47 protein-coding genes and 1 rRNA gene (1 of these 48 running past the window's edge) are annotated in these 57,671 nt (G+C 69.5%); 18 read left to right on the plus strand and 30 right to left on the minus strand.

Going from position 1 to position 57,671, the window contains the following annotated elements:
* The 4 genes from BMY74_RS36130 to BMY74_RS36145 form a co-directional block, all read right to left on the minus strand.
* A 16S ribosomal RNA gene (locus BMY74_RS36130) occupies positions 1–529 on the minus strand; the annotation flags it as partial.
* Between the two features lie 389 nt (positions 530–918).
* Positions 919–2,046, minus strand: a complete 1,128-nt coding sequence (locus tag BMY74_RS36135; protein WP_089923911.1) for a sensor histidine kinase — start codon at positions 2,044–2,046, stop codon at positions 919–921.
* Positions 2,047–2,062: 16 nt separating this feature from the next.
* Positions 2,063–2,746, minus strand: coding sequence for a response regulator transcription factor (locus tag BMY74_RS36140; RefSeq protein WP_089923915.1), 684 nt, complete (start codon positions 2,744–2,746; stop codon positions 2,063–2,065).
* A gap of 46 nt (positions 2,747–2,792) precedes the next feature.
* A complete protein-coding gene (locus BMY74_RS36145) occupies positions 2,793–3,227 on the minus strand; it encodes a MarR family winged helix-turn-helix transcriptional regulator (RefSeq protein ID WP_089923918.1) in 435 nt (144 codons plus the stop codon).
* 70 nt (positions 3,228–3,297) lie between these two features.
* Here BMY74_RS36145 and BMY74_RS36150 point away from each other — a divergent pair, with 70 nt between their 5' ends.
* Entirely contained in the window at positions 3,298–4,254 is a 957-nt protein-coding gene (locus BMY74_RS36150; protein ID WP_089923922.1) for a cytochrome P450 family protein, read from the plus strand.
* Here BMY74_RS36150 and BMY74_RS36155 read toward each other — a convergent pair.
* The 4 genes from BMY74_RS36155 to BMY74_RS36170 all read right to left on the minus strand — a co-directional run bounded on the left by BMY74_RS36155 (position 4,241) and on the right by BMY74_RS36170 (position 10,259).
* Positions 4,241–4,879 (minus strand): SPFH domain-containing protein, encoded by a 639-nt coding sequence (locus tag BMY74_RS36155; protein ID WP_089924367.1) that lies wholly within the window; start codon positions 4,877–4,879, stop codon positions 4,241–4,243. The two genes, BMY74_RS36150 and BMY74_RS36155, sit on opposite strands and share 14 nt — an antisense overlap.
* Positions 4,880–5,104: 225 nt before the next feature.
* Positions 5,105–7,009, minus strand: coding sequence for a 1-deoxy-D-xylulose-5-phosphate synthase (gene dxs / locus BMY74_RS36160; RefSeq protein WP_089924370.1), 1,905 nt, complete (start codon positions 7,007–7,009; stop codon positions 5,105–5,107).
* A gap of 62 nt (positions 7,010–7,071) precedes the next feature.
* Positions 7,072–8,277, minus strand: coding sequence for a class I SAM-dependent RNA methyltransferase (locus BMY74_RS36165; protein ID WP_089923925.1), 1,206 nt, complete (start codon positions 8,275–8,277; stop codon positions 7,072–7,074).
* Entirely contained in the window at positions 8,274–10,259 is a 1,986-nt protein-coding gene (locus BMY74_RS36170; RefSeq protein ID WP_089923928.1) for an APC family permease, read from the minus strand. The genes BMY74_RS36165 and BMY74_RS36170 overlap by 4 nt, the downstream gene beginning before the upstream one ends.
* Before the next feature lie 82 nt (positions 10,260–10,341).
* Here BMY74_RS36170 and BMY74_RS36175 point away from each other — a divergent pair, with 82 nt between their 5' ends.
* Both BMY74_RS36175 and BMY74_RS36180 read left to right on the plus strand, forming a co-directional pair.
* Positions 10,342–11,004, plus strand: a complete 663-nt coding sequence (locus BMY74_RS36175) for a potassium channel family protein (RefSeq protein ID WP_089923932.1) — start codon at positions 10,342–10,344, stop codon at positions 11,002–11,004.
* Entirely contained in the window at positions 11,004–11,660 is a 657-nt protein-coding gene (locus BMY74_RS36180; protein WP_089923935.1) for a potassium channel family protein, read from the plus strand. Before BMY74_RS36175 ends, BMY74_RS36180 begins: the two co-directional genes overlap by 1 nt.
* 57 nt (positions 11,661–11,717) lie before the next feature.
* On the opposite strand, the gene BMY74_RS36185 is transcribed toward BMY74_RS36180, so the two are convergent.
* Entirely contained in the window at positions 11,718–12,482 is a 765-nt protein-coding gene (locus BMY74_RS36185; protein WP_089923938.1) for a DUF3159 domain-containing protein, read from the minus strand.
* Positions 12,479–12,844 carry an OB-fold nucleic acid binding domain-containing protein gene (locus BMY74_RS36190; protein ID WP_089923941.1) on the minus strand — a complete coding sequence of 122 codons (366 nt, stop codon included), beginning with the start codon at positions 12,842–12,844 and terminating at the stop codon, positions 12,479–12,481. The genes BMY74_RS36185 and BMY74_RS36190 overlap by 4 nt, the downstream gene beginning before the upstream one ends.
* Before the next feature lie 219 nt (positions 12,845–13,063).
* On the opposite strand from BMY74_RS36190, the gene BMY74_RS36195 reads away from it, so the two are divergent.
* Positions 13,064–13,585 (plus strand): alpha/beta fold hydrolase, encoded by a 522-nt coding sequence (locus BMY74_RS36195; protein ID WP_245786546.1) that lies wholly within the window; start codon positions 13,064–13,066, stop codon positions 13,583–13,585.
* Here the strand turns inward: BMY74_RS36195 and BMY74_RS36200 are convergent.
* Both BMY74_RS36200 and dut read right to left on the minus strand, forming a co-directional pair.
* Positions 13,582–14,199: a DUF3710 domain-containing protein gene (locus BMY74_RS36200; RefSeq protein ID WP_089923947.1), complete on the minus strand. Its 618-nt coding sequence runs from the start codon at positions 14,197–14,199 to the stop codon at positions 13,582–13,584. The genes BMY74_RS36195 and BMY74_RS36200 overlap by 4 nt on opposite strands.
* Positions 14,200–14,203: 4 nt before the next feature.
* Positions 14,204–14,677 (minus strand): dUTP diphosphatase, encoded by a 474-nt coding sequence (dut, locus tag BMY74_RS36205; protein WP_089923950.1) that lies wholly within the window; start codon positions 14,675–14,677, stop codon positions 14,204–14,206.
* A 24-nt stretch (positions 14,678–14,701) separates the two neighbouring features.
* On the opposite strand from dut, the gene BMY74_RS36210 reads away from it, so the two are divergent.
* Positions 14,702–15,163: a DUF3093 domain-containing protein gene (locus BMY74_RS36210; protein ID WP_245786547.1), complete on the plus strand. Its 462-nt coding sequence runs from the start codon at positions 14,702–14,704 to the stop codon at positions 15,161–15,163.
* Between the two features lie 90 nt (positions 15,164–15,253).
* On the opposite strand, the gene BMY74_RS36215 is transcribed toward BMY74_RS36210, so the two are convergent.
* A complete protein-coding gene (locus tag BMY74_RS36215) occupies positions 15,254–15,553 on the minus strand; it encodes a DUF4193 domain-containing protein (RefSeq protein WP_030474775.1) in 300 nt (99 codons plus the stop codon).
* Between the two features lie 422 nt (positions 15,554–15,975).
* On the opposite strand from BMY74_RS36215, the gene cei reads away from it, so the two are divergent.
* Entirely contained in the window at positions 15,976–16,704 is a 729-nt protein-coding gene (gene cei / locus BMY74_RS36220) for an envelope integrity protein Cei (protein ID WP_281245031.1), read from the plus strand.
* A 284-nt stretch (positions 16,705–16,988) separates the two neighbouring features.
* On the opposite strand, the gene BMY74_RS36225 is transcribed toward cei, so the two are convergent.
* Positions 16,989–17,783: an inositol monophosphatase family protein gene (locus BMY74_RS36225; RefSeq protein ID WP_089923960.1), complete on the minus strand. Its 795-nt coding sequence runs from the start codon at positions 17,781–17,783 to the stop codon at positions 16,989–16,991.
* Positions 17,784–17,888: 105 nt separating this feature from the next.
* Here BMY74_RS36225 and ppgK point away from each other — a divergent pair, with 105 nt between their 5' ends.
* The 3 genes from ppgK (at position 17,889) to BMY74_RS46420 (ending at position 20,965) form a co-directional block, all read left to right on the plus strand.
* Positions 17,889–18,650 carry a polyphosphate--glucose phosphotransferase gene (gene ppgK, locus BMY74_RS36230; protein ID WP_089923963.1) on the plus strand — a complete coding sequence of 254 codons (762 nt, stop codon included), beginning with the start codon at positions 17,889–17,891 and terminating at the stop codon, positions 18,648–18,650.
* A gap of 327 nt (positions 18,651–18,977) precedes the next feature.
* Entirely contained in the window at positions 18,978–20,285 is a 1,308-nt protein-coding gene (locus BMY74_RS36235; protein ID WP_089923967.1) for an RNA polymerase sigma factor, read from the plus strand.
* Between the two features lie 500 nt (positions 20,286–20,785).
* Positions 20,786–20,965, plus strand: coding sequence for a DUF7455 domain-containing protein (locus tag BMY74_RS46420; protein WP_231642793.1), 180 nt, complete (start codon positions 20,786–20,788; stop codon positions 20,963–20,965).
* A 92-nt stretch (positions 20,966–21,057) separates the two neighbouring features.
* Here the strand turns inward: BMY74_RS46420 and BMY74_RS36245 are convergent, their stop codons facing one another.
* The 4 genes from BMY74_RS36245 to BMY74_RS36260 form a co-directional block, all read right to left on the minus strand.
* Positions 21,058–22,212, minus strand: a complete 1,155-nt coding sequence (locus tag BMY74_RS36245) for an ROK family transcriptional regulator (RefSeq protein WP_177230092.1) — start codon at positions 22,210–22,212, stop codon at positions 21,058–21,060.
* Positions 22,213–22,216: 4 nt separating this feature from the next.
* Entirely contained in the window at positions 22,217–23,662 is a 1,446-nt protein-coding gene (locus BMY74_RS36250) for a sugar ABC transporter permease (RefSeq protein ID WP_089924377.1), read from the minus strand.
* A gap of 20 nt (positions 23,663–23,682) precedes the next feature.
* The gene (locus BMY74_RS36255) at positions 23,683–24,456 is read right to left on the minus strand and encodes an ATP-binding cassette domain-containing protein (protein WP_089923972.1); all 774 of its coding nucleotides are present in this window, start codon (positions 24,454–24,456) and stop codon (positions 23,683–23,685) included.
* Positions 24,457–24,534: 78 nt separating this feature from the next.
* A complete protein-coding gene (locus BMY74_RS36260) occupies positions 24,535–25,659 on the minus strand; it encodes a sugar ABC transporter substrate-binding protein (RefSeq protein ID WP_089923974.1) in 1,125 nt (374 codons plus the stop codon).
* A gap of 246 nt (positions 25,660–25,905) precedes the next feature.
* On the opposite strand from BMY74_RS36260, the gene BMY74_RS36265 reads away from it, so the two are divergent.
* Complete coding sequence (locus tag BMY74_RS36265) at positions 25,906–26,694, plus strand: class I SAM-dependent methyltransferase (protein WP_089923978.1); 789 nt, start codon at positions 25,906–25,908, stop codon at positions 26,692–26,694.
* Here BMY74_RS36265 and BMY74_RS36270 read toward each other — a convergent pair whose 3' ends face one another.
* Positions 26,695–28,380: a DEAD/DEAH box helicase gene (locus tag BMY74_RS36270; RefSeq protein WP_245786549.1), complete on the minus strand. Its 1,686-nt coding sequence runs from the start codon at positions 28,378–28,380 to the stop codon at positions 26,695–26,697.
* Positions 28,381–28,548: 168 nt separating this feature from the next.
* Between BMY74_RS36270 and BMY74_RS36275 the strand changes: the two genes are divergently transcribed.
* Positions 28,549–29,661 (plus strand): YihY/virulence factor BrkB family protein, encoded by a 1,113-nt coding sequence (locus BMY74_RS36275; protein ID WP_245786550.1) that lies wholly within the window; start codon positions 28,549–28,551, stop codon positions 29,659–29,661.
* A 36-nt stretch (positions 29,662–29,697) separates the two neighbouring features.
* On the opposite strand, the gene BMY74_RS36280 is transcribed toward BMY74_RS36275, so the two are convergent.
* From BMY74_RS36280 to BMY74_RS36295, 4 genes are all read right to left on the minus strand, one after another.
* The gene (locus tag BMY74_RS36280; protein WP_143091847.1) at positions 29,698–34,203 is read right to left on the minus strand and encodes a ricin-type beta-trefoil lectin domain protein; all 4,506 of its coding nucleotides are present in this window, start codon (positions 34,201–34,203) and stop codon (positions 29,698–29,700) included.
* Entirely contained in the window at positions 34,200–34,706 is a 507-nt protein-coding gene (locus BMY74_RS36285; protein WP_089923993.1) for a hypothetical protein, read from the minus strand. Before BMY74_RS36285 ends, BMY74_RS36280 begins: the two co-directional genes overlap by 4 nt.
* 58 nt (positions 34,707–34,764) lie before the next feature.
* Positions 34,765–43,581, minus strand: coding sequence for an RHS repeat-associated core domain-containing protein (locus tag BMY74_RS36290; RefSeq protein WP_143091848.1), 8,817 nt, complete (start codon positions 43,579–43,581; stop codon positions 34,765–34,767).
* A 256-nt stretch (positions 43,582–43,837) separates the two neighbouring features.
* Positions 43,838–44,089: a DUF3039 domain-containing protein gene (locus BMY74_RS36295; RefSeq protein ID WP_089923999.1), complete on the minus strand. Its 252-nt coding sequence runs from the start codon at positions 44,087–44,089 to the stop codon at positions 43,838–43,840.
* Positions 44,090–44,120: 31 nt separating this feature from the next.
* On the opposite strand from BMY74_RS36295, the gene BMY74_RS36300 reads away from it, so the two are divergent.
* Positions 44,121–45,023: a pseudouridine-5'-phosphate glycosidase gene (locus tag BMY74_RS36300; protein ID WP_089924005.1), complete on the plus strand. Its 903-nt coding sequence runs from the start codon at positions 44,121–44,123 to the stop codon at positions 45,021–45,023.
* The gene (locus tag BMY74_RS36305; RefSeq protein ID WP_089924009.1) at positions 45,020–45,898 is read left to right on the plus strand and encodes a carbohydrate kinase family protein; all 879 of its coding nucleotides are present in this window, start codon (positions 45,020–45,022) and stop codon (positions 45,896–45,898) included. The genes BMY74_RS36300 and BMY74_RS36305 overlap by 4 nt, the downstream gene beginning before the upstream one ends.
* Before the next feature lie 9 nt (positions 45,899–45,907).
* Here the strand turns inward: BMY74_RS36305 and BMY74_RS36310 are convergent, their stop codons facing one another.
* On the minus strand, positions 45,908–46,222 hold the full coding sequence (locus tag BMY74_RS36310) for a DUF3099 domain-containing protein (RefSeq protein WP_089924014.1): 315 nt from the start codon (positions 46,220–46,222) through the stop codon (positions 45,908–45,910).
* Positions 46,223–46,299: 77 nt separating this feature from the next.
* On the opposite strand from BMY74_RS36310, the gene BMY74_RS36315 reads away from it, so the two are divergent.
* The 5 genes from BMY74_RS36315 (at position 46,300) to BMY74_RS36335 (ending at position 52,867) form a co-directional block, all read left to right on the plus strand.
* Entirely contained in the window at positions 46,300–47,784 is a 1,485-nt protein-coding gene (locus BMY74_RS36315) for a PucR family transcriptional regulator (protein ID WP_089924017.1), read from the plus strand.
* A gap of 28 nt (positions 47,785–47,812) precedes the next feature.
* On the plus strand, positions 47,813–49,282 hold the full coding sequence (locus BMY74_RS36320) for a DUF7782 domain-containing protein (protein ID WP_089924021.1): 1,470 nt from the start codon (positions 47,813–47,815) through the stop codon (positions 49,280–49,282).
* Positions 49,279–49,704, plus strand: coding sequence for a D-aminoacyl-tRNA deacylase (dtd, locus tag BMY74_RS36325; protein ID WP_089924024.1), 426 nt, complete (start codon positions 49,279–49,281; stop codon positions 49,702–49,704). Before BMY74_RS36320 ends, dtd begins: the two co-directional genes overlap by 4 nt.
* 268 nt (positions 49,705–49,972) lie before the next feature.
* Complete coding sequence (locus tag BMY74_RS36330; protein ID WP_089924027.1) at positions 49,973–50,962, plus strand: sigma-70 family RNA polymerase sigma factor; 990 nt, start codon at positions 49,973–49,975, stop codon at positions 50,960–50,962.
* A gap of 240 nt (positions 50,963–51,202) precedes the next feature.
* Entirely contained in the window at positions 51,203–52,867 is a 1,665-nt protein-coding gene (locus BMY74_RS36335) for a fumarate hydratase (RefSeq protein WP_425434888.1), read from the plus strand.
* A gap of 105 nt (positions 52,868–52,972) precedes the next feature.
* Here BMY74_RS36335 and BMY74_RS36340 read toward each other — a convergent pair whose 3' ends face one another.
* From BMY74_RS36340 to BMY74_RS36370, 6 genes are all read right to left on the minus strand, one after another.
* Positions 52,973–53,779: an alpha/beta fold hydrolase gene (locus BMY74_RS36340; RefSeq protein WP_089924030.1), complete on the minus strand. Its 807-nt coding sequence runs from the start codon at positions 53,777–53,779 to the stop codon at positions 52,973–52,975.
* 10 nt (positions 53,780–53,789) lie between these two features.
* Positions 53,790–54,320 (minus strand): hypothetical protein, encoded by a 531-nt coding sequence (locus tag BMY74_RS44450; protein ID WP_143091849.1) that lies wholly within the window; start codon positions 54,318–54,320, stop codon positions 53,790–53,792.
* Positions 54,321–54,491: 171 nt separating this feature from the next.
* Positions 54,492–54,974 (minus strand): hypothetical protein, encoded by a 483-nt coding sequence (locus BMY74_RS36355; protein ID WP_089924042.1) that lies wholly within the window; start codon positions 54,972–54,974, stop codon positions 54,492–54,494.
* Between the two features lie 53 nt (positions 54,975–55,027).
* Positions 55,028–56,158 carry a hypothetical protein gene (locus BMY74_RS36360; RefSeq protein ID WP_089924046.1) on the minus strand — a complete coding sequence of 377 codons (1,131 nt, stop codon included), beginning with the start codon at positions 56,156–56,158 and terminating at the stop codon, positions 55,028–55,030.
* Positions 56,152–57,411: a glucarate dehydratase family protein gene (locus tag BMY74_RS36365; RefSeq protein WP_089924049.1), complete on the minus strand. Its 1,260-nt coding sequence runs from the start codon at positions 57,409–57,411 to the stop codon at positions 56,152–56,154. Before BMY74_RS36365 ends, BMY74_RS36360 begins: the two co-directional genes overlap by 7 nt.
* 13 nt (positions 57,412–57,424) lie before the next feature.
* Positions 57,425–57,671: the end of a 5-dehydro-4-deoxyglucarate dehydratase gene (locus tag BMY74_RS36370; protein ID WP_089924052.1), read on the minus strand. 656 nt of this gene lie beyond the right edge of the window; 247 of the gene's 903 nt are visible here — the last part of the coding sequence; the start codon falls outside the window, past its right edge; it ends in the stop codon at positions 57,425–57,427.

Genomic DNA, 57,671 nt, shown 5'->3' on the forward strand with positions numbered 1-57,671 from the left:
CGGACAACGCTCGCACCCTACGTATTACCGCGGCTGCTGGCACGTAGTTAGCCGGTGCTTCTTCTGCAGGTACCGTCACTTGCGCTTCGTCCCTGCTGAAAGAGGTTTACAACCCGAAGGCCGTCATCCCTCACGCGGCGTCGCTGCATCAGGCTTTCGCCCATTGTGCAATATTCCCCACTGCTGCCTCCCGTAGGAGTCTGGGCCGTGTCTCAGTCCCAGTGTGGCCGGTCACCCTCTCAGGCCGGCTACCCGTCGTCGCCTTGGTAGGCCATTACCCCACCAACAAGCTGATAGGCCGCGGGTCCATCCCATACCGCCGGAACTTTCCACCACCGAACATGCATTCAGTGGTCGTATCCGGTATTAGACCTCGTTTCCAAGGCTTATCCCAGAGTACAGGGCAGGTTACCCACGTGTTACTCACCCGTTCGCCGCTCGTGTACCCCGAAGGGCCTTACCGCTCGACTTGCATGTGTTAAGCACGCCGCCAGCGTTCGTCCTGAGCCAGGATCAAACTCTCCAATAAGGATCGTTGTGATCGCTCCAGACGGAATATGTCTGGCAATCTGGTCTTGCATCTCAAAGGAATACCCCGACGAGGGGTATTCATATTACTGGCTGTGTTTCGGCACGCTGTTGAGTTCTCAAAGAACACGCGCTCACCGCAGCTCATCTCCGAGGAGAGTCACTTCCGGGGCTGTGTCAGGCTTAGAAGTCTTTCGCCGCGCTCCGTTCCGGTCTGTTTCCCGGCCCGTTCCGCGCTGGCAGAGAGAAATTTACACGGGCGCCCTGCGAGATCCAAATCGGGGGTCCCGCACGGAGTAACCGCAGGTCAGACGCCACGCAGACGGCCCAAACCCGCCAAGATCGACGCACAGTGTGACCGGGGCCACGCGAAGAATCTCGCATTCGCCGTCAGCGGGGTGCGCTCGGCAGGTGCACGGTGACCGACAGGCCACCGGTCGGCACGGCCACTGCCTGCGCAAACCCGCCGTGCGCGGCCACCGCGGCACGCACGATCGACAGCCCGAGACCCGTGCCCGACTGGCTCGTCCGGTCCTTGACCCCGCGGCGGAACGGCTCGAACAGCTCCTCCACGCGATCCGGCGGGATCACCGGCCCGGACGACGACACCCGCAGGACCGACCACTGCGGCCCCGTCTCCACCACGGTCTCGATCCACCCGCCGACGTGGTTGTGGCGGACGGCGTTCTCCAGCAGGTTGCCGGCGATGCGCTCCAGCAAGGCGGGGTCGCCGACCGCGAGAGCCGGAGCGCACCGGAACACCGTGCGCAGGTTGCGTGCCTCAGCCTCGGCGCGTGCGGCCCTCCACGCGGACTCGACCACAGCGGACAGGTCGACCGGCTCACGGACGGCGAGGCCGATCCCGTCCGTGCGCGCGAGCAGCAGCAGCGCGGACACCAACTGTTCGGCGCGCTCGCCCGCCGCCCGCACGACGCCGGCCATGCGGCGCAGCTCTTCCACGTCGGCATCCGGGTCGGACAGCGTCACGTCCAGTTCCGTGCGCACCACCGAGAGAGGAGTGCGCAGTTCGTGCGATGCGTTCGCCACGAACCGGCGCTGCGAGTCGAACGCCGCCTCGAGCCGGTCGAGCATCGTGTCGAACGTGTCCGCGAGCTCCGCGACCTCGTCACGGGGTCCTTCCAGGCGCAACCGCGACCCGAGCGACTCGGCCGACAACTTGCGCGCGGCACCCGTGACGTCGTGCAGAGGTTTCAGCACACGGCCGGTGAACGTCCACGCCAGTACGGCGGCGGCCACCACCATGCACGCGAACGCGATGAGGCCCGCGCGCAGCAGGTCCTGCCGAGCCGCCGCCGTCAGGGCGTCGGTCAGCGTCTTCACGGTGACGGTGACACCGTCGACCGTCACCTGGCTGTCGGAGGGGAACGACGGCGACGAGTCGAAGACCCGCCCGACCAGCGTCCACCCGAGGAACAGCAGGACAGCGCCGACCACCGCGACGAGCGCGGTGGTCAGGAGCGTGATCCGAAGGCGAAGCCCTGGTCCGCGCCTCCGCATAGGTCAGTCTCCGAGATCAGTCTTCAGCGGATCCGTTCGAAGCACTCGGGACCCGGTAGCCCGAGCCCACGACGGTGTCGATGATGCCCGGTTCGCCCAGCTTCTTGCGCAACGTCATCACGGTGACGCGCACGGTCGTGGTGAACGGATCGGCGTTCTCGTCCCACACGCGCTCGAGCAGTTCCTCGCTGCTGACGACCGACCCCTTGGCCGCGAGCAGCACCTCGAGGACGCCGAACTCCTTGCGCGTCAGCTCGACCGGCTGCCCGCCGCGGGCCACCGTGCGGCGCGCCGGGTCCAGCTCGACGTCCTGCGCGGACAGCACGGGCGGTGTCGCCGGCGTGGCGCGCCGGGCCAGCGCCCGCACGCGCGCGACGAGCTCGGGGAACGCGAACGGCTTCGCGAGGTAGTCGTCCGCGCCGAGTGACAGCCCGGAGACGCGGTCCTCGATCGACCCGCTCGCCGTGAGCATCATGACCCTGGTGAGCGCGCCGGAGCTGAGGATCTCCTTGCACAGCTCGTCGCCGGACATCCCCGGGAGGTCGCGGTCGAGCACCACGACGTCGTACCGCGTGACGGTCGACTTCTCGTGCCCGGTCTCGCCGTCGTAGGCGACGTCCACGGCCATGCCCTCACGCCTCAGGCCACGAGCGATCGCGTCTGCCAGAGGTGCCTCGTCCTCGACTACCAGAATCCGCACGCGTCCAAGGTGCCACACGCACCTGAGAAGCCGCTTAACGACACCTTCACGCGCGCTGTCGGATCTCCTCCTCGGTCCGCTCGGCCGCTGAGGAGAGGAAACGCAGGATCACGGCCTGTTCGGTCTCGTCGAATCCGGCCAGGTCGGCGCGGTGGCGTTCGTTCAGCGAGTCGTAGAGGCCACCCACGCGGCGCACCGCGTCCGGGTCCGGTTCGATGACGACCTTGCGGCGGTCGTGCGGGTCCGGCACGCGGCGCACGAACCCGGCCTGGACGAGGCGTTCGATCATCCGCGAGGCCGAGCCGCTGGTCAGGTTGACCCGGCGGGCCAGCTCACCGGGCGACGCCGGTCCCGAGTTCGCGAGGACGTACAGCGCCTGGAGATCCGTCCACGTCATCCCGAGCTGCTCGGCGAGCATGCCGTTGAACTGGATGACCGGGATCTGCCACCGGGCGATGGCTCGCAGGACCTCTTCCGTCATGGCCCGCTAGTCTACTTGCACCACGCAGTCGCTGCGTCACGCAGCAATTGCGTGATACATTCACTGCGTGATGCAGCGAATCTCGATGTACGACCACCCCGTCTGGATCGTCACCGACACCGACCTCGCCCGAACCGTCCTGGCGGACAGCCGTTTCGCCAAGGACCCCGCTCTCGCGCCGGGACACTGGAACGCGCGGACCGCCGGCCTCGAGCCCACCGCGGCCGAGCAGATGTCGCTCACCACGCTGGACGGTGAACCGCACGCGCGGTTGCGCAAGGCGTTCGCACCGCTGTTCAGCGCCGCCAAGATGCGCGCCTACCACCCGCGCGTCCGCGCCATCGCCGAGAACCTGCTCAGCGCGTTGCCCGCCGAGGTCGACCTGATCGACGACTTCACGACCAGGTACCCGCTGGCCGTCCTCTGCGAGCTGCTGGGCATCCCGGAGCGCGAAGTCGATCTCGCGATCGAGGCGTGCCGGCTGATGCACGTCGACTACCCGGCCAACGTCCCCGCGGCCATGGGGAGTTTCGCGCGCCTGGCCTCGCAGGCGACCGCCGAGCTGCGCATGCCGGAGGGCAGCACGGAACAGGACCTGCACTACCAGATCTTCACGATCCTGTTCGCGGGCCAGCTCACCACCGACCTGGCGGCGGGCTTCCTCGTCGCGCGGCTGATCGGCAGCGACGAGACGGCGGACGAACTGGTCCGGGAGACGCTGCGCGCGCATCCCCCGGCACCGTTCACGTTGTGGCGCTTCACGACCACCGAGGTGGAGATCGCGGGCACCGAGCTCCCCGGTGGCTCGCCCGTGCTCGTCGACCTGACCCGCGTGCCGGACCTCGTGTTCGGTTTCGGTCCGCACTTCTGCATCGGCGCCCAGCTGGCCCAGCTCGAGCTCGAGGCACTGGCCGAGGCGTTCCGCGCCCTCTACCCCGACGCCCGCGTGACGGCACCGCTGTCGCAGAGCTCACCGGGCGGGATCATGGGCAGCAGGCTGGACGCCCTGCCCGTCAAGCTCGCTTAGGTCGCTCCACCACGACCGTGGACGCGGCCTGCAATGCGCGCAGCTCCAGCAAGGCGGGGTGCTCCTCGGCGAGCCGGGCCGCGTTGAGCAACGAACGCAGCGCCGCAGTCTCCCCGCGTGCACGCTCCAGCGCCGCACGTCCCTCGGACGCCGCCACGAGCTCCGCCAGTGCCGCTCGGCGCAGTTCGCCGGGCATGACGACATCGCGCACGGCCACCTCGGAGACCGAGATGCCCAGCTCAGCGGCTCGGAGAGCCACAGCAGCCAGCACTTCGGCGGCGATGGCCTCACGCTCGGGATCAACGGCGGAGTGCACGCGCGTGATCACCGCACCGCGCAGTGCGAGCTGCACGGCCGTGTAGAGCTCGGCCTCGGGACCGGCGGATGCGACCACGAACGCCGTCGCGGACGACACGGCCCAACGGACGACCACGGTCACACGGACCAGCACGCCGTCGGCGGTCGGCACGTCCTGTGCCGCCGGGGTGAGCGAGCGCGCCCGGAGGTCGACGCGGTGCAGGACGACGTGCCGCGGGAACTTGTGCTCGCCGGGCTCCACCTCGCCCACCAGCACTCCCCGATCGAACCTGACCGCCCGCTCCCACGGGTACAGCGTGTGCTTCATCGTCTCCACCTCCGTCCAGGTTGACCGAGACCCCGGCCGGCGAGGCCGCGAACGGGAGTCCACAAGGGACTCGCAGAGCTCACGGCCCCCGTGTGCGACCGGGGTCTCGGCGTTCAGGATTTGAACCTGGTGCTTCTACAGCGCCACGCGCCGCCCCGATTGCGGAACCCGGCGAGGAAGGCCTGCCGGGCCGCGGAAGGCGGCGCGTGGTGGAGGTTAGCCGAACTACTTCTCCGCGGGCGCGTCGATTTCGACGGGCAGGCACTCGAGGCGAGCGGCCCACTCCGTCACGCGGCGCGCCACGTCCTGCGCGGTGATGCCGCACAGCGCGAGCACCTCGCCACGCGAGCCGTGGTCGTGGAACTCCTGCGGCAGGGCGATGTCGCGCAACGGCACGTCGACGTCGGCGTCGCGCAGGGCGGCGGCGAACGACGACCCGAAGCCACCGTGCCGGCCACCGTCCTCGACGGTCACAACGAGCTTGTGCGACGCGGCCATCTCCACGAGGTCGGACGACATCGGGTAGATCCACCGCGGGTCGACGACCGTCACGCCGATGCCCTGGTCCTCCAGCCGTTGCGCGGCTTCGAGTCCGAGCTCGCCCAACGCGCCGACCGTCACCAGCAGCACGTCGTTGCCCGACTGCCGGAGGACGTCCACGGACCCCACGCGCTCCAGCGCGGGCAGGTCCGGGCCGACCGAGGCCTTCGGGTAGCGGATCACCGTCGGCGCGTCCGCGATCTCCACGGCCTCGCGCAGCTCCTCCGTCAGCGTGCCCGCGTCCCGCGGCGCCGCCACGTGCACGCCGGGGATGACGCCGAGGATCGACATGTCCCACATGCCGTGGTGCGACGCGCCGTCCGGGCCGGTGACGCCCGCGCGGTCGAGCACGACCGTGACGCCCTGCCTGTGCAGCGCGACGTCCATCAGCAGCTGGTCGAACGCCCTGTTCAGGAACGTCGCGTAGACGGCGACGACCGGGTGCAGTCCACCGATGGCGAGACCGGCGGCGGAGGTCAGCGCGTGCTGCTCGGCGATGCCGACGTCGAAGAACCTCTCCGGGAACGCCTTGGCGAACGCGTCCAGGCCGGTCGGGCCCTGCATCGCGGCGGTGATCGCCACGACGTCGGAGCGCTCGCGGCCGATGTCGACCAGCGAGTCGGAGAACACGTGCGTCCAGGTGCGGCTGGACGGCTTCAGGTCCTCGCCGGTGATCGGGTCGATGACGCCGGTGGCGTGCATCTGGTCGGCCTCGTGGTTCTCGGCCGGCGCGAACCCCATGCCCTTGCGGGTCACGGCGTGCACGATCACCGGGCCGCCGAACGACTTCGCGCGCTGCAGAGCGGACTCCAGCGTCGCCATGTCGTGGCCGTCGACCGGGCCGATGTACTTGAGGCCGAGGTCCTCGAACATCGCCTGCGGCGCCAGGGCGTCCTTGATGCCGCGCTTGGCGGCGTGCAGGGCGGCGTAGAGCGGCTTGCCGAAGATCGGCGTCTGCTCGAGGACGCTCTTGCCCTTCTCGAGCACGCGCTCGTAGCCGGGGCGCAGGCGCAGCGACGACAGGTGGTCGGCGAGACCGCCGATCGTCGGCGAGTAGGAGCGGCCGTTGTCGTTGACCACGATCACGACCGGGCGGTTCTTGTCCGCCGCGATGTTGTTCAGCGCCTCCCAGCACATGCCGCCCGTGAGCGCGCCGTCACCGACGACCGCGACCACGTGGCCGTGCGCGCCGTTGATCTGCTTCGCCTTCGCCAGACCGTCCGCGTAGGACAGCGCCGTCGAGGCGTGCGAGCTCTCCTGCACGTCGTGCTCGGACTCCGACCGCGACGGGTAGCCCGACATGCCGCCCTGCTGGCGGAGCTTGTCGAAGCCGTCGCGGCGGCCCGTGACGATCTTGTGCACGTACGACTGGTGACCGGTGTCGAACACGATCGGGTCCTGCGGCGAGTCGAAGACCCGGTGCAGTGCCAGGGTCAGTTCGACTACGCCCAGGTTGGGGCCCAGGTGCCCGCCCGTCTTGGACACCTTGTCGACCAGGAAACGCCGGATCTCCTCGCACAGCTGCGACAGCTGCGCCTCGTCCATCCGTTTCAGATCAGCTGGTCCGTGCACGGACTCCAGCAGGGTCACCACGCCCACCTCACTCCTGAAGACTTCGGCTCAGTCTACGGAGACGCGACTGAGACGCATGGTCAGCTCGTCTCAGGTACGAGCAGGGCGATGCACTCCATGTGGTGCGTCATCGGGAACGCGTCGAACGCCCGCAGGTCCGCGAGCCGGTACCCCTGAACTGTGAATTCGGCCAGGTCGCGAGCCAGTGCGGCGGGGTCGCAGGCCACGTAGACCACCCGCTGCGGACGGCGCCGTGCGACTTCAGCCACAACGACCTTGCCCGCACCCTTGCGAGGGGGGTCCAGCACGACGACATGAGGGTCTTCCACGGGCAGACGGCGCCCCACGGCGCGCTCCACCTTGTCCACCACGAACTCGACCTGGGACATGCGCCGGAGGTTGCGCCTGCCGTCTTCCACGGCACCGGGAAACGACTCGACGACCAGCACGGACCCGGTCTCGCCGACCTGCCGGCCGAGCACCGACGCGAAGAGCCCGGCGCCGCCGTAGAGGTCCCACGCGCGTTGCCCCGGCTCGGCCGCCGCCCACTCGCCCACGACGGTCGCGAACGTGTCCGCGGCCGCCGGGTGGACCTGCCAGAAGCCGTCCGCCGAAATTCGCCACTTTCGAAGGGCGGCGATCTCGACGGCCGTATCGCTCCCGGCGCGTCGCACGGTGTGTCGGCCGCGCACCTCACCCACATGACGGTTGCCGTCACCGTCCTGGACGATCGTGAGCTCCTGGGCCCGCCACTTCCGGTCGGCCACCGCCTCGACCATGCCCGGCCGGGAGATCACGCAGTGGTCGACCGGGATCACATCGTGGGATCGGGTACCGCGGAAACCCGGCCGTCCGTCGCGGTCGACGGCCATCCTGATCCGGGTCCGCCACTCCAGCGGGCCGCCCGGCAGCGCCTCGACGACGACGTCCCGTTCGATCTTGGCCAGGCGGCTCAGCTGCTCGCGGACCACCTGGGCCTTGAGCTCCCGTTGCGCGTCCCACGAGACGTGCTGGAAGTCGCAGCCGCCGCACAGCCCCGGTCCGCTGAACGGGCAGGGCGCCTCGACGCGGTCCGGTGACGGCTGCAGGACCTCGATGGCGTCCGCACGGCAGAACGAGCCGCCGTTGTCCTCGTACACCGACGCCACGACGCGTTCGCCAGGCAGTGCGTGGCGCACGAACAGAACGCGCCCCTCGTGCCGTGCGACGAAATGCCCGCCGTGCGCGACAGGGCCTACTTCTACCTCGAACTTGCGTCCGGTCCAGTCTTCCTTGGTGGTGCTCATCGGTCGTCAAGTCCCCTTCGGACAGCGCCGGGCGCGATGACGTCCTTGTCCTTGACCTTCACCGACGACTCGAGCTGCCAGGGAACACTGGTCACCATCACACCCGGCTGGAACAGCAGCCTTCCCTTGAGCCGCAACGCGCTCTGGTTGTGCAGGAGCTGCTCCCACCAGTGGCCGACCACGTACTCGGGGATGAACACCGTAACAACGTCGCGCGGGTTGTCCGTCTTGACGCGCTTGACGTAGTCGAGAACGGGCTTGGTGATCTCCCGGTAGGGCGACTCGATGACCTTGAGCGGGATCTTGAAGTTCTCCTTCTCCCACTCGGCGACGAGCTTGCGGGTGTCGCCGTCGTCGACGTTGACCGTGACGGCCTCCAGCACGTCCGGGCGCGTGGCCTTCGCGTAGGACAACGCCCGCAGCGTGGGCATGTGCAGTTTGGACACCAGCACCATGCAGTGGTTGCGCGCGGGCATCGTGCGCACGCGCTCCTGCTTGCGCAGCTCCTCGGCGACGGTGTCGTAGTGCTTGCGGATCGCCGTCATCAACGCGTAGATGGCGGCCATCGCGGCGATGGCGATCCACGCGCCCTTGGTGAACTTGGTGATCAGGACGATGATCAGCACGGTCGCGGTCAGCGCCAAGCCGAACGTGTTGATGGCCTGCGAGCGCCGCATCCGGGTGCGCGCCTGGGCGTCGGTCTCGGTCTTGAGCAGCCGCTGCCAGTGCTTGATCATGCCGAGCTGGCTCAGCGTGAACGACACGAACACACCGACGATGTAGAGCTGGATCAGCCGGGTCACCTCGGCGTCGAACGCGATCACCAGCACGACCGCGAAGCCCGCGAGGAACAGGATGCCGTTGGAGAACGCGAGCCGGTCGCCGCGGGTGTGCAACTGGCGCGGCAGGTAGCGGTCCTGGGCGAGGATCGAGCCGAGCACGGGGAAGCCGTTGAACGCCGTGTTCGCCGCGAGCACGAGGATGAGCGCGGTCACACCGGCGATGAAGTAGAAGCCGGGCGGGAAGTTGTCGAAGACGGCGTGCGCGATCTGCGCGACCATCGTCTTCTGCTCGTAGCCCTCGGGCGCGTTGGTGATCTGCTGGTCGGGGAACTCGGCCATCCGCACGTCGGTCAGCTGGGCGAGGACGATCAGGCCCATCAGCATGACCACCGAGATGCCGCCCATCAGCAGCAGCGTCGTGGCGGCGTTGCGGGACTTGGGCTTGCGGAACGCGGGCACGCCGTTGCTGATGGCCTCGACACCGGTCAAAGCGGCGCAACCGGACGAGAACGCCCGCAGCACGAGGAACACGAACGCGAGCCCCATCAGGTGGTCGGACTCGGCGTGGATCTCGAGGCCGGAGCTCTCGGCCCGCATCTCGTCGCCCATCACGAAGCCGCGGAACAGGCCGTAGCCGATCAGGCCGAAGACACCGATCATGAACGCGTAGACCGGGACGGCGAACGCGCTGCCGGACTCGCGGATGCCGCGCAGGTTCACCGCCGTCAGCAGCACGATGGCCGCGACCGCGAACTCCGCCTTGTGGGTCGCGACGAACGGGATCGCGGACCCGATGTTCGCCGCCGCCGCCGAGATCGACACCGCGACCGTGAGGATGTAGTCGACGAGCAGGGCGCTCGCCACCGTGAGCCCCGCTCTGCGGCCCAGGTTGACCGTCGCGACCTCGTAGTCACCGCCTCCGGACGGGTAGGCGTGCACGTTCTGCCGGTAGCTGGCCACCACGGTGAGCATGACCACGACGACCGCGACACCCACCCACGGCGCCATCGCGTAGGCGCTCAGGCCGGCCACGGACAGCATCAGGAAGATCTCTTCGGGCGCGTACGCGACCGACGACATGGCGTCGGAGGCGAAGACCGGCAAGGCGATGCGTTTGGGCAGGAGGGTGTGAGCGAGGCGATCGCTGCGGAACGGCCGTCCGACCAGGAGGCGTTTGGCGGCGGTGGCGAGCTTGGACACGGCCAGAGCGTAAGGGGTCCGCTCACCGGGACGGGCTAATGCTCGGTAGGTTCTGCGCAGAGTTCGCCTGAGGAGGCATGTCGTGCACGTGGTGATCATGGGGTGTGGCCGGGTGGGAGCCTCCCTGGCCAGGGCCCTCGAGCGACTCGACCACCAGGTCGCCGTGATCGACAAGGATTCGCAGTCGTTCCGCAGGCTGGGCAGCGACTTCCACGGACAGCAGGTCGTCGGCAACGGTTTCGACCGCAACGTCCTGATCGAGGCCGGGGTCGAGCGCGCGGGCGCGTTCGCGGCGGTCTCCAGCGGCGACAACTCGAACATCATCTCGGCGCGGGTCGCGCGCGAGACGTTCGGCGTCGAGCACGTCGTCGCGCGCATCTACGACCACAAGCGCGCCGCCGTGTACGAGCGCCTGGGCATCCCGACCGTGGCGACGGTGCCGTGGAGCACCGACAGGTTCCTCCGGATGCTGTTGCCCGAAGGGGCGGCGACCGCGTGGCGCGACCCGTCCGGCACCGTGGCGGTGCTGCCGATCGAGGTCTCCGAGGAGTGGGTCGGACGGCCCGTCCGCGAGCTCGAGGAGGCGATCGGCGCGCGCGTGGCGTTCGTGATGCGCTTCGGCACGGGTGTGCTGCCGGAGCACTCGACGGTCGTGCAGGCCGACGACACCATCTACGTGGCGGCGCTGTCCGGCACGATCACCGACGTCGCGGCCGCGGCGCTGCAGGCACCGGAGGAGAGCTGATGCGGGTCGCCATCGCCGGCGCGGGAGCGGTGGGCCGTTCCATCGCGCAGGAGCTCGTCTCGGACGGGCACCAGGTCATGCTGATCGAGCGGGACCGGGCGCACTTCGACCCGAACTCCGTCGAGCAGGCCGAGTGGGTGCAGGCCGACGCGTGCGAATTGTCCTCTTTGGAGGACGCCGGCATGCAGCTGTGCGACGTGGTGATCGCCGCGACCGGGGACGACAAGGTCAACCTCGTGGTGTCGCTCCTCGCCAAGACGGAGTTCGCGGTGCGCCGCGTCATCGCGCGCGTGAACGACCCGACGAACGAATGGCTGTTCACCGAGTCGTGGGGCGTCGACGTGGCCGTGTCGACGCCACGGCTGCTGGCCGCCATGGTCGAGGAGTCCGTGACGATCGGTGACGTCGTGCGGCTGATGACGTTGCGGCAGGGACAGGCGAACCTCGTGGAGATCACGCTCGACGAGTCGACGCCGTTCGCCGGCCGGGCGGTCTCGGAGCTGACGCTGCCGCGTGACGCCGCCCTGGTGACGATCCTGCGCGGCGGGCGGGTCATCGTGCCGCAGCCCGACGACACCCTGGAGGGCGGGGACGAGCTGTTGTTCGTCACGACCGCCGCCGTCGAGCAGGACATCAAGAGGGCTCTGGGGTACTGACGGTTCTCACGCGGATGCCCGGCAGGCCAGGCCTGCCGGGCATCGGCGTTTCCGGGCTCAGTCCCTGGACTTGTCGCGGGACTCGGCGTCGACGACGCGCTTGAGCTCGTCCATGTCCGGGGTCATCAGGTCGTCGGCGGTGCGCGCGAGCACGCCCTCCACCTCGGCCTGCGACTTGGCCTCCGCCTCGGCTGCCTCCTCGGCCGCCTTGAGGCGCTTGTCCGCGCGGCGGACCGCCCAGACCGTGGCGAGCAGGGCGATGGCCATCAGCGGGTAGCCCATGCCGAGGCGGGCGACGGCGAGCCAGCCGACCTGGTCCTCGTCGTAGAGCCAGCGCTGGACGACGAAGCGCGCGAAGAAGACCAGGGCCCACACGAAGGTCGCGATGTCGTAGTCGCGGACCGAGGCCTTGTCGTCGCGCCAGGAGCGGTCCCTGCCGTTGAGGAACGTCCAGATGACGCCGGCGAGGGGCCAGCGCACGACGATCGACAGCAGGAACGCGCTGCCGTACACGACGCTCTGCCAGATGCCGAAGAGGAAGAAACCCTTGGCCTCGCCCGTCTTGTAGGCGATGAAGGCCGCGATGCCGACGCCGAAGACGGCGGAGATCGCGGGCTGGATGGTTCCCTTGCGCACGGCCAGGACCGCGCCGATGACGACGGCGGCGGCGAGGGAGCTGATGATCGCGGCCATCAGGTTCTTGGTCGCGAAGTTGACGATCACGAAGACGAGCACGGGCAACGAGGAGTAGAGCATTCCGCTCACTCCGCCCATCTGCTCGAGGACGGTGGGCTGCTTTTCTTCGGTCTTGGCTGAAGTCATGAAGCGTTCTGCAACTCGTAATAGGGGTTGTAGAGCACCTTGCGCCCGTTGCGCACGGCGATGCGGCCACGGACCTTGATCGTCCGACCAGGCTCGATTCCCGCGATGCGACGGCGGCCGAGCCAGACGAGGGTGACGCCCTCGGTGCCGTCGTAGAGTTCGGCCTCCAGCGTGGCGGCCGCGTCCCGGGGGCAGAGCTCCACGCTGCGGAGCCTTCCGAGGACGGTGACCTCCTCACCGGACTTGCAGTCGCAGGCCTTCACCGCGCCGACGGCCTCCGCTTTTCGCGACAGGTCGTCCGCGTCGAGCTCGGCGACGTCGCTGGTCAAGCGACGCACCAAGCGGCGCCAATAGCCGCTCATCCCCGACTCCCGCAGTGCTCTGGTGGCCCCGTGGTGTGGGCCGTCTGACAGTGAGGGTACGCAGAGGCGGCGACAATCCCAGGCGTGCCTGCCGAGACCGTCCTGCTGCTGCCCGGAACCGCCTCAGACGAGGTTTTTGTCCGATCCGTGTTCACCGAGCCGTTGTCGCAGGTAGGTGCCGTTCTCCACGCACCACGCGTTCGCACACTCCGTGAACGGTTGACGGCCCTCGAAAATGCCCCCGCAGGCCACCCGATCGTGGTGGGCGGGGTCTCACTCGGCGCGCACGTCGCGGCGAGGTGGGCGGTGGCCAACCCGGACCGCTGCGCGGGTCTCGTCCTCGCCCTGCCGGCCTGGACCGGCACCCCGGACGGGGCTCCGGCGGCGCTCGCGGCCAGGGCCAGCGCGGAGATCGTCAGGACCCAGGGGCTCGCGACGGCGCTGTCCGGCACGTCCGGCTGGTTGCACGACGAGCTGACGAGGGCCTGGCACGGCTACGGAGAGCAGCTCGTGCCGCACCTCGAGGAAGCCGCCGAGTCGCTCGCACCGACGCTCGACGAGCTCGGGTCGCTCGACGTGCCGGTGGGGATCGTCGGGTGCACCGATGACCCGGTGCACCCGATCGCGGTCGCACGCGCGTGGGCACAAGCCCTCCCCCGCGCCGTGCTCGTCACGACGACGCTGGACGCCTATCCGCACGCGCTGGGGCGTGCGGTGCAGGCGTGGCGACAGGCGCGTTAGCCCTGCTGCTGCTGGATGTGGCGCGCGATGGCCTCCGGCAGCTCGACCGGCAGCGGCGTGCGGGGCGGCATCGGCTGCTCGCCGCGCACGACGACCGTTCCGCGCAGCATCTCGCGCAGCGCCTCGGCGTTCTGCTCGAAGTGCTCCTCGGGACCGGCCGCGACCCCGCGCAGCATCCAGCGCGGCCGGTCGACGCCGATGAAGAGGATCTTCACGCCCTGGTTGCGCGCGGTGATCTCCTCGCCCCACTCGCCGTTCTCGCGGTTGATGCGGGCGCCGTCCTCCTTGAGGCCGTCGATCAGCTCCGCACCGACCTCCTTCCAGAGGTCGCCCGACTTCGGCGCGGCGAACGCGCTGACCGTCAGCTGACCGACCGGCGTGAGGACGTGCACCGCGCGCACGGCGTTCGTCTGCTGGTCCATCTCGACCTGCAGCTGGGCCTCCTCCGGCATCGGCAGCAGCACCGAGCCCAGGTCGAGCCGATCCACGTCGTCCTGAGGCGCCACGGTCGAGTCCCACGGGCCCTCGACGTCGTCGAAGTCCTCGTCGTGCTCCGGACCGGTGTCGACCGCGCCCGAGGAGTGACGACCGCGCTTGCGGCGCCTTCCGAACATTGCCCTACCCCTCCGCCTTCATCCTGGCGAGCACCACGTGCCCGCCGGTCGAGCCATAGCCTCCCGCACCGCGTTCCGTCTCCGGCAACTCGGCGACCTCGCGGAACACCGCGTGCTCGACGCGTTGCACGACGAGCTGGGCGATCCGGTCGCCGCGTGACAGCGCGATCGGCTCACGAAGATCATGGTTCACGAGGCAAACGCGGATCTCACCGCGGTAGCCCGAGTCGATCGTGCCGGGCGTGTTCACCACGCTCAACCCGACCTTCGCGGCCAGTCCGGAACGCGGGTGCACGAACCCGGCGAAACCGGCGGGGAGCGCGATCGCGACACCGGTGCCGACCACGGCGCGCTCGCCTGGTGGAATGACCACGTCCGACGTGGTGACCAGATCGGCGCCCGCGTCGCCGAGACGGGCGTAGGCGGGCACGGGAACCCCCGGATCGAGCCGGGTCAGCAACACCTCGACGCTGGACACGGCGGCCGAGATTACCCTGACGACGTGAGTGAGACTGCCGTGACCGCCACTACGACCTTCCGCGAACGCCTGTACGTGACGTGGTGGATCTGGCCGCTGCCGCTGCTCGCGGCCGCGCTGCTGGCCGCCGAGGTGCACATGGGCTTCCCCGGAGTCCGGTCCTGGCTGCCGTACGTGATCCTGCTGCCGCTGACGGTCGTGCTGATCGTCCGGCTGGGCTCGACGAAGGTCGAGGTCTCCGGCGGCGAGCTGCGCGCGGGCGACGCGCACATCCCGCTGGAGCTGCTCGGCGAGGTCGAGATCATCCCCGTCGAGGACCGCCGCCGGACCATGGGCCGCGACCTCGACCCGGCGGCGTACGTCGTGCACCGGGGCTGGGTCAAGCCGCTCGTGCGGGTGCGGGTGGACGACCCGCAGGACCCGACCCCCTACTGGGTGATCAGCACGCGGCGCCCGGAAGAGCTCGCCGCCGCGATCAAGTCCTGAGAGAACACAACTGGGCGCCACCCGTGAGGGTGAGCGCCCAGTTTTTCTTCGGCGGACTGAACTCAGGCCTGTGGGATCAAGCCGTGCGGATCAGGCGCAGTCGCGGCAGATGTACGTGCCGCCGTTGTCCTCGGCAAGCCTGCTGCGGTGGTGCACCAGGAAGCACTTCGAGCACGTGAACTCGTCGGCCTGCTTGGGCAGGACCTTGAACGTGAGCTCCTCGCCGGACAGGTCGGCGCCCGGGAGCTCGAAGTTCTCCGCGCTCGCGTCCTCGTCGACGTCGACGACGCCGGACTGCGTCTCGTTCCGCCGGGCCTTCAACTCCTCGAGGGAGTCCTCAGCGAGTTCGTCCGCCTCGCTGCGACGCGGCGCGTCGTAGTCGGTCGCCATCTTCTTCACCCCTGCGGTCTACGGAGACTGTTCGTGTCGCTGGTTAACGCTCCAGCGACCTCTTTTGTGCCCCACGTCAAGGTGACGTAGGTCTCCCACACCCGGCGGGCAAGCCAACCCCCTTGACGCGACCGTCGGCTTGATCGAAATGTGTGCGGAGCGCGCAGAGGGTAGCTCATTGTCAGAGTGGCTCGACATCGGGTTACCCCTTACCGACCGGACGGGTGACACAACCTTTCTACGCTGGACCGATAGGCTGTGCGGGAGCACATGTGTCTCGGCGTGCAACCTGACGCCAGGCCGGTACCGTCCTGACTGTGAGCAATGGGACCGGTGCAGTGGGTCACGCCCGTCAGGGCGCGCAGCAGCCGGGCAAGGCCTAGGCTGATCTCAGGGGACGGATCACGGGGAGGGCTTCGAACGTGGGATCCGCATCGGGGAGCTTGACGCCTTACAAGAGGCGTCGGCCCGTGCCCGCGCTCGTCCTGTTCGCGGTGCTGTTGGTCAGTTCCGTGTTCGTGTGGGTGAAGGTGCTCGGCAACGCAAGCGACGTGGACGCGGCCATCAAGTGCAACGCGCCCGGCAACGTGACGGCGTCCTCCACCGCCCCGGCGGGGGCCGACCCCGTGGCGGGCGAGACGCCGACGGCGCCCCCGCCCGCGCTGGGCACCGTCCTCGAGCACGACGCGCTCGACCGCACCGATCCGGTGCCGGTCGGCGACGTGAACTTCAAGGTCGTCAACGCCTCGACGCAGCGCAACCACGCCAAGGCCGTCGCGACGATGTTCACCGAGCTGGGCCTGAAGCAGGCGGCCGAGCCCGGCAACGACCCGGTCTACCCGGCGGGCGACATGACCTGCCGCGGCCAGCTGCGCTTCGGCGCGCCCGGCGCCTCGGCCGCCAGGACCCTGTCGCTGCTGGAGCCGTGCCTGGAGCTCGTGCGCGACGAGCGCCAGGACGCCACCGTCGACGTGGCGATCGGCAAGAAGTTCGACGAGGTCAAGCCCAACAGCAACGCCCGCAAGGTCCTCGACCAGCTCAGCGAGTGGGCGGCGCAGCAGCCGGATCAGCAGGGCGGGCAGGTGGCCGCGGCCACGCGTCCGACGCTCAACGCGGACAACCTGGCCGGGGCGCGCGAAGTCACCTGCTGACGTTCAAGTGCTGACGTTCAAGTGCTGACGTTCAACTAGGCGGGCAACCGCTTCCAATGGCTCGACTTTCTCGCGAGAACGGCGTCGCCCCTGGTGCAGGGGCGACGCCGTTCTCGCATGTCCGCGTCACGTTGCTGTCAATGTTGACTGGACAGGCCGCGAATCAACGTTGACTGGACGGGACCGGCGTCAACATCCCCGTCAACATCGACTCATTCGTCAACCTCGACTCGGCCGTCAACGTTGATTCCGCCGTCAACGTCGAATCAACGTTGATCCGAGCCTCAGACCTTGCCGAAACCGCACTCCGCCAGTGCGCCGTACATGGCGTCGGCGATGCCGGGCGCGGCGGCGAACGTCGCGTCCTCCCCCAGCTCGGGCGACGACCCCGGCAGCCGCACGACCGCACCGGCCTCCGCGGCGATCAGCCCGCCGGCCGCCCAGTCCCAGCGGCCGAGCCCGTGCTCGGCGTACGCGTCGAGCCGGCCGGACGCCACCGAGCACAGGTCGAGCGACGCCGCGCCGGCCCGGCGGAGGTCGCGCACCCGCGTGGCCATGCCCGCCCACGTGTCGGCCTGCCGCTGCCGGCGCTCCGGCCGGTACGCGAAGCCGTAGCCGAGCAATGACAACGACAGGTCGGTCGTCGCGGACACGCCCAGCGGGACGCCGTCGAGGAACGAGCCGTACCCGCGCGCGGCGGTCCACATGCGGCCGGTCGCCGGTTCGAACACGGCGCCCGCGACGGACTCGCCGTCGAGCTGCGCCGCGATCGACACCGAGTACCAGGGGATGCCGTAGAGGTAGTTGACGGTGCCGTCGATGGGGTCGACGACCCACGTCAGGCCCTCGACGACCGTGCCGCCCTCCTCTTCTCCGAGCACGGGCTCGCCGGGCCGCAACTCGGACAGACGCGTCCGGACGAGTTGTTCCGAGGCGCGGTCCGCGGCGGTGACCACGTCCGTCGAGGTGCTCTTGGTGTCGAACGAGACGACGGCGGAAGCGCGCATGCGCTGAACAAGAGCGCCCGCTTCCCGTCCGATGGCCGTCGCGATGTCTACGAGTGGCCGGGGATCGAACACGACCGGTTCCCTCCTGCGTCACTAGCACGGGACTATCGGACGACGTCAGGCTAGTGTCTGCGCACCACGGTTACTGAATCGAACGAGTAGGAAGGACCACGGGGAATGGGCATCACCCGCGGGTTCGGTGTGGACATCGGCGGCTCCGGCGTCAAGGGCGGACTGGTCGACCTCGGGGCAGGAGCACTGGACGGCGAACGCTTGCGGATCCCCACGCCCCAGCCTTCGACACCGGAGGCGGTGGCGGAGGTGGTCGCGGAGATCGTCGAGAAGTTCCAGTGGGACGGCCCCGTCGGCATCACGCTCCCGTGCGTGGTCAAGCACGGTGTGGCACTCAGCGCGGCGAACGTCGACAAGGGCTGGATCAACTGCGACGCGCAGACACTCTTCGCCCAGCGCCTCAAGCGCAGGCCCGAGGACATCGTCGTGATGAACGACGCGGACGCGGCCGGCATCGCGGAGATGTCGTTCGGCGCGGGCGTCGGCAAGAACGGGACCGTGGTGCTGCTGACGTTCGGCACGGGCATCGGCAGCGCGGTGTTCCTCGACGGCAAGCTGGTCCCGAACACCGAGTTCGGCCACCTGCAGGTCGACGGGCACGACGCGGAGAAGCGCGCGGCCGCCTCCGTGAAGGAGGAGAAGGACCTGTCCTGGGAGGAGTGGACGCCCAGGGTCTCGCGCTACATCAGCGTGCTGGAGGACCTCATCTGGCCCGACCTCGTCATCGCGGGCGGCGGCGTGAGCAAGAAGGCGCACAAGTGGTTGCCGTTGCTCGAGGTGCGCACGGAAGTGGTCGCGGCCGCGCTGAAGAACGACGCCGGCATCGTGGGCGCGGCCTGGGCCGCCGCACACGGCGTCAGGCCCTAGTGCGGTGACCACGATCCTCACCGGGTTCCGCACGGCCCAGGTGGACGCCTCGTGGTAGCACCCCTGACCGTGCACGACCCGGTGAGGGTGCAGTGGTCACCGCGCTGGAGAAGCGTTCGACACCGAAACGTGTCCGACTCGATCTAGCTGCGAAAACGCAGGTGAGCGCGCCTCGAAGCACCTCGGGGCGCAACACCGCGTCACCGACGTCGTTACAATGGAACGCACACCCGCCGGGCAAGATCGGCGGGGAGATCCCCTGAACTCTGGCGACCGAGGTTTCGCGCCCTCTGGTCCGCCTTGAACGACCGTCGCGAAAGGGCGTACGTGGCAGCCGCAGAAACCGCAACCCGACGCTCCAGCTCCGCCGCGAGCGCCGCCAAGACGACCAAGGCGACCGCGGCCGGCGAGGCCGAGGAGAAGCCGAAGCGCAAGACGACTGCGGCAGCGAAGAAGCCCGCCGCCGCCAAGGCCCCGCGCAAGACGGCCGGCAAGGCCGATCCTGCCGCGAAGGGCGCCGGCAAGCCCGGCGAGGACCCCGAGGACATGGAAGGCGCTCCCGGCGCCGAGGACCTGGAGGACGTCGAGATCGTCGACGAGCCGGTCGTCGACGAGCCGGAGGAGGCGGAGGACCCCAAGAACGAGGGTGACTTCGTCTGGGACGAGGAGGAGTCCGAGGCCCTGCGCCAGGCGCGCAAGGACGCGGAGCTCACCGCCTCGGCCGACTCCGTTCGCGCCTACCTCAAGCAGATCGGCAAGGTCGCCCTCCTCAACGCCGAGGAGGAGGTCGAGCTCGCCAAGCGCATCGAGGCGGGTCTCTACGCCGCCGAGCGCGTGCGCCGCTCCGAGGAGGAAGCGGAGAAGCTCACGCCGCAGCTGCGCCGCGACCTGCGCTGGATCGTCCGCGACGGCGAGCGCGCCAAGAACCACCTGCTCGAGGCGAACCTCCGCCTCGTCGTGTCGCTGGCCAAGCGCTACACCGGCCGCGGCATGGCGTTCCTGGACCTGATCCAGGAGGGCAACCTGGGTCTGATCCGCGCGGTGGAGAAGTTCGACTACACCAAGGGCTACAAGTTCTCGACGTACGCCACCTGGTGGATCCGTCAGGCGATCACCCGCGCGATGGCCGACCAGGCCCGCACCATCCGCATCCCGGTGCACATGGTCGAGGTCATCAACAAGCTCGGTCGCATCCAGCGCGAACTGCTCCAGGACCTGGGCCGCGAGCCCACCCCGGAGGAGCTCGCCAAGGAAATGGACATCACGCCCGAGAAGGTGCTGGAGATCCAGCAGTACGCGCGTGAGCCCATCTCGCTGGACCAGACGATCGGCGACGAGGGCGACAGCCAGCTCGGCGACTTCATCGAGGACTCCGAGGCCGTCGTCGCGGTCGACGCCGTCTCGTTCACGTTGCTGCAGGACCAGTTGCAGTCCGTGCTCGCGACGCTGTCCGAGCGCGAGGCCGGTGTCGTGCGGCTCCGCTTCGGTCTCACCGACGGCCAGCCGCGCACGCTGGACGAGATCGGTCAGGTCTACGGCGTCACGCGTGAGCGCATCCGCCAGATCGAGTCCAAGACGATGTCGAAGCTGCGTCACCCGTCCCGTTCGCAGGTTCTGCGGGACTACCTCGACTAGGTCTTACCGAGTCATACGCACACGGCCCCGCACCGGTTCGGTGCGGGGCCGTCGTGTTTTCGGAAAACGGACAAAAGTGGTGAGCGGGGCGCCGTTCACGCACAGCGAAATCGGACTTCGATCACGGTCCCGCGTCCGAATCGTGGGACGTTCGTGACCTGTTCGCTGCGGGCGTACAAGCGCAACCGATATCACACTCCCGGTGGCACGCAACCGACCGAACGGCCTGAACATGCTGCTCCACCAGCGGGTTTCCGGTTGCGCAGCGTGCGTGTCAAGACGGTGAACCGGTGGCGAACGCAGGTGTAAGCCTGCTGCAGCCGGGTAAATCGCATAGTGACGCGAGTCGCCACGTACACGGGAACACTGACTATCACCGAAACGTCTGTCAGAGTGGAGCCAGCGAGCACCGCGCACCAATCCAGGGGCGCTGTGGTCGCAGCTTGGTAAGAGGGCACCGGGACACTTCGTTCCGTTGCTGGGACGGAGGGAGATTCATCATGACTGCAGCACTCACCCGCCCCGAGTTGACCGCTGCCGACCGCTGCGACCGCTGCGGGGCTGCTGCCCAGGTTCGCGCCTTGCTCCCGTCCGGGGGCGAGCTGCTGTTCTGCGGGCACCACGCTCGCGCGCACAGTGAGAAGTTGCGCGAACTCGCTGCTGAGATTCAGCAGGGCTGACTTCCACCCCACCTAGCCGCTCGGGGCGGAGATCCGCGAGGATCTCCGCCCCCTTCGCTTCTCCGGGGTGTTCCGGGCCGTCCAGGGGCCTTCTAGAGGGTCTCGAGGACCGGTTCGAAGGCCAGTTCCGCGGCGCCGACGAGCTTCGCGTCGCGGCCCAGGGGTGACGTCACGACCTGGGTCCCGCCGACCGCCCGGGAGACGAGACTGCGCTGCTGCACGGCCGAGCTCACCGCGTCCACGACGGACGCCGGCAGCGCCGTGTAGAGGTCGCCCAGCACCACCAGTTCGGGGCCGAGGACGTTGACGATGTTCGCGAGCCCCAGGGAGAGCCAGCCGGAGAACTCGTCGAGCACCGACGGGTCGTCCAACGCCCGCAGCGCCGCCACCACGGCACCCCGCGGTGCGTCGTCGGGAAGGCTCAGCGCCCGGCACAGCGCCGGTTCGCCCACCTCGGTCTCCCAGCAGCCGTCGCAGCCGCAGTAGCAGCGCCGTCCGCGCGGGTTGACCACCATGTGCCCGAGCTCGCCGACGTAGCCGCCGGAGCCGCGCAACGGCTGCCCGGACAGGATCACTCCCCCGCCGACGCCGACGTCCGCGGAGATGTAGACCATGTCCGAGGACTCCCGCGCGGCACCGCGGACGTGTTCGGCGAGAGCGCCGAGCTCCGCGTCGTTGCCGACCTGGACCGGCAGCTTCAGCACCGCTTCCAGGCGCTTGCCGAGCGCCACCCCGGTCCAGTGCAGGTTGGGTGCCTCGTGGACGTGCCCGTCGGCGCGCCGCACGACGCCGGGCACCGAGATGCCCACCCCGACCGCGGTGGCGTCGAGGTCGTCGGCCATGAGGCGCGCCGACTCGACGATGTGCGTGATGACCTCCCCCGGATCACGCGTCCGGTGCAGGTTCCAGCTGTCCCGCCCGAGGATCTCCCCACCGAGGCCGACGAACCCCATCGCCACGTGCTCCACGCGCACGTCGATCGCGATGACGACGGCGGCGTGCGGCTGGGGCAGCACCAGGAGGGACGGGCGGCCCGCTCCGCTGCGCAGAGCGGGCACGCGTTCGGCGACCACACCGGCTTCGGCGAGGCCGTCCACCAGGGCCTTGATCGTGCTGCGGTTGAGGCCGAGCTCAGCCGCGAGCGACGCCCTGGTGGACGGTCCGTCGACGTGCAGGCGGCGCAGCAGCGCCGTCCTGTTGTGCCTGCGGATCTCGTCGGGACGGGTGCCGGACGTGGGACCGGTCACCGCGTCATCGAGCCGCGGTGGCCGCCCGGCGGCGGGACAACGCGTCGACGCTCGCGGCGAGCAGCAGGACCAGACCGGTCACGATGAACACGACGGCGGCGGGCTGGCGGAGCAGGCCCATGCCGTTCTGGATGATCGCGAGCACCGCGCCACCGATCACCGCGTCGCGCAGGCGGCCCTTGCCACCGAACAGCGACGTGCCACCGATGACGGCCGCACCGACCGACAGCAGCAGCGTGTTGCCGCCACCGGCGTTCGGGTCGACCGAGCCGACCTTGGACGAGTACACGATGGCGCCGATCGCGGCCGCCGCGGAGGCGATCACGAACACGCTCATGCGGATGCGCTCGACGTTGATACCGGCGCGGCGAGCCGCTTCCTTGTTGCCGCCCACCGCGTAGATGTGGCGGCCGTAGGAGGTGCGGTCGAGCACGAACGTGCCGACCACCAGCAGCACCAGCACGAGCGGCACCACGTAGGGCACGCCCTCGATGACGATCAGGTTGCTCGGCGCCCGGTTCAGCGACAGCGCGTAGGTGATGACCGCGGCCAGCACCGCGAGGGCGCCGATCTTGCCCAGCACCAGCGAGGTCGGCTGGGCCACGAGACCCTTGCGCAGGCGGGAGAAGTGCCGGTTGAGCACGATCGCCGCGTAGCCGCCGACCGCGATGACGAACAGCGCCCAGGAGCCCACGAAGTTCAGGTTGCCGTTGGCGACGTTGAAGATCGTGTCGTCGCGCAGGCCGAGCGTGCCGCCCTGCCCGATGAGCTGCAGGACGACACCGCCCCACACGAGGAAGAACGCCAGGGTCACGACGAACGACGGGATGCCGACCTTGGCGACCAGGAAGCCCGTGATGGTGCCGATGGCCGCGCCGACGCAGACCGCGAGCAGCATCTCGAGCCACGCGTTCGCGGGGATGCCGACGGCGGCGATGACCAGGGCGACGGCCGACAGGGCCACACCCGCCCAGACCTTCATCACCGCGCCGAGCACGATCGCCAGCACGAGCAGGCCGCAGAACACGTAGAAGACCGTGTCGCCCATGCCGCCGAGCAGGTTGCCGTTGTGGATCAGGTGCAGAGCCATCACCGCGGCCGTCACACCGGACGCGGTACCGGCCGACAGGTCGATCTCGCCGAGCAGCAGCACGAACACCAGGCCCATCGCGATGATGGTGATGCTGGCGCCCTGCTGGAGCAGGTTCGCGAGGTTGCCGAGGGTGAAGAACGTGTCGGACAACGACGAGAACACGATCAGCAGCACGACGATGCCGAGCAGCGCGGGCAGCGAGCCGAGCTCACCGCCGCGGACCCTGGCCCAGTAGTCGCGGACGGCCTCGCTGGTGGACTGCGAGGTCGTGTCGATGCCGAAGTCGGAGATCGCGCCCTGTGGCTGAGGGGTGTCGTGGTCGTGCGTGTGCTCGTGCGCTTCGGTGGTGTCGGTCATGCTCGCCTCTTCGGAACTCATCAGATCGTCGCCGCCTCGGGGCGGGCGATGCCCAGGTCACCGGAACGCCCGGCGGTGATCAGCTCGACCACCTGGCCGTGCGTGACGTCCTTGGTCGACACGACCGCGGCCATGCGTCCGAGGTAGAGGCACGCGATCTTGTCCGCGACCTCGAAGACGTCGTTCATGTTGTGGCTGATCAGGACGACGCCCAGGCCCTGCTCCGCGAGCCGGCGGACCAGGTCGAGCACCTGCCGGGTCTGTGCGACGCCGAGGGCGGCGGTGGGCTCGTCGAGCAGCACGACCTTGCTGTTCCACAGCACGGCCTTGGCGATCGCGACGGTCTGGCGCTGGCCACCGGACAGCGAGGAGACCTGCGTGCGCACCGACTTCACCGTGCGCACCGACAGCGAGGCCAGCGTCTTGCGCGCGGCCTGCTCCATGTCGGTCTCGTCCAGCAGGCCCGCCTTGGTGCGCTCGCGGCCGAGGAACATGTTCTGGACGATGTCCAGGTTGTCGGCCAGCGCGAGGTCCTGGTAGACGACCTCGATGCCGAGCTCCGCGGCGTCGCGGGGACCCTTGATGTGGACGGGCTCACCGTTGAAAAGGACCTCACCGGAGTCGGTGGGGTGGATGCCCGCGATGCACTTGACCAGCGTCGACTTGCCCGCGCCGTTGTCGCCGACGAGGGCGGTGACCTCGCCGGGGTTGACGTCGAGGTCGATGTCGTGCAGGACGTGCACGGGACCGAAGCTCTTGTTGATGCCGCGCAGCTCGAGAATCGGCTCGCTCACTGGGATTCCTCCGTGGTTACCACGCGGCGAGAGGCGGGGTGCGGCCGAGACCGCACCCCGCCCTCGTCGCGAGCGGTCCTACTTGATGCCGAGCTCGGTGCAGGCGGCCTGGGTGTCGGCCACGCAGATCTCCGAGGCCTTGACGAAGCCAGCGTCGACCACGGACTTGACCTTGTCCTTGGTGATCAGCTGGGCGGACAGCAGGACGGACTTGACCTTGCGGTTGCCCTTGCTGTCGTCCGTCGAGCCGGACGCGAGGGCGTCGGCGGCGGCGGTGTCACCCTTGGCGAGGGCGCCGGCCAGCTTGGCGGCGGCCTCGGCCTCGTCCTTGATCGGCTTGAAGACGGTCATGTACTGGTCACCGCGGAGCACGGCCTGCAGGCCGTCCGGGGTGGCGTCCTGACCGGTGACCGGGACCTTGCCGTTCAGGCCGACCTTCTTGAGGACGGTGATCACGGCGCCGGCGAGGCCGTCGTTCGCGGCGACGACGCCGTCGACCTTGCCGCCGTTGGAGGTCAGGATCTGCTCGAAGACCTGGCCACCCTTCTGGTTGTCCCAGTTGTCGATCGGCTGGGACTGGACCAGCTTGAGCTTGCCCGAGTCGTAGAGCGGCTGCAGGACCTTCTTCTGGCCCTGCGTGAAGAGCGTCGCGTTGTTGTCCGTCGGCGCGCCCTCGATCTCGATGACCTGGGAGCCCTGCGGCTTGTCCTTCATGGCGTCGGCCAGACCCTGGCCCTGCAGCTCGCCGACCTTCACGTTGTCGAACGACACGTAGTAGGACGAGGAGCCACCGGTGTTCAGGCGGTCGTAGTCGATGACCTGGATGCCCTGGGCCTGCGCCTTCTTGGCGACGGACGCACCGACCTCGCTGTTGGGCGTGGCGATGATCAGGACCTTGACGCCGGCGTTGATCATGCCGTCGGCCAGGGTGCTGAACTTCTGCACGTCGCCCTGGGCGTTCTGGATGTCGGGGCTGAGACCCTCGGCCTTCAGAGCGGCCTCGAGGAGGGGCTTGTCGAAGCCCTCCCAGCGAGCCGAGGACGCGGTCTCGGGCAGGATCACGCCGACCTTCGCGCCCGTGCCGCTGCCAGAGTTCGTTTCAGAGGTTCCTCCGGTGCCGGAGGAGGAGTTGGCGCCGCATGCCGAAACCGCCAGGGCGAGGCCCGCGGTCACGGCGATGGAAGCGAGAGTCTTGCTGCGCATCCGCCATCCCTTTCACTGCGCTGTGTCACAGAGAATGTTGTGGCGCACAACGTATGCCCGACATATGCGTGACCGGAACCACACTGAATCGATTAAGTCGCAACGATGCGGTAACCGTGGCGAAATATGGTCACGGAGAGTCGTGAGAGCGTTACCACCGAGCTACCGATTACAACGGCATCATCTCGGCCTCCGCTCGCGGCGAACACTCGCCGGTCACCTCCCGGACATCCCTAGGTTGGGTGCATGACCGTCGACAAGGAAGCCGCCGAAAGGCTGGCGAGCTCGTTCGGCGCCGAGGCAGCGCGGTACGACCGCACGCGACCGCCCTACCCGGAGGAGTTGATCGGCAGGATCGTCACCGCGAGCCCCGGCCCGCGGGTGGTCGAGGTGGGATGCGGCACCGGCGTGCTGTCCCGGCAGCTGCGGCAGGCCGGACTGGACGTCCTCGGCGTCGAGCACGACGAGCGGATGGCGGGGTTCGCCCGCGGCACCGGCGTGGCCGTCGAGGTGGCGAAGTTCGAGGACTGGGACCCGGCCGGCCGCGAGTTCGACGCCGTCGTCGCCGGGCAGTCGTGGCACTGGGTGGACGCGGAGGAGGGCCCCCGCCAGGCCGCACGGGTGCTGCGGCCCGGTGGCGTGTTCGTGGGACTCTGGCACGTGTTCGGGACGCCGGAACCGATCGCCGACGCCTACGTCGCGGCCTATGCCAAGGTGACGCCGCGGATGCCCTACCGCGTCGGCCACTCCTACGACGAGGCGTTCGAGTCCTACCAGGCGGGCTGCGTGCGCACCGGCGAGGCGTTCGCCGCCACCGGGGCGTTCTCGCACGCCGAACACTGGCGGGCGGACTGGGAACGGGCCTACACGACCACCGAGTACCTCGACCTGATGCGCACCATGAGCCCGATGGCCCTGCTCAGCGCCGAGCAGGGCACCGAACTGCTCGCCGGCGTCGGCCGCGCGATCGACGCGATCGGCGGCGGGTTCACGGCGCGCTACAGCACGCTGGCCGTCGCCGTCACCCGCACCTGACTACCAGGAACGCAGCGTCGCGATCCGTTCCTCGAGCTGCTCGATGGTGGCCATCGCCGTGGGCGGGCCGCCGCAGTACTCGCGCAGCTGGTTGTGGATCTTGCCGTGCGGCTTCTTCGTGCGGTGGTGGTGCATCGCGACGAGGGTGTTGAGCTCCTTGCGCAGCGACGTGAGACGTTCCTGCACGCCCACGGGCCGTGCCTCGCGCACGGGGGCCTCGGGCTTGGGGCGCTTGGCCGCGAGCGCCATCTGCTCCTCCTGCCGCTGCAGCAGCAGGGTGCGCACCTGGTCGGGTTCGAGCAGACCGGGCAGGCCGAGGTACTCCTGCTCCTCCTCCGAACCCGCGTGGGTCGGCGCGCCGAACGACGAGCCGTCGTAGATGACCTGGTCGAGCTCGGCGGTGGTGCCCAGGGCCGTGAAGGCGCGTTCGTCCTCGCCCGGTTCGTCCTTGGCCTGGTTCGCCGCGGCCATGAGCTCGTCGTCCCAGCCGTCCTTCTCGCGGTGCGGCTTGCCCAGGACGTGGTCGCGCTCCGCCTCCAGCTCCGACGCGAGCTGCAGCAGCACCGGCACCGACGGCAGGAACACCGTCGCGGTCTCGCCGGGCTTCCGGTTGCGCACGAAGCGGCCGATGGCCTGGGCGAAGAACAGCGGGGTCGACGACGACGTCGCATACACGCCGACGGCGAGGCGCGGCACGTCGACGCCCTCGGACACCATGCGGACCGCGATCATCCAGCGCTCGTTCGTCGCGGAGAACTCGGCGATCCTGCCGGACGCCTTCGGGTCGTCGGACAGAACGAGCGTGGGGACCTGGCCCGTGACGCGTTCGAGCACCTGCGCGTAGGCCTTGGCGACGGTCTGGTCGGTCGCGATCACCAGCCCGCCCGCGTCCGGCAGGCCGTTCTGGCGCTTCTGCGTCAGCCGCTGGTCGGCGGCGCGCAGCACCGAGGCCATCCAGTCGCCGGCCGGGTCGAGGGCCGTGCGCCACGCCCGCGCGGTCTGCTCCTGCGTCAGCGGCTCGCCCAGCCGTGCGGTGTACTCCTCGCCCGCGCTGGTCCGCCACGAAGCCTCGCCCGAGTACGCCAGGAACAGCACGGGCCGGACGACGCCGTCGCGCAGCGCGTCGGAGTAGCCGTAGGTGTGGTCCGCCTTCGACGTCTTGAAGCCGCCGTTGCTCTCCTCGTACTGCACGAACGGGATCGGCGAGTCGTCGGACCGGAACGGCGTGCCGGTGAGGCACAGGCGGCGCACGGCGGGCGTGAAGGCCTCGCGGATCGCGTCACCCCACGACTTCGCGTCACCGCCGTGGTGGATCTCGTCCAGCAGCACGAGCGTCTTGCGGTTCTCGGTGCGCACGCGGTGCAGCGTCGGGTGGGCGGCGACCTGTGCGTACGTGACCGCGACACCGTGGTAGTCGCGGGAGGTCATCGCGTTGGTGTTGCGGAAGTTCGAGTCGATGTGGATGCCCTGCTCGGCGGCGGCCTTCGCCCACTGGTGCTTGAGGTGCTCCGTGGGCGTGACGATCGTGACGGCCTCGATCGTCCGGTCGGCCAGCAGTTCGGCGGCGACGCGGAGCCCGAAGGTCGTCTTGCCCGCTCCGGGCGTCGCGACGGCGAGGAAGTCCTGAGGCTTGGCGGCGAGGTACTTGGTCAGCGCGCGGCGCTGCCAGGCTCGCAGCGGTCGCATCGCGGCCGGCGTTGCTGCTGGCGCTGTCACAGGCGTGTTTCTCCTCATTTGTGCAGGTCAGACATAGCAATACCCTCAGGCGGACGAGGGCCGAGGGCACCGCGACTCTACCTGTTCCGGGCGTCGATGCCGCGAAACGTGGCGGTATGCACCATGCTTGTCACTGCGATGGGTTCGCCTTCCGACAACGACGCACCACGCAGGTCCGGCCGCAAGGGGCCGCTGCGTCTACTCGCGCGCACGCTGTCGAAGGCGTGGCAGGGCAACATCTTCTCAGAAGCGGCCGAGGCCGCGTTCTGGCAGACGCTGTCGTTCCCGCCACTGCTGCTCGGCGTGCTCGGCTCGATGGGCTGGATCGGCACGTGGTTCGGCCCGGAGATCGTCCTGTCCGTCCAGGAGAAGATCATCGGGTTCACCCGGACGATCTTCAGCGCGGACGTCGTCAACGGCGTGATCGCGCCGACGGTCGCGGAGATCCTCTCCACCGGCAAGGGCGAGATCGTGTCGATCGGCTTTCTGATCTCGCTGTGGGCGGGCTCGTCGGCCATGTCGTCGTTCGTCGACGCGATCACGGTCGCCCACGGCCAGTACGGCGTGCGCAACGAGCTGTGGCAGCGCATCTTCGCCCTGCTGCTCTACATGGTGTCGCTGGTCGCACTGGTGGTCGGCCTGCCGGTCCTGGCGCTCGGCCCGGACGTCCTGCCGCAGTTCTTCCCCACGACCTGGCAGCCGTACATCGAGACGTGGGTCGGGCGTTTCTACTACCCCGGCGTCGGACTGCTGCTCGTGCTGTCGCTGTCGCTGCTCTACAAGGTCGCCCTGCCGCGCAGGCTGCCCTACCACCGCGTCCTGCCGGGCGCGTTCCTCGCGATGGCCGTGTTCATCCTGTCGTCCATCGGCCTGCGCCTGTACATCCAGTGGATCACCACCACCGGCTACACCTACGGCGCGCTCGCGACGCCGATCGCGTTCCTGCTGTTCGTGTTCTTCATCGGCCTGGCGATCACGATCGGCGCGTACTTCAACAGCGCCGTCCAGGACATGTGGCCCGCCCGCATGACCCGCCGCCAGCGCCGCCGCTGGCGCAGGCTCGAGATGGAGCGCGCCGCGTCCCGCATCCGCGAGGAGGCCGCGCAGCCGCGCGAGACGTCCGAAGAGACGTCACAGCGGGAGCCGAACAACGGCTACTCGGCGCCGTCCCCCGCGGACACGCAGCTCACGACGCCGCTGCGGATCCAGGACCAGCGCCCGCACTCGGAAGAGGAGAAGCAGCGGGGGTAGCCGGAGCCACCCCCGCTGGTCACCGCTCGCGATGCGTCAGCTCGGGTTGACCGGCGTCGCCCACCGCTGGTTCGGACCGCCGTGGCAGTCACCGATGATGATCTGCGTCCCGTCATCCGGCAACGCACCGAAGACGTCGAGACACCTGTTCGACATCGGGTTCACGATCGTGCCATCGTGGCGCGCGGACCAGATCTGCCCGCCGTCACCCCGGCAGCCCGCCAGGACGGTCAGCGCCGCGTTGGCCGTGCTCTGGATGTCGAGGCACGAGCCCAGCGCCCTCAGGGTGCCGTCACCGGTGGACCACCAGTTGTGCGCGGACGAGCCCACACACGTGTGCAGGTTGACCTTGCCGCTGGTGGTGCCTCCGAACACGTCGACGCACTTCGTCGCGAGACCCACGACCTGGCCCACCGAGACGACCTGCGAGCTCAGCCGGAAGCTCTGCGCAGGGGTGCCGTTGCAGGTGGAGATCAGCAGCGGTGCGAACTCCCCGCCCGCCGACGCCAGGCAGCGGCCGGTCAACGGGTTGACCAGCGTGCCCTCCTGCTGGGCGAGCCACTGCTGGTGCTGCGAGCCGTTGCAGTCCGCGACGTTCACGGCGCTGCCCTCGCCCGGGGTGTTCGAGGCGATGTTGAGGCACTTGCCGGAGCCCCGCACGGTGCCGTCGCCGGTCATGACCCAGGACTGGTTCAGCCCGCCGTGGCACGGGTGGACACCGATCCTGTTCTGCGTCACGTCGGAGTTGAAGATGTCGATGCACTTGCCGACCGGCGCGACGATCTGACCGACCCTGCCGCCGTTGGCCTCGGGCACGACCCAGGTCTGGGACGCGTCACCGAGGTTGCAGGCACGCAGTTCGAGCCGGGCCAGATCGGTGTTGGACCGGGGCGTGAGGCACCGCCCGGACTGCCGGTGGACCAGCCGGTTGTCGCCCCGCAGCGTCCACTGCTGGAAGTCGTCACCCGCGCAGCCGCCGAGAACCGCCTCGGTGCCGTCGGTGGTGCCGGCCGCCCGCAGGCACCTGCCGCCCGCGAGGACCAGACCGCCGTGCATCGTCCACACCTGGGCGAAGCCGCCGTGGCAGGTGAACAGCTCGACGACCGACTGGTTGGGATCGGCGTTGAACATGTCGAGGCACCGGCCACCGGAGTTCTTCACCACACCCGACAGCACCGGCGTGTCCCGCTTGATCCGCACGTTGCGGAAGCGCACCGGGTCACCGGTGTTGTCGTTCTGCAGGCCGATGAACGTGTTCCTGCTCGCCGCCGTCGCGTCCGAGAAGCCGTGCTCGTTCACCAGGGTGTCGTTGAGGTACACCGTGACGGTGTTCCAGCGGAACACGAACTTGAAGGTGTTCCACTGGTTGACCGGCTTGACGGCCGTGGTCGTCAACGGCGGCTTGATCCCGACGACGCCACCGGTCTGCATCGTGCCCGTCGCGCCCGTGGGCCCGATGTTGATCTCGTACCCGCTCTGGCCGGGGGCCGCGGCGTTGGTGCCGGGGTTGGTGATGCCGACGAACACGCCGGAGTCGGAGTTGTTCGTGGTCGCCTTCCAGTCGACCTTCAGCGTGTAGTCGCTGTTGTAGGTGTGCGCCGTGTACCAGTTGACGTCGCTGGTGTTGGCGGTGACCGCCTCGCACCTGTCCGCCGTCATCTTGGTGCCGGTGGACCGCCAGCCCGCGAGGTCGGACTCGGACCGCCCGTCGAGGATGCTGGTGAAGCCCGGCTCGTCCGCCGCGGTGACGCAGGTGTCCGATGCCGGGCCGGTGACCTTCGCGCTGCCGACGAAGTAGCCGGTGACGTCGGCGCTGAGCTTCGTCTGCCCGCGTTCGTTGCGGACGCGGACCTCACCGCTGCTCCCGAGCGGCACGAGCGCGAGCCCGGAGGCGGGTTCCGCCTTGCGCGTGCTCACCTGGCTCGCCGGAAGCCAGCCGACCTCCTTCGACACCGCGCTGAGCTCGGTGCCGAGGTTGTCGTCGCGACCGGTCAGCACCATGGCCGCCGTCGTCGCCGAGTCCGGGATCCCCGCGGTGCCGGTCACCTGGAACGCGGCGCTCTGCCCGTGCCCGATCAACGCCTTGGGCACGCCGTTGCCGGTGGCCGTGTCCGCGACACGGCCGACATCGCCGAACGGAACGTACCGGGCGCCGGAGTCGCCGTCGGCGAACCAGCCGACGACGTCCAGCGCGGCGCCGGCGGTGTAGCCGCTGCTCGTGTTGGTGAGCCGGATCTTGCCGTCCGCGCCGATCGGGACGACGACGAGGTTGCTCCGCCGTTCACCGGGGCCGAGCACCAGCGACGTCGTCACCGGAACGGACGTCCCACCGGCGTGCACGACCAGGAACTGCACCTGCGTGGCCTCGAACCCGGTGAGGTTCACGACAACCGAGGTCGCGGTGGTCGGGACCTGGCCGACACCGCGGACCGGGACGTCCACGGTCTTCTCGGTGTCGTTGGCACCGATGAGGGGCGTCTTGCGGGTGCTTCCACCGGTCACGACCGGGAAGCCGCGCGTGTCGAGCACCCTGGCGGGCTCCTTCAGCGCCGTGAACGTGCTCACGCCGTTCGGGTGGAAGTAGCCGAGCCGTTCGACCACGACGACGACCGGGCCGTTGCCGCGGTTGCGCATTTTGATCGACCGGGCGCCGTCGAGCGGGGCGAAGAGCGTCATCGTCGTCCACGTCCACGAGTTCTCGCCGCGCCCGTAGATCGTGGGCACCTTGCCGCCGAGCACCGCCGGGTCGCCCTGCGCGATCTCGAGGCCGAACTCGCCGATGCTGTCCTGGTTCGCCCTCACCGACACCGTGATCGCGACCGCGGTCGACTCGCTCGGCAGCGAGGAGAACGGGATCGTCCTGGTCTCACCGGCCGCGAAGACCTGGCCGGCGACCGTGCGCGTCGGTACCGGGTCGGCCGTGTACTTGGAGCCTGCGGGGGCTGTGGGCACGTTGGTCGCCGCACCGACGTTGAGCACGCCGCTGCCCCACGTGTTCGGGTCGGCGTTGGCCGGGCGCACCGCCCTGCCCTGCAGGGCGGACTGGAGCTGCGTCGCGTCGAGCGCGGGGTTCGCGGACTTGAGCAGCGCCGCCGCGCCGGCGACGTGCGCGGTCGCCGCCGAGGTGCCCCGGAAGTCCGGGGCGGGCCACATCGACGTGCTCGTCCGGTCGAAGCCGATGATGTCGGGCTTGGTCCTGCCGTCGATCGTCGGGCCGCGGCCGCTGAAGTCCTCGACCTGGCCGCTGCCGGGCTGGGTGGCGCCGACCGCGAGCACGTGCGGGGACGTGGCCGGCTCGGTGATGCTGCCCGCCTCGGTCCAGTACTGGATCTGCTCCGGACCCGCCACGAACAGCTCGAACGGCGTGGTGAACCGGGCGTTGTTGTTCTTGACGTAGACGTAGAACGGCCGGCTCGACGCGGCGGTGTTGCTGATCTGCACCTCTTCGGTCGGTGAGAGCCCGCCCTGCGCGTCCTTCTGCGACCGCAGCGACACCTTCCTGGGTGCGGGTGCGTTGGGCGCGTCCGGCGCGATCATCTGGTCCATGACGTAGAGGTCGAGGTCCTCGTTCGTCGTCGGCCAGGCGTCCCAGCGGATGCTGATCGTCGCGGACTGGTTCGCGCTGAGGATGATCTGGTTGAACTGGGTGTCGTTGCGGAACTTGACCCACCTGGTGTCGCCGGTGACGACCGGCGTGCCCGCGAAGTGCGTGCGGGCCAGGTTGCCCGCGGCGACGTTCCACAGCACGCCCTTGGCGCGGCTGCGCTTGACCACGTCCGCGGGGCTGTCCTGCGGGCCGCTGCCGTCGCCGCGGCCACCGGACGGGCTGAGGAAGCCGACCGCCGAGGAGATGATCTTGACGCCCTGCTGGTCCATCCAGTCCGCCGCGGCGGAGAAGCTCACGCTGTCCTCGACGCACGCGAGGTAGAGCTCGGCACCGGGTGCCATGTCGTGCACGGTCTCGGCGACGTTCGTGCCGTGCACGGACTTCGTGGTCGCGTCGAGGCAGCCCGCGTCCCGGTAGGCCAGCTGCGGGCCGGTCGCCGGCAGCTCACCCGCCGCCTGGGACGCGGCCAGGTCGCCGAAACCGACGTCGATGATGCCGACCTTGACGCCGGCGCCCGTCTTGCCGGCGGAGATCCACTCGTTCGCGCGCGACGGCACCACACCCTCGGACGTGACACCCATCGGCACCGCCCGGTCGGGCAGCCGGACCTCGGTCACGCCGGCCTGGCTCGCCACGACGTCGAGCTTGTCCTGCGGCACGACCGCCTTGACCCGCCCCGCGTCGGCGTCGGCCACCACGCCGCCGGCCTTCGCGACGGCGGCCCGCAGCGACGACTCCTGCGCGCCCTCGACGTAGACGATCATGCGGCCCTGGGCGTCCTTGGCGACGTCCTGGCTCCCGACGACGTGCCTCGCAGAGTTGACGACGTCCGGTCTGGCGCCGTTGCCGGGGGCCGCCTGCACGGGCGAGACCGCCCCGGCGACTCCCAGCGTGAGGCACGCGGCCGCGACGGCCACGCGTCTGGTTCTTCTCATTCTCGGTTCCCCTCAGGTCCGGCCGTCTCCGGCCGGTTCGACCATGCCTCAGTCACTTTTCCGGGCTGCGCGTAGAACGTCAGCGGATCCTCTGGTTCGAATTCGAACAGTTCACTCCGAAGACTCCCCGAAAACAACTCGGCGAGGTAGTCCGAAGCAGTTCCCTCAAACTCTTCCCACCGGAGGAATTGCTCGTCGCAGGCGACGATCGTCCAATCATCCGGGCCGCCTCGGTCGGTGCGCCAGAACACCGTGCAGGCATCGCCCGCGTAGGCCCACGGGATCAAACCCCCGGACACGGGGAAGAGCGCGTGCGGCAGCGTCTCCCTGAGCCTCCCAACCTCCAGCGTGTCCTCGGACTCCATGACGTAGGAGCTGAAGGACGACTCGTTCTGCGCTGGCGCGAGCATGAAGACGTAGTGGTGGAAGACCCCGCTGCCGAATGTCGACGCGATCTCCTTGAAGTCACTCGGGAAAGCGAACCCGAGGCGCCCCTCGACCATCTCCCACGAAAGTGTGGTCAGATTCTGGGACGGTCTGCGGAACAGGGTTCGCAGCCTTTCAGCACTTGGGAGCATTGGGATTCTTCCCTGGAATGTTGTCGATAGTGGCGACACAATAGAAACCCTTGCTGCCGATGGCGACCAGGGTAGTGGACTGCGGAATCGCGTCCTCCGGATCGGCGTATTTCGCGGTCACATGCAGGTACACGTTCTCGCCTGCCAGAACTCGGTTCTTGATGGACCTCTCGATGCTCCTCTGGTGCGGAGAGTTCGGGTGCTGCCACTGAGGAACCAGGTTGTCCAGTTGGTTCGCTCCGCGCAGCTTGTCGCCGACCAGGTGACCGCTGTGCATCTTGTTGCCGTGCGCGTCCTCGTGGACCCATCCCGCCGGCTTCTTCGTCTTCAGCGACACTCGCTCGGCGGGAAGGGTTTCCAGACACACCGCACCGCCGGTCGCCCTCTTCGCGTCCTTCGGTTTGATCCCGTGGTAGGTCGGGCCCGTGAAGTCCTTGATGTCCTCCATCGGTGCGTAGATCGGCTGGTCGGCGAGCAGGCCGATGCTCTTGCAGAAGTCGCCGCTGGTGCGATTCGCCTGCGCGGCGTTCGCCGCCGCTTCCTCCCGGGTGATCCGTTTCGACCCCTCCATGTAGGAGTAGTTCTTGTCGAACAGTTCGTTGACCATCAGGGCGACGTCGTTGGTGGTGTACCTGACGTGGCTGCCGGCTGCCGACCGAGCCCACGGGTTGAGGGCGTTGACGATCCACGCGGGCGGAGGCGGAGGCAGAACGACCTGGTAGGGGTTCCCGATCCCCGTGGTGGAAGGCGGCACCGGCGAGTTCGGAGCCGGCGGTCTGGGCAACGTCACCCGTCCTGGGAAGAACGACGGCAGGTCGCACTCGGCCGCGCTGCGGCAGACGGACCGCTCCATTTCGTTGCCGCAATGGCGCCGCCTGCAGTTGCGCTGCTCCGGGCGCGACTGTGTGCTGACCGAAGGCCACGAGATGGACGGCGCCCGCGTGTTGGACGCGATGATGGCGGCGACACCCACGGCCGCGAAGGCGACGATCAGGCAGCCACCGACAGCGGCCGGTGCGGCTGGTCCCGCGAAGGCACCGAGGCCGCAGACCGCCGGGTTGTGACCGGTCGGGTCGGTGTGACCGACCGGGTCGTTGTTGCCGTAGGCGTAGCGGTTGCCGGCCGCGGACGGGCTCGGGTTCACCTCCAGCGGGTCACGGCTCTGGAACTGCCCGGTGCCGGGCGAGTACCAGCGCGCGGTCATGTTGACCGCGCCGGTGTCGGCGTCGGTCCAGTCACCCTGGTAGCCGATCGGCGAGACGTCACCGGAGGAGGAGACGGTCTTGCCGAACGGGTCGAGCGCGCGCTTGCCGTCGACGCTGCCGCCCAGGTACCGGCTGATCACGTCACCGTGCTGGTCCGCGAAGAGCATCCTGCCGGAGCCGGTCGCGGACCTGTCGGAGAACGGGGTTCCGTCGGGCAGGCGGCTGATCTGCCTGCTGCCGTCGGTGACGGCCTCGTTGCTCAGGCCCGCGTACTGGAACCGTGTGCCGTTGCGGTCGGCGACCCGGCCCACCGCGTCGTAGCTGTAACGAGCGGCACCGCTTGCGGTGAGCTGGTCGAACGCGTCGAACGCCGAGGTGTTCGTGGTGCCGTTCGTCGTGGTCGAGGCCAGCGTGCCGCGGGCGCTGTAGGTGTAGGTCGAACCGCCGCCCGACTTGAGCCGGTTGCGCTCGTCGTAGGTGAAGGTCTGGCCACCCGCGGACGTGCGGTTGCCCGCGTCGTCCCACCCGTAGGAGGTGACGGTGCCGGCGTTGTCCTTCCAGGTGCTCAGCCGGCCCGCGCCGTCGTAGGTGTAGGTGTTCGCGGCACCCGGCGCGGACTTCGACGTCATCTTGTCGTCGCGGTCGTAGCCGTAGTCGGTACCGGTGACGACGCGCGGCGGCAGGCCGACGTCGATCATCTGCTGGACCTGGTCTGTGCTCTTGCGGCCGAGCTCGTCGTAGCCGATGCGCCGGTTGATCCGGTTCGCCACGGTGCGGTCGCTGATCAGCGACACCCGGCCGGCCTCGTCGTAGCCGTAGTCGGCGGTGCGGCCGGTGACGGGGTCCACGACGCTGGTCATCCGGCCCGCGTTGTCGTACCCGAAGGTGGCGGTGCCGGTGACGTCGGTGCGCGTCGCGAGCGTACCGTCGCCGTTGTAGGTGTACGTCGCGGCACCCGCGGGGCCCGCTGACTCGAGGAGGTTGCCCCGGTCGTCGTAGCGGTAGGTGCTCACCCCACGAGGGCCGCTGACGCTGGTGGTCCGTCCGGCCTTGTCGTAGCCGACGGTTCGATCGGCGGTCGTTGTCTCGGCCCCGGTGCCGCGCTCGGTCGTGAGCCTGCCCTGCTCGTCGTACTCGCGGACGACCGTGACGCCACCCGGCTTGACGAGCTTCACCGCCTGGCCACCCCTGTCGTAGCTGGTCGTCCAGGTTCGGTCGGCCGTGTTGGGGTGGTCGGGCGTCGGCGGTTCGACGATCGACTCCGGCAGCCCCGTCGAGTTGTAGGTGTAGGTGGTCGCGCGGCTGTTGCCGTCGACGAACCGGCTGCGGTTGCCGAGCTTGTCGTAGCCGAACGACGTCGTGATCGACTTCGTCGCGTCGACCTTCTCCACCTGCTCGTCGAGTCTGTCGCGCTCGTCGTACTCGTACCTGGTGACGCGACCTTCCGGCGTCGTCACCGTCGCGACCTGGTCACTCGGGTGGTAGGTGGTCGCCCACTCCCGCTTCTTCACCCCACCCACGAGGTGCGCGGTCGCGGTCGGCCGGCCCAGCAGGTCGTAGGTCGTCGAGGAGACGACCTTCGCCGGGTCTGTCGTGGTGGTGACCCGTCCGGCGATGTCGTAGCCGTACTCCGTCGTCACACCCGTCGGGTCGGTCGTGCTGAGGACCTCGCCAGCCTTGTTGTAGGTGTGCTTCGTCGCGAAGCCCTGGGGTGTCTTCGATTCGAGGAGGTTGCCAGCGATGTCGTACGACATCTGCGAGGTGTAGAAGAGCATCGAGCCCGACGACGTGTCGGTCTCGGTCGTCGTCAGCTTCCGGCCGAGCTCGTCGTAGGTGTAGCGGATCTCGGCCTTCAGCGGATCGATCGACGTCAGCAGCTGACCGACTCGGTCGTAGCGTTGTTCCAGCGTGGTCGGGGTCGCGCCGACCTGCGGCAGAGTCGTCGTGCGGACGCGGCCGTACGGGTCGTGGGTGTTGGTGGTGACGCGGTCCAGGGCGTTGATCGTCTTGGTCACGTCGCCCGCGAAGTTGTACTCGGTGCGAGCGGTCGGTGTGACCGGCGTGCCTCCGGGCGCCGTGTAGGACGGGTACGCGACCTCGACCACCCGGCCCATCGAGTCGTACTTGGTCGTCGAGACTCCACCCGCAGCGTCACGTGCGTGCGTGACCTCACCGAAGGCGTTGCGTCCCAACGTCTCCGTCGCCGCGAAGTTCTGCGTCGCGGTGCCGGCGACCCACACCTCGGTGGGCGGGTTGACCGTGTTCACGAGCTCGCCAGCGGCGTTGTAGGTGAAGGACGTCGAGAGCTGACGGCGGTTGGTGAGCTTGACGACCAGTCCTCGCTCGTCGCGGTCGACCGATGTCGTCAGTGCCGCGCCGACGTTGAGGAACGCGTCCTCGCTCTTGAACTCGCCGGCCGTGTCGTAGGTGTTGACGGTCGTCTCTACGCGGTTCGGGTCTGCGGCACCGCGGCGTTCCGTCCTGGTCGGTAGCCCTGCCGCGTCCCGCTGGTAGGTGATGCTCCGGTTCAGCCCGTCAGGGTCGAAGGTGGCCTTCGTGAGGAAACCGGCCGCGTCGAACGTCTGCACGGTCTTGCGACCGCCCGTGACGACCTGTTCGACCAGGTTGCCGGCCGGGTCGTAGACACGGTCCTCCAAAACCGGGTCGCACGGACCGTTCGGCCGGACACAGCCCTGCAGCTGTGTGGACGCGAGCAGACCGTCGTCGTAGTAGGTGTACTTCCTGGTGCGGCCCATGGCGTCGGTCGTCGCGGAGAGCCGACCCACCGGATCGTAGGAGTTGAACTCGACCGCGAGACTGGTCGCCTGGGGGTTGAGCGGGTCGACGCCCACGCCACTCGTGCTGCGCGAGAGGATCCGGCCTTCCTCGTCGGAACGGGTGGTCCAGACGGTGCCCCGGACGTCGGTCGCGACCTCGGTCAGGGTGTCGTCGAGGTACTCGGTTCGCTCAACGCCTCCGTCGGGGAACTCGGTGCGGACCAGGCGGTCGTTGGCGTCGTAGAACTGCTTCGTGACGCGCGCGGCGTCACCGCCCTGCAGCACCGGCGTCAGGTCGGAGACCACGGCTTCGACGACGTTGCCGTTGCCGTCGTACTGGTTCGTGGTGACCTTGGTGTGCGTGATGCCGGTCAACGGGTTCACCACGGCCGGTTCGGTGACCTTGGCGATCTGCGACCGCGGCGTGTACTCGTAGGTCGTGGTGCCGAAGACCGCGCCGCCGGGGTTGGCGGTGGTGACGGTCTTCTGCCTCCCGATGGCGTCGTAGGTGAACCTCGTGTGCAGCTTCGACGGCGAGACCTGCGTGGCGAGATCACCGTTGGAGCGGTACGAGAACACCGTCTCGTCGCCGCGGCGGCCGACGGATTTCACGAGCAGCCCGGCCGGCACGAGGCCACCGCCCACCGCCTGCTCGTTCCCGGTGGAATAGGTGTTGGTCTCGACCGGGGCGACGGTGAACCCGTCCGGCAGCGGGTAGGTCGTCTTCAGCAGCCTGCCCACGCTGTCGTACTGGTAGGTCCGGCGGTAGCGGGTGTCGTTGGCGTCCGTCGATCGTCCATCCGAGATGGACTCGACCTTGTCACCCCTGGGGTCGAGCGCGTTGGTGCCCGTCACGTAGGTGAAGTAGGTCGTGTTGCACGAGCCGGCGGCGCGACAGGTCTTGTTGCTCAGCACGTTGCCGCGGTCGTCGGTGGTGAACTCCGACCGCTTGCCGTTCTCGTCGACCAGCGCGGACCGGAAGCCCGCCGTGTTGTACTCGAACGAGACCGTTCGTCCTCTGTGGACGCGAGACTGGAGGCGACCACCGTTGTCGATGTCCGACCGGTAGGTCCAGTCACCGTGGTTGGCGGGACCGCGCAGCACGGTCGTGCGCGTCGAGTCGAGCACCTGGGGGACGTCCATCGTCCAGGTGCGGCCGACGTGGTCGACCATCGTCTTGACGCGGTCGTTGACGTTGTCGTAGGTCAGCTTGACGAACTGGCGGGCGTCCTGGGGCAGCTTGACGGCGGTCAGCTCGTCGATCGCGGACCGCGCCCCGAAGTGCGCCGCCGCGGCGAGCGAGCCGAGCGGCCTCGTGTAGACGGCGACCTCGTCGATGGCGCCGGCGAAGAAGTGGTTGCCGCCGTTGGTGGCGGGCCAGTCCTTCGTGTGGCCGGCACCGAGGGTGTACTTGCCCTGCTTGCGGTGGTCGACGTAACCGTTGAGGTCGTCGCCGACCTTCACGCCGTCGAGGTACATCGTCTGCTTGTTGATCGCGGCCGACAGCACGACGTGGTGCCACTGGTCGTCGTTGACCGTGTTGCCGCTGACGATCTGTCGGGCACCGCCGTTGTCCCGCAGCGTGAATCCGCCGTACAGCAGGCCGTCGGTGCCGACGTAGAGCAGTGGCGTCGATTTGGTGGCGCCGGGGTCGGCCGGGGGGAACGCCTTGTCCGAGTAGCTGATCAGAGTGCCGTGCGAGGTGGTCTTGAACCACAGCTCGACCGAGGCCGACATCGTCGCGGTCGTCATGTCGTCGGGCAGCGTCGCGTAACTGCTGACACCGTCGAAGGTCGCGGCCTTGTCCGTCGTGCCACCGAGTGCGCCGTCGCCGCCGAGCACGACACCGGTCATCGCGGCCGAGTTCTGGCCGGGCCTGCGGGCCATGACGTTCGCGAACGCGGTGCCGGAGGTCTCGCCGAGCCGCCAGTAGGCCTTCGGGTTGTCGTCGACGACGGTGCTGCGGTAGTGGTTGCCCTGGGTGTGCTCGTAGTCGGTGCAGTTCGGCGCGGCGCCGGGCACGCAGGCCGAGGTCATCCGGTCACCGGTGTAGCTGTAGGTCCACTCCAGCTGCGCCCCGCCGGCCTCGGGCGCCTGGGTTGTCACCTTGGTGACGTGCGTGCCCTGCCAGGTGAGCGTGAGAGCGCGGTTGCTCGTGCTGCTCGTGATCGTGCTGGGACGGTCACCCGAGTTGTAGTCGAGCGTCTGGACCAGTCCGGCGGGGTCGGTGATCCTCGCGAGCCTGCCGAGGATGTCGAACTCCCACTTCGAGCCGGAGTTGTCGCGCAGGGTGTAGATGCCGGTCGCCGTCGAGAGGACGAGGTCGGTGCTGTCACCGAGCGGCGAGCTGAAGGTGTTGTCACCGCCCGGGTTCTTGCCGAACCGGACCTGCCTGCCCGTCGGGTACGTGACGACCACGTTCTCGGAGCCGTCGTCGTCCGCCTTGAGCCGCATGTCGAGCCGGGAGGCCCAGCCGACGCCGAACGCCGTGTCGCGCCGGGGGTCGAGGCTATTGTAGGTGCGGGTGATCGTGAGGTCGGGGCCGGCCGTGGCGACGGTCGCGTCGGTGACGACCGTGGAGTAGTTGCCGATCCCCGCGTCGAGTCCGGGTCCCTGGACGCTGTCCGGGCTGCCCGCGAGGTGTGAGGTGATCTGCGGCTGCGCCACGCGCGTGGTGATCGCGAGCGGGCCGACGCCCCGCGCTCCGACCCAGTCCGGAGTGGCGTCGACGGTGTCGTGGACCTTGACGCTCCAGTAGTAGGTCTTGTGCCAGCGCAACGCCGCCGGCGCCCACGACTGAGCCGTCCAGTCCGATTCCTGGCAGTCCGCGGTCAGCGCCGCGTCGGTGCAGATCCGGAACTTGTAGTTGAACCCCTTGCCCGGCCAGTTGTCGTCGTCCACCGGGTCCGCGTACAGCGTGGGGGTGTTCGTCTCGACGACCGCGCCGGTGCCGGGCTGCTGGTTGTTCGACATCGGCGGGACGTTGCTGACCTTGATGCTCGCGACTCCGAACGGAACCTCGTGCGCGTCGCGGAAGTTCGCGCCGCCCGGCGTGAACATGGTCAGCTCGAGCCGGTACTCGTCCGGGTTCAGCGGGCTGATCGGCACCTCGAACGTGCCGGTCTGCGTCGGCGCGATGGAGATCGCCGGCGCGAACGACTCGGTGCGGACGAACGCGTTGTCGGACGCGCGCCGGACGTTGAAGCCGAACTTGAAGCCGTTGCCCGGCGTCCAGGTCGACGAGCCGAGGTTGGTGACCTTGGCCTTGATCGAACCGGCGCGGTTGGCCGTCGGCAGCAGCACCTCGGCGACCTCGAACGACGCGCCCTCGTCGGAGTAGCGGACGTCGAGGTACGGGGTGTTGACCGCGGCGGCGTTGGCGGAGGCGAACCGGTGACCGGTGCCGTTGGCCTCGTTGCTGGCGCGCACGCTGATGCCGTTGGCGAGGGCGCGGTTGTGCGTCCAGCTGGTCATGACCTCGCGGTTGAGCGGGATGGCGGACCAGCGGTTGTTGGCGCACGAACCGAGAGATCCGGTGCCGAGCGCCTGCCCGACGGCGGCACCGGGCCAGCTGATGCCCGTCCCCGTCCAGGACTGGGTCACCTCGAACGCCGTGAAGGGGTACTGGGTGCAGGACGGGTCGGAGTTGTTCAGTGCCAGCGATGCGCCGACGACGTACTTGTTGGACAGCGCCGCGGGCAGCGGGAAGTGCAGGTACGCGCGGCCGATGCCACGCCCGTCGCCGACGGCCCCGGCGATCAGGTTGACCTCGGAGGAGTGGCCGCTGGGCGAGCCCGGCTGCACGTACGTGTCGTCGAGGCTGGTGTTGAAGGTGCCCACGGTGGGATCCACCGTGACCGGGAAGACGCGCTGCGAGTCGAAGAGCCATGCCTGGTCGAGGTCCATGCGCAGCGTCCAGGTGCGGTCGCCGGCCTTGTCCAGCGCGTAGCGGACGTCGCGGGAACGGACACCCGCCGCGTCGTCCATGAACCCGGCGGGCAGCATGGCGACGACGCGGTCGCCGTCCACGAGTTCGACATCACCCGCGCTCGTGAGCCTGGGCTGCAGGCGTTCGGTCGTGAGGGTGAACGAGAACGAGGTGGGTGCGCCGGCCGAGGCCAGCACGAGGTCTTCCTTCACGCCTGTGCGGGTCGCGGTCAGGCGCAGGTCGACCTCAGGCCGCACGGCGCGGTAGGTGACCTGGGCTCCGTCGACCTCGCCGCGCACTTCGGCGGCGTCACGCAGTCCGTAGGTGAGTCGGTGGTCGGGGCCGAACGCGAGGCGAACGAGGTCGCCGCGGGCGCTCGTGGTCGCGATGGTGGTGTCCGCGGGGCTGTTCTTCGGTTTGAGCCGGCCCTCCGACGGCACGAGCGCGAGATCGACCGGAAGGTAGGTGCCGTCGGACTGGCGGACGTTCACCTGCTCGTTGTGCACGCGGACGGTGTGGGTGCCATCGGGGTTGTCGAACGTCCGCGTCGTGTCGGTGCGGTCCTGCGGACGTTCGGTGGCGTTCGGGTCGATACCGTCGAGGGAGGCCGGCTGTTCGACCTTCGGGGTGACCTTCTGGCGTTCGGGCGAGGACCTGCTCACCTCGGGCAGAGGGACGGGCTGGTCGGCGACCGCGTTCGCGGGCCTCGGCTGGTCGCGCTTCGCGAGGGCGTTCCTGGCGCGGGTGGAGTCCGAGGTGGCTTCGTGGGTGGAGCCTTCGGCGGTACCGGTCTGCTGCTGGGGCGGAGTGGTCGACGCACCCAGGGGGAACGTGCCGGACAGTGACGGCGGTAACTCGGCTCCCGACACGACCGAGAGCACAAGGGCCACGACGAGCAGCAGGCAGATCTGTCTACGCGTGCGTCTGTGCGCAGCGCTGAACCACGCGTATCTCAACGCGTTCCCCCCAGTTTGCGGTTGTCACCCTCCCGAGGCGGGAGTGCGCGCGAAAGCTAACCGGGGCAGCTCACACTTCGCTCACGCATCGCTGACGTCGCCGCGACAGCGAACTGAGACAGCCGCGCCCGGTGCCTCGAGTCAGGTCGAGGCACCGGGCGCGGCCGTCGGTGCGGTTCTGGGGTGTGGCTCAGTCGCCGTCGCCGCCGGGCGGCAGGCTCTCGTAGATCTTCTTGCAGTCCGGGCACACCGGGGAACCGGGCTTCGGTGACCGCGTGACCGGGAAGACCTCGCCGCACAGCGCGACCACGTGCGTGCCCATCACGGCGCTCTCAGCGATCTTCGCCTTGCGCACGTAGTGGAACATCTTCGGGGTGTCGTCCGAAGACTGGTCGGTCTCGTCCGGTCGTACGTCGACCTCGGGGAGAGTCTGGGTGCTCACGCGCCCAGGGTACCTGGGATGATGTCCCCTCGTGACCACGCTGCAGATCGCTGACGAAGTTGCCGCCGCCCTGGCCGAGAACCGGCCGGTCGTCGCTCTCGAGAGCACCATCCTGTCCCACGGCCTGCCCGCGCCGCGCAACCTGACCGTCGCCGCGCGCCTCGAGAAGGTGGTGCGGGAGGCCGGTGCCGTTCCCGCCACGATCGCCGTGCTCGACGGTGTGCCGCACATCGGGCTCTCCTCGGCCCAGCTCGACCGCGTCTGCACCTCCGGCGACCTCGTGAAGCTGTCGTTGCGCGACCTCGGGGCCGCGTACGCGCTGGGTCGCAGCGGCGCGACGACCGTGGCGTCGACCACGGCGCTCGCCCACCAGGCGGGCATCCGGGTGTTCGCGACCGGTGGTCTCGGAGGGGTGCACCGCGGGGCGCGCGAGACGTGGGACGTGTCCGCCGACCTCGACGTCGTGGCGACGACGCCGGTGCTGATCGTCTGCTCGGGCGTGAAGTCGATCCTCGACATGGGCGCGACGCTGGAGGTCCTCGAGACCCGGTCGGTGCCGGTCGTGGGCTACCAGACGTCCCGCTTCCCGGCCTTCTACCGCCGCGAGTCGGAGTTCGACGTGCCGTGGCGCGTGGAGAACCCGGCCGAGGCCGCCGCCGTGTTCGCGGCCGGTGGTCGCGGCATGCTGCTGGTGAACCCGATCCCCGCCGCGTTCGAGATGGACGCGGGCCTGCACGACCGGCTGCTCGCCGAGGGCCTGCAGAAGCTGGTCGACCAGGACGTGCGCGGCAAGGACGTCAGCCCCGTCCTGCTCGAGCACTTCCACACCGCGAGTGAGGGCGTCAGCCTCGACGCCAACGAGGAACTGGTCGTCAACAACGCCTCCGTGGCCGCCGCCACCGCAGTCGCGCTCTCCGGTGAGCTGGCCCGATGAGGCCTGTGGTCGTCGTCGGGGACGCGGGCCTCGACGTGGTGGCCCGCCACTCCGGCCCCATCGCCCACGGCGGTGACGTGCGCGCGAAGGTCACCATCGAGCCGGGCGGCGCCGGCGCGAACACGGCCGTGTGGCTGGCCGCGTGCGGTGCGTCCCCGGTCCTGGTCGCCCGCGTGGGCGCCGACTCGGCGGGCCGCCAGGTGCACGCCGAACTGACCTCCGCGGGCGTGCAGTGCGCGTTCGCGGTCGACCCCGACCTCGCGACCTGCTGCGTCGTGGTGCTCGTGGACGACGACGGCCAGCGCTCGATGCTCCCCGACCGGGGCGCCAACGCCCGCTTCTCCCCCGCCGACCTCGACCCCGGCCTGCTCGCGGGCACCGGCGGCCACCTGCACCTGTCCGGTTACGTGCTGCTCGACGCGACTTCGCGTCCCGCGGGTCTCGCCGTGCTGCGGGCGGCCCACGAGGCGGGCTGGACGACGTCCGTGGACCCCCAGGCGGCCGTGCTGATCCACTCGGCCGAGGCGTTCCTGGAGGACGTGCGCGGTGTCGACTTCCTGCTGCCCAACGCCGACGAGCTGCTCGCGTTGACGGGCTCCTCCGAACCGGCCTCGGCGAAGTCGCTGCTGTCGCACGTCGGTGTCGTGGTGGTGACGTCGGGACCCGACGGCGCGACGTGGGTGGACGAGGACGAGCTCATCTCGGTCCCCGCTGAAGTCACCGAGTGCGTCGACTCAACGGGCGCGGGCGACGCCTTCGACGCGGGTTTCCTCGCGGCGTGGCTGGACGGCGCGTCCAAGCGCGACGCGCTCCTCGGCGGCGTGCGGGCGGGCTCGCGCGCGGTCGGCGTCGTCGGAGCGCAACCGCCGCGATAGGCGGAAGGGCTAGCCGTCGATGACGGTCGTGCTCTTCTGCGTGATGGCGCGGCGCTCGACCTCGTAGCGGTTCGCCTTCTCGGTCTTGCGCGGCGGCCGGTCGTTCGCGATCAGCACGGCCATCCACGGCAGCGGGACCGACAGGACGATGAAGAACAGGGCGAGCCACCAGGTGTGCGCGAACAGAGCCGCGAGGATGAGGCACGGGAAGCGCAGACTCATCATGATCGCGTACTTCTTGCGCCGGGCGGCGTGCTGTTCTTCGTAGGACGGGGCCGCCTCGGTGATCAACACCGGGGTGTCGTTCCGGTCGGGACTGCTCACGACACCACCTCCAGGTGTTCCATGGTCCCACGTCCGAGTGAGGGCGGGGACAGCCGGTCGGCGGTTAACATCCGCGAGTGGTCGCCCTTGATCGGCTCGTGGACGTGCTCGGCAGCCTGGGCACGCATCTGGCCTGCGCACCGAGGGGCCGCGACGCCGAACTCCGCGGTGTCGCCCTGCACGACCCGGCGGAGAACACCCCGGCGGCCGCGGGCGACGTGCTCCTCGGTCTGGGCACGCCCTCGGTCGCCGCGGCCGCGCGCCTGGTGTCGTCCACCGCGGCCTCCGCCGTCGTCCTGCACGGCAGGCCGCCGCTCGACGAACGGGTGGTCGCCGCGGCCAAGAAGTCCGGCGCGGCCGTGCTGCTCGTCGACCCGTCGGTGCCGTGGAGCCAGCTCGCGAACGTCACGCAGACGCTGGTCAACGGCGGTACGCGCACGGGCGACCTGTTCGGGCTGGCCGACGTCATCGCGGGTGTGGTCGGCGGGCCGGTGACGATCGAGGACCAGCAGTCCCGCGTGCTCGCCTACTCCTACCGGCAGGAGGACGTCGACCCCGTCCGCGTGCAGACCATCCTCGGGCGGCGGGTGCCGGAGGAAGCGCGGCGGGCGCTGGACGAGTTCGGGGTGTTCACGCACCTCGCGTCGTCGGACGAACCGATCTTCGTGCCCAAGCTGACCCCTCAGCTGGGCAACCGGCTCGTCGCCGCCGTGCGCGCCGGCCGCGAGCTGCTCGGATCGGTGTGGGTCGAGGTGACCGGGCCGGTGGACCCGGCCCGCAGCGCCGCGTTGGTCGACGGCGCGCGCACGGCGGCGTTGCACCTGCTGCGGTCGCGGGCGTCGACCGACCTCGAACGCCAGGCCGAGGCGGATCTGGTGATCAGGCTGCTGGAGCACCCGGAGTCCGCCGACGTCGCCCGCCTCGGGTTGCCGTCGGCCGACCTGCGGGTGATCGCGGTGCAGGCCCACGCGGGTGAGGGCGAGCACGGCGCCGCGGTCCTCGCGTTCCAGCGCGCCACGGCCGGCTTCGGCTGGTCGCGGCCGGGGCGGAGCGCGTTGTTCGGCAACGTCCTCTACACCGTCATCCCCGCCGCCGACGACGCCGTCGCGTGGGTGCGGTCGCTGGTGCGCGAACTGCCCGCCGAGGCGGAGGTGGTGGCGGGCATCGGCGGACCGGCCGAGGCGGCGCAGCTGCCGACGTCACGGCAGGAGGCCGACGAATGCCTCGCGCTCTCCACGGGTGTACCGGTTGTATACGACGACGCGTGGGCGCAGGTGCTGCTCCACCGGCTCGCCGCCGTCGCGGACGCGGGACGCCTCCCGACCCGTGGCCCGATATCCAATATATTGCGCTACGACGCCGAGTACGGGACGCAGTACGCGACGACGTTGAGGGCGTGGCTCGCGGCCCAGGGTGACGTGCGGGCGGCGGCGAAGGAGCTCAACGTGCACCCGAACACGCTGCGGTACCGGATGCAGAAGATGGCCGAGGTGACCCCGCTCCCCCTCGACGACCCGGACCAGCGGCTCGCGATGGCCATCGCCCTCCGCGTCACGCGATGAACCCGGGGGCGTGAAAGCATCTCCTCCCGTGCACCCCGATCTTTCTGCAGACCTGTGCGCCCGTCTGCGCGAGGCCTTCCTGAACACCGGTTACACCGCTGACGGCGTCGTCGACGCCCTCGGCCCCCAGGCCCACGCCGCACTCGGCCGCGGCGAGCCGGAGCCCGCGCGCCGCGCCAGCGAGGACGCCGGGTCGCTCGGCACGCTGATCCGCCTGTTCCTGCTCGGCGACGAGGAGCCGGAGAAGGACGTCCGCGCCGCGCTGGCGGGCGTCGACGTCGACGACGCCGTCAAGAACGAGATCGTCGCCGCCGGCCGGACCTCGGGGGACTTCCGGGCCGGGCTCGACGTCAGGCCGTACGAGGACAACTGGTGGGTCATCGCCGACCTCGACTCCGACGTGCGCGGCGGCGCCGTCCCCGAGGACCACGTGCTCGGCGTCGGCCACGCGTCCATCAGCCTCGCCCGCGCGACGAAGCGCACCCCGGTCGGCACGCTGCTCGACCTCGGCACCGGGTGCGGCGTGCAGGCGCTGCACGCCAGCACGCACGCCGAGCGCATCACCGCGACCGACCTGTCCGAGCGCGCGCTGAAGCTCGCCCAGGGCACGTTCCGCATCAACGAGCTCGACGTCGAGACGCTGCAGGGCGAGTGGTTCGGCCCGGTCCGCAACCGGCGGTTCGACCAGGTCGTGTGCAACCCGCCGTTCGTCGTCGGCCCGCCGCGCGTCGACTTCGTCTACCGCGACTCCGGCCTCGGTGGTGACGACGCGTCGGCGCTGGTCATCCGGCAGCTGCCCGCGTTCCTCAACGAGGGCGGCGTCGGTCAGCTGCTCGCGTCCTGGGTGCACCGCAGGGGCGAGGACTGGGAGGAGCGTGTCTCCAGCTGGCTGCCCAGGGGCGGCATCGACGCGTGGTTCGTGCAGCGCGACATCGCCGAGCCCGCCCTGTACGTCGGCACGTGGCTCAAGGACGCGGGCGTCGACCCGCGCAGCCCCGAGGGCCGCCAGAAGGCCGCGGCGTGGCTCGACTGGTTCGAGGAGAACGACGTCCAGGGCGTCGGCTTCGGTTACGTGACACTCCGTCGCACCGATGAGATGCACTCACAGGTCATCTGCGAAGACCTGCGCCACGCCTACGACGACCCGCTGGGCCCGGAGGCGGCGCGCTGGCTCGACAACGTCGCGTGGCTCCGCGCGAACCCCGACCTGCTCGGTCAGCGGTTCCGGGTCGCCGACACCGTGCTGCTCGAAGAGGTGTCCGAGCCGGGCGACGAGGGCTGGCGCAAGGTCGTCGCGCGCCTGCACCGCACGGACGGGCCCGGCTGGCAGCACGAGGTCGACGAGGCCACGGCGAAGCTCGTCGCGGGCTGCAACGGGGCGTTGCCGCTCGAGGACCTGCTCTCGCTGCTCGAGTTCGCTTACGGAGAAATCGACGCCGAAGCGGCCTTGCCGATCGTTCGTGATCTCATCCGGCACGGAATGTTGATTCCCGCGTGAAAGCGGTTGTGGCGCGCGTCACAGAGGCGAGTGTCGAAGTCGAGGGGAAGATCGTCGGCGCGATCGACGAGCCCGGATTGCTGGTCCTGCTCGGCGTCCACCACGACGACACCGACGACCACGCCCGCAAAATGGCGCAGAAGCTGCACGGGCTGCGCATCCTCGACGACGAGCGGTCGTGCGAGTCGACCGGTGCTCCACTGCTGGTCGTCAGCCAGTTCACCCTGTACGGGGACACGCGGAAGGGTCGCCGTCCGTCCTGGACGGCGGCCGCCCGGCCCGAGCACGCTGAACCCTTGGTGAACGCCGTGGTGCGGGAACTACGCCAAAAGGGCGCGCGCGTCGAAACGGGACGTTTCCGGGCCGAGATGAAGGTGCGGAGCGTGAACGACGGCCCGTTCACGGTGATCGTGGAGCTCTGACTAAAGGGTTCTCAGGCAGTTCTCAGATTAGTCGCGCAACCGCTGTGACAGCGGTGACGTCTTCAGGTCATGGAAGTCGGGAACGAATTCGGAATCGCGTTCGTTACCCAGGTATCAGCCAGCTAGCGATGGGATCCCGAGCGGGCCCGCCGCAACCGGCAACCAGGGCGCAGCGCCGCGCCGCCTTGACCGCCACGCGCGACTGATCGATCAGGAGCCACAGGCCTGACCGACAGCAGCGTCGCCCGCACCAGGGGGAGGGAGATCCATGACCGTCACGAGGATCTCCGACCGTGAAGTCGGAGAGAACACGCCCACCGTCGTCGAGCACGAACTCGACGCCCAGGGTCCAGCAGCTGACCTCGTTCGAGTCTACCTGAACGGAATCGGCAAGACCGCGCTCCTCACGGCCGAGGAGGAGGTGGAGCTCGCCAAGCGCATCGAGGCCGGTGTGTTCGCGCAGCACGTCATGGAGACGGCCAAGCGCCTCACCCCCACCCGTCGCGAAGAGCTGGGGGCGCTCGTCCGCGACGGCCGCCGCGCCAAGGACCACCTGCTCAAGGCGAACCTGCGTCTCGTCGTCTCCCTGGCCAAGCGCTACACCGGCCGCGGCATGCCGCTGCTGGACCTGATCCAGGAGGGGAACCTGGGTCTGATCCGCGCGGTCGAGAAGTTCGACTACACCAAGGGCTTCAAGTTCTCGACGTACGCGACGTGGTGGATCCGCCAGGCGATCACCCGCGGCATGGCCGACCAGGGCCGCACCATCCGCCTCCCCGTCCACCTCGTCGAGCAGGTGAACAAGCTCGCGCGGATCAAGCGCGACCTGCACCAGACGCTCGGCCGCGAGGCGACGAACGAGGAACTGGCGAAGGAGGCCGGCCTCAACGTCGACAAGGTCGCCGACCTGCTCGACCACGCCCGTGACCCGGTATCGCTCGACATGCCGGTCGGCACGGAGGAGGACGCGCCCCTCGGTGACTTCATCGAGGACTCGGACGCCACCGACGCCGAGAGCGCCGTCATCTCCGGGCTGCTGCAGGACGACCTGCGCCGTGTGCTCGCCACGCTGGAGCCGCGCGAGCAGGCCGTGATCCGGCTGCGCTACGGCCTCGAGGACGGCCAGCCGCGCACGCTCGACCAGATCGGCAAGCGGTTCGGCCTCTCGCGCGAGCGGGTGCGCCAGATCGAGCGCGAGGTCATGTCGAAGCTCCGCCAGGGCGAGCGGGCGGCGAAGTTGCGGGCCTACGCCTCGTAACTCACCCGTCCGGCAGTATTGACTTGTGACTCAACTCACGGCACGGTCGGGCGTTACCAGAGCCACGCGTCGCCCGTCGTGAGCCGGGAGTCGCACGCGAAGGAAGGTCGGGACGGCCGGGGGCCGCCCCGGCCTTCCGCGTTTGTGGGGTACGGAACAGCGCGGTGGTCGGGGATCACATCGGAACGCCCGTTTGATGGCGGTACGGTTTTCTGATCCGAACTGCACACCGTTGGAGTTGTGTACGACGTGCCCACCACTTTCGAGTACACCGACGTCCTGCCGCTCGCGAAGGACACCGAGACCGAGTACCGCCTCGTCACCTCCGACGGGGTGAAGCTGATCGAGGCCGGTGACCGCAAGTTCCTGGAAGTCGCGCCCGAGACGCTGACGCTGCTGGCCAAGGAAGCGATCCGCGACATCCAGCACCTGCTGCGCCCGTCGCACCTCGCCCAGCTGCGCAAGATCGTCGACGACCCCGAGGCGTCCGGCAACGACCGCTTCGTCGCCATGGACCTGCTGCGCAACGCGGCCATCTCCTCCGGCGGCGTGCTGCCGATGTGCCAGGACACCGGCACGGCGATCATCATGGGCAAGCGCTCCGAGACCGTCCTGACCGGCGGTGACGACGAGAGGGCGCTGGCCCGCGGTGTCTACGAGGCCTACCAGGAGCTCAACCTGCGCTACTCGCAGATGGCTCCCTTGACGTTCTGGGACGAGAAGAACACCGGTACGAACCTGCCCGCGCAGATCGAGGTGTTCCACAAGCCCGGCCAGGAGCCCGTGTACGAGTTCCTGTTCATGGCCAAGGGCGGTGGCAGCGCGAACAAGACGTTCCTCTACCAGGAGACGAAGGCGGTGCTGAACCCGAAGCGCCTCGCGTCGTTCCTGGACGAGAAGCTGCGTTCGCTCGGCACGGCCGCGTGCCCGCCGTACCACCTCGCCGTCGTCGTCGGCGGACTGTCCGCCGAGCAGAACCTCAAGGTCGCGAAGCTCGCCTCGGCCCGCTACCTCGACACGCTGCCGACGGAGGGCTCCGCGTCGGGCCACGCGTTCCGCGACACGGACCTGGAGCAGCAGGTCCTGGAGCTGACCCGCAACTTCGGCATCGGCGCGCAGTTCGGCGGCAAGTACTTCTGCCACGACGTGCGCGTGATCCGCCTCCCCCGCCACGGCGCGTCCCTGCCGGTCGGCATCGCGGTGTCGTGCTCGGCCGACCGCCAGGCGAAGGCCCGCATCACCGCCGACGGCGTGTTCCTGGAGCAGATGGAGCGCGACCCGGCGCAGTTCCTGCCCGAGATCGAGGGCGAGGACCTGTCCGACGAGGTCGTGAACATCGACCTGACCCGCCCGATGGCGGAGATCCGCCAGATCCTCACCAAGCTGCCGGTGAAGACCCGCGTCTCGCTGACCGGCCCGCTGGTCGTGGCGCGCGACATCGCGCACGCCAAGATCAAGGAACGCCTCGACGCCGGCGAGGACATGCCGCAGTACATGAAGGACCACCCGGTCTACTACGCCGGTCCGGCCAAGACGCCCGAGGGCTACGCCTCCGGTTCGTTCGGCCCGACCACCGCCGGCCGCATGGACTCCTACGTCGAGCAGTTCCAGGCTGCGGGCGGGTCGATGGTGATGCTCGCCAAGGGCAACCGCTCGAAGCAGGTCACCAACGCGTGTGCGACGCACGGCGGCTTCTACCTGGGCTCGATCGGCGGCCCGGCGGCCCGTCTGGCGCAGGACTGCATCCGCAAGGTCGAGGTGCTCGAGTACCCCGAACTGGGCATGGAGGCGGTCTGGAAGATCGAGGTCGAGGACTTCCCCGCGTTCGTCGTCGTCGACGACAAGGGCAACGACTTCTTCGCGGAGACGTCGACCCCGACGCTGCAGATCAGTTTCCGGCGCTGATTTCCTGGCGTTAGAACCTCTCACCCGGACCCCCGGTCGAACGGTGCGCGTGTCCGCCACCGCCCGGCCGGGGGTTTCGCATGGTTCCGGGCGCTGGGGCGCCGATCAGCGGGCCAGCAGCCAGTCGAGGCCGTCCGAGGCGTGGTCCAGGACCGAGATGTGGCCGTCGCCCGGTGTGATGCGCAGCTCCGCGCCGGGAATCCGCGAAGCCAGCCACCGGCTGTGCGACGGCGGGTTGATGCCGTCGCGGTCGCCGTGCAGCAGCAGGGTCGGCGCGGTGATGGCCGCCGGGTCGCAGCCCCACGGCGTGACGTAGGCGAGGTCGTCGTCGACGAGCGGTCCGGGACCGTCCGGCAGCGCCGACCCGGCCACCTCGCCGAGCCACGACCACGGACCGCGCAACGTGGCCAGGTCCGCCTCGGAGAACTCGTGCTCGTACTCGACGCCGGACGCCTCGTAGCGCTCCTTCTCCTCGCGACCCGCGGCGGCCGCTCTCAGGGACCCCTCGGCGGAGGAGATCATGCCGCCGAACCAGTCCAGGCCCTCCGCGGTGAAGGGCGCCAGCGGTGCGACGGCCAGGACGGCGGTCACGCGGCCGGGCAGCAGGGCGGCGCACGCGAGGGCGTGTGGTGCGCCGCCGGAGTGCCCGGCCACCGCGAACCGCTCAATGCCGAACTCGGCGGCGATATGCGATATATCAGCCGCCGCCGTTCCGACAGGCCTGTCGCCCACGGGCGTGGACCCGCCGTAACCGGGTCTGTCGTAGGAGATCCAGCGCACGCCGGGACGGAACAGCGGTCTCGGCGGCTTTCCGAGGTTGGGCGTGCCGTGGCACCAGAACACCGGCACACCCGTACCCACGTCGTATACACGCAGTACGCGGTCGCCATACGCGATGTCGACGGATTCCACGGGTGCGCTCTCAGCCGGTTTCTTCGCGGGATTCCAGCACGAGCCGGCGGTCACCGAGCGGCGCGTCCAGCCGAACGGTCAGCGGTACCTGGCGGACCTCCTGGGTGCACATGGTGCCGGGAGGCTGCTTGGTGATCGTGACCAGCGTGATCTGGACGACGTCGGCGGACTGGCCGGTGATCTCGGCGCGGGCCTCCTTGCACCCGCCGCCCACGCCGAAGACCTCGACGTCGCGGCCGTCCCCGAAGACGTAGGCCTCGTCGCGGTAGGTGTCTGACAACGATGTCGTGTCGACCTTCTCCTTCGCCACGGGCGTGACGTTCGGAGGGATGACCGGCTTCTCCTCCGAGATCGAGACCGGGGGCTGGGCCGGGGCGGTCGGGTTCGCGCCCGACGAGCCGGGGGTGCCGCTCGAACCGGGCGCGGTCGTGGCGGTGGAGGAACCGCCCTGCGAACTGGAGCCGGGCGCGCCGGACTGCGTGCCGGAAGAACAGCCGGCGAGCACGACGGCGAGAGCAACGGCAGCGACGGCGTTTCTCATGCGCACCATCCTCGCAAACCGGGACAAGAAGTCCCTGTGAAATGTCCTGCGACCTGTCCGGTCGAATATTTCGATGTCGCGGAGAAGAGGTCGAGGAGAAGAGATCGAAAAAAAAGGGGGGATGCCCGGCCGGCGGGGCAGGTGCCGGCCGGGCACCGCGGGGAGGGAGGTCTACTTCTGCTCCTGCCGCGACGTCAGCACGACCGTGCGCTCACCGAGGGGTTCGGAGAGCTGCACCGTCAGCGGGGGGAAGCGGATGTCCATGGTGCACATCTGCTTCGTCAGCGGCGTCGTCTCCAGCAGCTCGATCTTCACCGCGGACGCGCTCTGCTCCAGCACGGACGCGCTGGCCTTGCCACATCCGCCTTCCTGGCCGATGACGCCGACGGTTTTGCCGTCGCCCACAGTCCACACGGTGCGCGGCTGGTCCTCCGGCAGCGCGTTCGTGTCGAGCTTGGTCACGGGTTTGCCGTCCGGCGGAACTTCACCGGGGGACGCGTTCGGCGGTGCCTCGGGGGGCGCTTCGGAGGACGAGGTGGCGGTCGGCAGCGTCTCGCCGCCACCTGCCCCGGGCGCCGCGTTCTGCGCACTGCCACAGGCCGAGATGGCGAGGAGCAGTACGCCGGTGCCGACTACGGTTCCTATGTGCCTCATGTGAGAAGGACGGAACCGCGCTCACAACGGGTTGCAACGACTTGCTTTCACAGTTACCGGCTGACGGTGGCCACTGCTTCCCGCAACGCTTCCAAACGAGCGGCCGAAGCCAATCCTCCGTGGTAGAGGTGGAACTCCTCGACACCGGCGTCGAGGTACGCGAGCCATTCCTTCGACAGCGCGGCGCCGTCGGCGGGCTTCGGCGGCAGCCCCAGCACGTACGCCGCGATCCGGCTGTCCGGAGCCTCGGCGCGCAGGGCCTCGATGCCGGGCACGGCGACGTCCGGGCCGGGCCAGCACATGGTCGTCAGGACATCGATGTCAGCGCCGACTCCCCCGGCCACCGTCGCGAACGGCCCGGTGCCCCAGGGGTCCGCCGTCACGTGCATGCCGACCCGCACCGAGGGCGCGGCGGCACGGATCTCGCCCACGAGCCGCTGCCGCAACGACCGCACCACGCCGGTGCGCACGGCCCGGACGTCGTCCGCGAGCGCTCCCAGCGCTTCCTCGACGGCAGGAGCGCCGCGGTCGACCCCGGCCCGGACCGCGTCTCGCAGAGCATCCGGGTCGGCGTAGAGGGCGGTGCAGGCCGAGCAGAAGCACAGCGACAACAGCTTCTGCTGCACCGCGTCCCAGTCCGTGCCGTCGGTCTTCTCGTGGTGCCCGCCGTGGAAGAACCCGAGCGGCCCGCAGGCCTCCAGCACGATCCCGTCGGGGGCACCGAGCTCCAGCACCTCCGACACCAGCACCGACGTGTACTCCACGACGTCGGGCTGCGCGGTGCACAACGCGTACGGGTAGCGGTCCCCGAACGCGTTCACCACCGTCACGTCCGGGTGCAGGTCGCCGAGGCGCGAGTTGTGCGTGAGCACGGTCCACGCGTACACCGGCAGTCCGGCGGCACGGACCAGGGCGGCCGCTTCGCCGAACGAGTCCGCACCGTCCACCCAGGACGGTTCGGCGGGCACCAGGCGGCCGTACCTCTCCGGCCGCACCGGCAGGTAGAACGCCGCGTGCCGGGCGTCGACCAGGCGGTGCTCCGGGTGCAACGGCGTCGCGGCCCGCACCGTGTGGTACGACGCGGCGAGCGCGATCGCGTCGACCCCGAGCGCCTGGTACCGCGCGACGGCGTCGGGATCTCCGATCAGGTCCCACGGATAGGCGTGGACAACCGACTTCACCACCGGGGACGCTTCCTCTCGTAGCTCGGGTCGAACTTCTGCATGTAGCCCGTGTCGTCGCGAGCCGTGATGCCGCAGCGGACGTAGTTCTCCGCCAGGCGGGCCAGCGCGTCGCGGTCCAGCGACACACCGAGCCCCGGCGTCGTCGGGACCGGCACCGCGCCGTCCACGAAGGACAGCACACCGGGCTCGACGACCTCGTCGGCCGCATTCCACGGGTAGTGCGTGTCGCACGCGTAGTTGAGGTTCGGCGTCGCCGCGGCCAGGTGCGTCATCGCGGCCAGCGAGATGCCGAGGTGCGAGTTCGAGTGCATCGACAGGCCGATGCCGAACGTCTGGCAGATCATCCCCAGCTGGCGCGAGCGCTGCAGGCCGCCCCAGTAGTGGTGGTCCGACAGCAGCACCTGCACGGCGTCCTGCTCCACCGACGGCTTGAGGTGCTCGAAGGCGACCACGCACATGTTGGTGGCCAACGGCATCGGTGCCTTCGCGGCCACCTCCGCCATCCCGGAGATCTCGGAGGTCGGGTCCTCCAGGTACTCCAGCACGCCGTCGAGCTCCGCGGCCACCCTCAACGACGTCTCGACCGACCAGGCCGCGTTCGGGTCGAGCCGCAGCGGGTGGTCAGGGAACGCCTCGCGCAGCGCCCGGATCGCTTCGATCTCCTGCTCCGGCGGGAAGACACCGCCCTTGAGCTTGATCGACCCGAACCCGTACCGCGAGATCATCCTCGAGGCCTGCGCGACGATGCCCGCGGGGTCGACCGCCTCGCCCCACTCGTCCGGCTCGGCGCCGGGATGCCCGTCCCACTTGTAGAACAGGTAGGCGGAGTAGGGCACGGAGGAACGGACCGCGCCACCCAGCAGGTCGCTGACCGGACGCCCGAGCGCCTTGCCCTGGATGTCGAGGCAGGCGACCTCGAACGGCGAGTACACGCGGTCGACGGTGCTCTCCGCCGTGATCTTGCCGGTCAGGCCGTGCTTGTCCGGCCCGGCCTCACCACCCAGCGCGGCCGCCACCCGTGCGTGCATCTCGTTGAGGGCGAACACGTCCAGTCCGATGAGGGAGTCCACAACGGACCGCGAGCGCTCCAGGTGCCCGAGGTCGCCGTAGGTCTCCCCGAGACCCGAGATGCCCTCGTCGGTGTGCACCTCGACGATCGTGCGCAGCGCCCACGGCTCGTGCACGCCCGCCGAGTTCAGCAGCGGCGGGTCCCGGAACGCGATCGGTGTCAGAACGATCTCGGTGATCTTCATGCCGGACGCCCTCTCAGCTCAGCAGTGCCTTGCCCGCGCCGATGATCTTGTCCAGTGCGGCGAGGTGCTCGTCCGTCGGGTCGATGAGCGGCGGCCGCACTCCCCCGACCTCGAACCCGTTCGCGCGCACCGCGGCCTTGACCAGGCCGACGGCGTAGCCGGGGACCTTGTCCCGCAGCTCCACGAGCGGCTTGTAGAACTCGTGCAGGAACCGGTTCACCAGGTCCGTGTCACCCGCCTGCACGGCGTTGTAGAAACCG

Source organism: Lentzea albida (assembly GCF_900111005.1).
GTDB classification, from domain to species: Bacteria; Actinomycetota; Actinomycetes; order Mycobacteriales; family Pseudonocardiaceae; genus Lentzea; species Lentzea albida.

Bases quoted from the DNA above. Each gene is read 5' to 3' on its own strand.
- BMY74_RS36135 (WP_089923911.1), bottom strand. From the start codon at position 2,046: ATGCGGAGGCGCGGACCAGGGCTTCGCCTTCGGATCACGCTCCTGACC.
- BMY74_RS36145 (WP_089923918.1), bottom strand. From the start codon at position 3,227: ATGACGGAAGAGGTCCTGCGAGCCATCGCCCGGTGGCAGATCCCGGTC.
- BMY74_RS36150 (WP_089923922.1), top strand. From the start codon at position 3,298: ATGCAGCGAATCTCGATGTACGACCACCCCGTCTGGATCGTCACCGAC.
- BMY74_RS36155 (WP_089924367.1), bottom strand. From the start codon at position 4,879: ATGAAGCACACGCTGTACCCGTGGGAGCGGGCGGTCAGGTTCGATCGG.
- BMY74_RS36165 (WP_089923925.1), bottom strand. From the start codon at position 8,277: ATGAGCACCACCAAGGAAGACTGGACCGGACGCAAGTTCGAGGTAGAA.
- BMY74_RS36180 (WP_089923935.1), top strand. From the start codon at position 11,004: ATGCGGGTCGCCATCGCCGGCGCGGGAGCGGTGGGCCGTTCCATCGCG.
- BMY74_RS36185 (WP_089923938.1), bottom strand. From the start codon at position 12,482: ATGACTTCAGCCAAGACCGAAGAAAAGCAGCCCACCGTCCTCGAGCAG.
- BMY74_RS36190 (WP_089923941.1), bottom strand. From the start codon at position 12,844: ATGAGCGGCTATTGGCGCCGCTTGGTGCGTCGCTTGACCAGCGACGTC.
- BMY74_RS36200 (WP_089923947.1), bottom strand. From the start codon at position 14,199: ATGTTCGGAAGGCGCCGCAAGCGCGGTCGTCACTCCTCGGGCGCGGTC.
- BMY74_RS36215 (WP_030474775.1), bottom strand. From the start codon at position 15,553: ATGGCGACCGACTACGACGCGCCGCGTCGCAGCGAGGCGGACGAACTC.
- ppgK (WP_089923963.1), top strand. From the start codon at position 17,889: ATGGGCATCACCCGCGGGTTCGGTGTGGACATCGGCGGCTCCGGCGTC.
- BMY74_RS46420 (WP_231642793.1), top strand. From the start codon at position 20,786: ATGACTGCAGCACTCACCCGCCCCGAGTTGACCGCTGCCGACCGCTGC.
- BMY74_RS36250 (WP_089924377.1), bottom strand. From the start codon at position 23,662: ATGACCGACACCACCGAAGCGCACGAGCACACGCACGACCACGACACC.
- BMY74_RS36260 (WP_089923974.1), bottom strand. From the start codon at position 25,659: ATGCGCAGCAAGACTCTCGCTTCCATCGCCGTGACCGCGGGCCTCGCC.
- BMY74_RS36265 (WP_089923978.1), top strand. From the start codon at position 25,906: ATGACCGTCGACAAGGAAGCCGCCGAAAGGCTGGCGAGCTCGTTCGGC.
- BMY74_RS36270 (WP_245786549.1), bottom strand. From the start codon at position 28,380: ATGCGACCGCTGCGAGCCTGGCAGCGCCGCGCGCTGACCAAGTACCTC.
- BMY74_RS36275 (WP_245786550.1), top strand. From the start codon at position 28,549: ATGGGTTCGCCTTCCGACAACGACGCACCACGCAGGTCCGGCCGCAAG.
- BMY74_RS36280 (WP_143091847.1), bottom strand. From the start codon at position 34,203: ATGAGAAGAACCAGACGCGTGGCCGTCGCGGCCGCGTGCCTCACGCTG.
- BMY74_RS36285 (WP_089923993.1), bottom strand. From the start codon at position 34,706: ATGGTCGAGGGGCGCCTCGGGTTCGCTTTCCCGAGTGACTTCAAGGAG.
- BMY74_RS36305 (WP_089924009.1), top strand. From the start codon at position 45,020: ATGAGGCCTGTGGTCGTCGTCGGGGACGCGGGCCTCGACGTGGTGGCC.
- BMY74_RS36330 (WP_089924027.1), top strand. From the start codon at position 49,973: ATGACCGTCACGAGGATCTCCGACCGTGAAGTCGGAGAGAACACGCCC.
- BMY74_RS44450 (WP_143091849.1), bottom strand. From the start codon at position 54,320: ATGAGAAACGCCGTCGCTGCCGTTGCTCTCGCCGTCGTGCTCGCCGGC.
- BMY74_RS36355 (WP_089924042.1), bottom strand. From the start codon at position 54,974: ATGAGGCACATAGGAACCGTAGTCGGCACCGGCGTACTGCTCCTCGCC.
- BMY74_RS36365 (WP_089924049.1), bottom strand. From the start codon at position 57,411: ATGAAGATCACCGAGATCGTTCTGACACCGATCGCGTTCCGGGACCCG.